54 protein-coding genes and 1 pseudogene (1 of these 55 only partly in view) are annotated in these 55,927 nt (G+C 64.5%); 33 read left to right on the top strand and 22 right to left on the bottom strand.

Features of this window, described 5'->3' with window-relative positions; translation table 11 throughout:
• Positions 1–615 carry the beginning of a glutamate--tRNA ligase gene (gene gltX / locus BM222_RS17075; protein ID WP_092229506.1) on the bottom strand. Its footprint begins 825 nt before the window's first position, so only the first 615 of its 1,440 coding nucleotides appear in the window; it begins with the start codon at positions 613–615; its stop codon lies off the left edge, out of view.
• A 143-nt stretch (positions 616–758) separates the two neighbouring features.
• Here gltX and BM222_RS17070 point away from each other — a divergent pair, with 143 nt between their 5' ends.
• The 4 genes from BM222_RS17070 (at position 759) to BM222_RS17055 (ending at position 5,563) form a co-directional block, all read left to right on the top strand.
• Positions 759–2,438: a glutamine--tRNA ligase/YqeY domain fusion protein gene (locus BM222_RS17070; protein WP_092229504.1), complete on the top strand. Its 1,680-nt coding sequence runs from the start codon at positions 759–761 to the stop codon at positions 2,436–2,438.
• Between the two features lie 35 nt (positions 2,439–2,473).
• A complete protein-coding gene (locus BM222_RS17065; protein WP_092229502.1) occupies positions 2,474–2,860 on the top strand; it encodes a nuclear transport factor 2 family protein in 387 nt (128 codons plus the stop codon).
• An 88-nt stretch (positions 2,861–2,948) separates the two neighbouring features.
• On the top strand, positions 2,949–3,182 hold the full coding sequence (locus BM222_RS17060; protein ID WP_092229500.1) for a DUF2171 domain-containing protein: 234 nt from the start codon (positions 2,949–2,951) through the stop codon (positions 3,180–3,182).
• Positions 3,183–3,277: 95 nt separating this feature from the next.
• Complete coding sequence (locus BM222_RS17055; protein ID WP_092229496.1) at positions 3,278–5,563, top strand: ComEC/Rec2 family competence protein; 2,286 nt, start codon at positions 3,278–3,280, stop codon at positions 5,561–5,563.
• A 10-nt stretch (positions 5,564–5,573) separates the two neighbouring features.
• Here the strand turns inward: BM222_RS17055 and BM222_RS41145 are convergent, their stop codons facing one another.
• The 7 genes from BM222_RS41145 to BM222_RS17020 all read right to left on the bottom strand — a co-directional run bounded on the left by BM222_RS41145 (position 5,574) and on the right by BM222_RS17020 (position 11,007).
• Positions 5,574–6,008: a hypothetical protein gene (locus BM222_RS41145; protein ID WP_177243274.1), complete on the bottom strand. Its 435-nt coding sequence runs from the start codon at positions 6,006–6,008 to the stop codon at positions 5,574–5,576.
• 193 nt (positions 6,009–6,201) lie between these two features.
• Positions 6,202–6,408, bottom strand: coding sequence for a hypothetical protein (locus BM222_RS17045; RefSeq protein ID WP_244547172.1), 207 nt, complete (start codon positions 6,406–6,408; stop codon positions 6,202–6,204).
• Positions 6,409–6,591: 183 nt separating this feature from the next.
• Positions 6,592–7,293: a transcriptional repressor LexA gene (lexA, locus tag BM222_RS17040; RefSeq protein ID WP_092229493.1), complete on the bottom strand. Its 702-nt coding sequence runs from the start codon at positions 7,291–7,293 to the stop codon at positions 6,592–6,594.
• Positions 7,294–7,469: 176 nt separating this feature from the next.
• Positions 7,470–8,681, bottom strand: coding sequence for a molybdopterin molybdotransferase MoeA (locus tag BM222_RS17035; protein ID WP_092229491.1), 1,212 nt, complete (start codon positions 8,679–8,681; stop codon positions 7,470–7,472).
• A gap of 217 nt (positions 8,682–8,898) precedes the next feature.
• A complete protein-coding gene (locus BM222_RS17030; protein ID WP_092229489.1) occupies positions 8,899–9,087 on the bottom strand; it encodes a hypothetical protein in 189 nt (62 codons plus the stop codon).
• A gap of 148 nt (positions 9,088–9,235) precedes the next feature.
• On the bottom strand, positions 9,236–9,880 hold the full coding sequence (locus BM222_RS17025) for an HAD family hydrolase (RefSeq protein ID WP_177243273.1): 645 nt from the start codon (positions 9,878–9,880) through the stop codon (positions 9,236–9,238).
• The gene (locus BM222_RS17020) at positions 9,880–11,007 is read right to left on the bottom strand and encodes an alpha-hydroxy acid oxidase (protein ID WP_092229487.1); all 1,128 of its coding nucleotides are present in this window, start codon (positions 11,005–11,007) and stop codon (positions 9,880–9,882) included. Before BM222_RS17020 ends, BM222_RS17025 begins: the two co-directional genes overlap by 1 nt.
• A 308-nt stretch (positions 11,008–11,315) precedes the next feature.
• On the opposite strand from BM222_RS17020, the gene BM222_RS17015 reads away from it, so the two are divergent.
• Positions 11,316–12,659 (top strand): S41 family peptidase, encoded by a 1,344-nt coding sequence (locus BM222_RS17015; RefSeq protein ID WP_092229485.1) that lies wholly within the window; start codon positions 11,316–11,318, stop codon positions 12,657–12,659.
• Between the two features lie 97 nt (positions 12,660–12,756).
• Here BM222_RS17015 and BM222_RS17010 read toward each other — a convergent pair whose 3' ends face one another.
• On the bottom strand, positions 12,757–15,486 hold the full coding sequence (locus tag BM222_RS17010) for a bifunctional diguanylate cyclase/phosphodiesterase (RefSeq protein ID WP_177243272.1): 2,730 nt from the start codon (positions 15,484–15,486) through the stop codon (positions 12,757–12,759).
• Positions 15,487–15,642: 156 nt separating this feature from the next.
• Here BM222_RS17010 and BM222_RS41140 point away from each other — a divergent pair, with 156 nt between their 5' ends.
• Positions 15,643–15,798: a hypothetical protein gene (locus BM222_RS41140; protein WP_177243271.1), complete on the top strand. Its 156-nt coding sequence runs from the start codon at positions 15,643–15,645 to the stop codon at positions 15,796–15,798.
• 8 nt (positions 15,799–15,806) lie between these two features.
• On the opposite strand, the gene moaC is transcribed toward BM222_RS41140, so the two are convergent.
• From moaC to BM222_RS16990, 4 genes are read right to left on the bottom strand one after another with little or no spacing between them, the layout of a single operon-like run.
• The gene (moaC, locus tag BM222_RS17005) at positions 15,807–16,328 is read right to left on the bottom strand and encodes a cyclic pyranopterin monophosphate synthase MoaC (protein ID WP_092229481.1); all 522 of its coding nucleotides are present in this window, start codon (positions 16,326–16,328) and stop codon (positions 15,807–15,809) included.
• Between the two features lies 1 nt (position 16,329).
• Positions 16,330–17,151: an indole-3-glycerol phosphate synthase TrpC gene (gene trpC / locus BM222_RS17000; RefSeq protein WP_092229479.1), complete on the bottom strand. Its 822-nt coding sequence runs from the start codon at positions 17,149–17,151 to the stop codon at positions 16,330–16,332.
• A gap of 7 nt (positions 17,152–17,158) precedes the next feature.
• Positions 17,159–18,172 (bottom strand): anthranilate phosphoribosyltransferase, encoded by a 1,014-nt coding sequence (gene trpD / locus BM222_RS16995; RefSeq protein ID WP_092229612.1) that lies wholly within the window; start codon positions 18,170–18,172, stop codon positions 17,159–17,161.
• A 13-nt stretch (positions 18,173–18,185) separates the two neighbouring features.
• On the bottom strand, positions 18,186–20,087 hold the full coding sequence (locus BM222_RS16990; protein ID WP_092229477.1) for a SurA N-terminal domain-containing protein: 1,902 nt from the start codon (positions 20,085–20,087) through the stop codon (positions 18,186–18,188).
• A 253-nt stretch (positions 20,088–20,340) separates the two neighbouring features.
• On the opposite strand from BM222_RS16990, the gene tpiA reads away from it, so the two are divergent.
• The 3 genes from tpiA to pyrG all read left to right on the top strand — a co-directional run bounded on the left by tpiA (position 20,341) and on the right by pyrG (position 23,424).
• Positions 20,341–21,096, top strand: coding sequence for a triose-phosphate isomerase (tpiA, locus tag BM222_RS16985; RefSeq protein WP_092229475.1), 756 nt, complete (start codon positions 20,341–20,343; stop codon positions 21,094–21,096).
• Positions 21,097–21,236: 140 nt separating this feature from the next.
• Entirely contained in the window at positions 21,237–21,626 is a 390-nt protein-coding gene (secG, locus tag BM222_RS16980; protein WP_092229473.1) for a preprotein translocase subunit SecG, read from the top strand.
• Positions 21,627–21,792: 166 nt separating this feature from the next.
• A complete protein-coding gene (pyrG, locus tag BM222_RS16975; RefSeq protein ID WP_092229467.1) occupies positions 21,793–23,424 on the top strand; it encodes a CTP synthase in 1,632 nt (543 codons plus the stop codon).
• On the opposite strand, the gene BM222_RS16970 is transcribed toward pyrG, so the two are convergent.
• The 3 genes from BM222_RS16970 to BM222_RS16960 all read right to left on the bottom strand — a co-directional run bounded on the left by BM222_RS16970 (position 23,421) and on the right by BM222_RS16960 (position 26,215).
• Positions 23,421–24,056, bottom strand: coding sequence for a class I SAM-dependent methyltransferase (locus BM222_RS16970; RefSeq protein WP_177243270.1), 636 nt, complete (start codon positions 24,054–24,056; stop codon positions 23,421–23,423). The genes pyrG and BM222_RS16970 overlap by 4 nt on opposite strands.
• A 111-nt stretch (positions 24,057–24,167) precedes the next feature.
• Complete coding sequence (locus tag BM222_RS16965; RefSeq protein ID WP_092229461.1) at positions 24,168–25,544, bottom strand: sensor histidine kinase; 1,377 nt, start codon at positions 25,542–25,544, stop codon at positions 24,168–24,170.
• Positions 25,541–26,215: a response regulator transcription factor gene (locus BM222_RS16960; protein WP_092229458.1), complete on the bottom strand. Its 675-nt coding sequence runs from the start codon at positions 26,213–26,215 to the stop codon at positions 25,541–25,543. The genes BM222_RS16965 and BM222_RS16960 overlap by 4 nt, the downstream gene beginning before the upstream one ends.
• Before the next feature lie 172 nt (positions 26,216–26,387).
• On the opposite strand from BM222_RS16960, the gene BM222_RS16955 reads away from it, so the two are divergent.
• The 4 genes from BM222_RS16955 to BM222_RS16940 all read left to right on the top strand — a co-directional run bounded on the left by BM222_RS16955 (position 26,388) and on the right by BM222_RS16940 (position 29,553).
• On the top strand, positions 26,388–26,714 hold the full coding sequence (locus tag BM222_RS16955) for an NIPSNAP family protein (protein WP_092229456.1): 327 nt from the start codon (positions 26,388–26,390) through the stop codon (positions 26,712–26,714).
• Positions 26,715–26,840: 126 nt separating this feature from the next.
• On the top strand, positions 26,841–27,692 hold the full coding sequence (kdsA, locus tag BM222_RS16950) for a 3-deoxy-8-phosphooctulonate synthase (protein WP_092229610.1): 852 nt from the start codon (positions 26,841–26,843) through the stop codon (positions 27,690–27,692).
• Complete coding sequence (locus BM222_RS16945) at positions 27,692–28,903, top strand: MFS transporter (protein WP_092229454.1); 1,212 nt, start codon at positions 27,692–27,694, stop codon at positions 28,901–28,903. The genes kdsA and BM222_RS16945 overlap by 1 nt, the downstream gene beginning before the upstream one ends.
• 197 nt (positions 28,904–29,100) lie before the next feature.
• Positions 29,101–29,553, top strand: coding sequence for a universal stress protein (locus tag BM222_RS16940; protein ID WP_092229452.1), 453 nt, complete (start codon positions 29,101–29,103; stop codon positions 29,551–29,553).
• A 16-nt stretch (positions 29,554–29,569) separates the two neighbouring features.
• Here the strand turns inward: BM222_RS16940 and BM222_RS16935 are convergent.
• Positions 29,570–30,367 (bottom strand): annotated as a pseudogene (locus BM222_RS16935) (substrate-binding domain-containing protein).
• 16 nt (positions 30,368–30,383) lie between these two features.
• The gene (gene queF / locus BM222_RS16930) at positions 30,384–30,860 is read right to left on the bottom strand and encodes a preQ(1) synthase (protein WP_092229450.1); all 477 of its coding nucleotides are present in this window, start codon (positions 30,858–30,860) and stop codon (positions 30,384–30,386) included.
• A 112-nt stretch (positions 30,861–30,972) separates the two neighbouring features.
• Here queF and eno point away from each other — a divergent pair, with 112 nt between their 5' ends.
• From eno to BM222_RS16865, 13 genes are all read left to right on the top strand, one after another.
• A complete protein-coding gene (eno, locus tag BM222_RS16925; protein WP_092229448.1) occupies positions 30,973–32,256 on the top strand; it encodes a phosphopyruvate hydratase in 1,284 nt (427 codons plus the stop codon).
• 34 nt (positions 32,257–32,290) lie between these two features.
• Positions 32,291–33,424, top strand: coding sequence for a zinc-binding dehydrogenase (locus BM222_RS16920; protein ID WP_092229446.1), 1,134 nt, complete (start codon positions 32,291–32,293; stop codon positions 33,422–33,424).
• 330 nt (positions 33,425–33,754) lie between these two features.
• Positions 33,755–34,306, top strand: a complete 552-nt coding sequence (locus BM222_RS16915) for an NADPH-dependent FMN reductase (protein WP_092229608.1) — start codon at positions 33,755–33,757, stop codon at positions 34,304–34,306.
• 107 nt (positions 34,307–34,413) lie between these two features.
• Entirely contained in the window at positions 34,414–34,731 is a 318-nt protein-coding gene (locus tag BM222_RS16910; RefSeq protein ID WP_092229444.1) for an FtsB family cell division protein, read from the top strand.
• Between the two features lie 165 nt (positions 34,732–34,896).
• Positions 34,897–36,276 carry a glycerophosphodiester phosphodiesterase family protein gene (locus tag BM222_RS16905; protein ID WP_177243269.1) on the top strand — a complete coding sequence of 460 codons (1,380 nt, stop codon included), beginning with the start codon at positions 34,897–34,899 and terminating at the stop codon, positions 36,274–36,276.
• A gap of 254 nt (positions 36,277–36,530) precedes the next feature.
• A complete protein-coding gene (gene pdhA, locus BM222_RS16900) occupies positions 36,531–37,553 on the top strand; it encodes a pyruvate dehydrogenase (acetyl-transferring) E1 component subunit alpha (RefSeq protein WP_092229440.1) in 1,023 nt (340 codons plus the stop codon).
• A 29-nt stretch (positions 37,554–37,582) separates the two neighbouring features.
• Entirely contained in the window at positions 37,583–38,965 is a 1,383-nt protein-coding gene (locus BM222_RS16895; RefSeq protein ID WP_092229436.1) for a pyruvate dehydrogenase complex E1 component subunit beta, read from the top strand.
• 3 nt (positions 38,966–38,968) lie between these two features.
• The gene (locus BM222_RS16890; protein WP_092229434.1) at positions 38,969–39,271 is read left to right on the top strand and encodes a DUF5076 domain-containing protein; all 303 of its coding nucleotides are present in this window, start codon (positions 38,969–38,971) and stop codon (positions 39,269–39,271) included.
• 32 nt (positions 39,272–39,303) lie between these two features.
• Positions 39,304–39,726, top strand: a complete 423-nt coding sequence (locus BM222_RS16885) for a nucleoside deaminase (protein WP_456705294.1) — start codon at positions 39,304–39,306, stop codon at positions 39,724–39,726.
• A 61-nt stretch (positions 39,727–39,787) separates the two neighbouring features.
• Positions 39,788–41,134 carry a pyruvate dehydrogenase complex dihydrolipoamide acetyltransferase gene (locus BM222_RS16880; RefSeq protein ID WP_092229429.1) on the top strand — a complete coding sequence of 449 codons (1,347 nt, stop codon included), beginning with the start codon at positions 39,788–39,790 and terminating at the stop codon, positions 41,132–41,134.
• Between the two features lie 151 nt (positions 41,135–41,285).
• Complete coding sequence (lpdA, locus tag BM222_RS16875; protein ID WP_092229427.1) at positions 41,286–42,707, top strand: dihydrolipoyl dehydrogenase; 1,422 nt, start codon at positions 41,286–41,288, stop codon at positions 42,705–42,707.
• A gap of 228 nt (positions 42,708–42,935) precedes the next feature.
• Positions 42,936–44,177, top strand: a complete 1,242-nt coding sequence (locus BM222_RS16870) for a threonine synthase (RefSeq protein WP_092229425.1) — start codon at positions 42,936–42,938, stop codon at positions 44,175–44,177.
• Between the two features lie 58 nt (positions 44,178–44,235).
• Positions 44,236–45,207 (top strand): tripartite tricarboxylate transporter substrate binding protein BugD, encoded by a 972-nt coding sequence (locus tag BM222_RS16865; protein ID WP_092229423.1) that lies wholly within the window; start codon positions 44,236–44,238, stop codon positions 45,205–45,207.
• A gap of 12 nt (positions 45,208–45,219) precedes the next feature.
• Here BM222_RS16865 and BM222_RS16860 read toward each other — a convergent pair whose 3' ends face one another.
• The 3 genes from BM222_RS16860 to BM222_RS16850 all read right to left on the bottom strand — a co-directional run bounded on the left by BM222_RS16860 (position 45,220) and on the right by BM222_RS16850 (position 48,351).
• Positions 45,220–45,606 (bottom strand): response regulator transcription factor, encoded by a 387-nt coding sequence (locus BM222_RS16860; RefSeq protein WP_092229421.1) that lies wholly within the window; start codon positions 45,604–45,606, stop codon positions 45,220–45,222.
• A 94-nt stretch (positions 45,607–45,700) separates the two neighbouring features.
• Positions 45,701–46,372, bottom strand: a complete 672-nt coding sequence (locus tag BM222_RS16855) for a response regulator transcription factor (protein WP_092229419.1) — start codon at positions 46,370–46,372, stop codon at positions 45,701–45,703.
• Positions 46,369–48,351 carry a PAS domain-containing sensor histidine kinase gene (locus BM222_RS16850; RefSeq protein ID WP_092229417.1) on the bottom strand — a complete coding sequence of 661 codons (1,983 nt, stop codon included), beginning with the start codon at positions 48,349–48,351 and terminating at the stop codon, positions 46,369–46,371. The genes BM222_RS16855 and BM222_RS16850 overlap by 4 nt, the downstream gene beginning before the upstream one ends.
• Positions 48,352–49,405: 1,054 nt before the next feature.
• On the opposite strand from BM222_RS16850, the gene BM222_RS16840 reads away from it, so the two are divergent.
• Both BM222_RS16840 and BM222_RS16835 read left to right on the top strand, forming a co-directional pair.
• On the top strand, positions 49,406–49,594 hold the full coding sequence (locus BM222_RS16840) for a hypothetical protein (RefSeq protein ID WP_092229412.1): 189 nt from the start codon (positions 49,406–49,408) through the stop codon (positions 49,592–49,594).
• Positions 49,591–49,932, top strand: coding sequence for a hypothetical protein (locus tag BM222_RS16835; RefSeq protein ID WP_092229409.1), 342 nt, complete (start codon positions 49,591–49,593; stop codon positions 49,930–49,932). The genes BM222_RS16840 and BM222_RS16835 overlap by 4 nt, the downstream gene beginning before the upstream one ends.
• A 77-nt stretch (positions 49,933–50,009) precedes the next feature.
• Here BM222_RS16835 and BM222_RS16830 read toward each other — a convergent pair whose 3' ends face one another.
• Complete coding sequence (locus BM222_RS16830) at positions 50,010–52,193, bottom strand: lytic transglycosylase domain-containing protein (protein ID WP_092229406.1); 2,184 nt, start codon at positions 52,191–52,193, stop codon at positions 50,010–50,012.
• Positions 52,194–52,515: 322 nt separating this feature from the next.
• Here BM222_RS16830 and BM222_RS16825 point away from each other — a divergent pair, with 322 nt between their 5' ends.
• The 5 genes from BM222_RS16825 to BM222_RS16805 all read left to right on the top strand — a co-directional run bounded on the left by BM222_RS16825 (position 52,516) and on the right by BM222_RS16805 (position 55,852).
• Positions 52,516–54,252, top strand: a complete 1,737-nt coding sequence (locus BM222_RS16825; RefSeq protein WP_092229404.1) for an adenylate/guanylate cyclase domain-containing protein — start codon at positions 52,516–52,518, stop codon at positions 54,250–54,252.
• Between the two features lie 106 nt (positions 54,253–54,358).
• Entirely contained in the window at positions 54,359–54,550 is a 192-nt protein-coding gene (locus BM222_RS16820; protein ID WP_092229402.1) for a hypothetical protein, read from the top strand.
• A 228-nt stretch (positions 54,551–54,778) separates the two neighbouring features.
• Complete coding sequence (locus BM222_RS16815) at positions 54,779–54,991, top strand: hypothetical protein (protein ID WP_092229401.1); 213 nt, start codon at positions 54,779–54,781, stop codon at positions 54,989–54,991.
• Between the two features lie 262 nt (positions 54,992–55,253).
• Positions 55,254–55,511, top strand: a complete 258-nt coding sequence (locus tag BM222_RS41135; RefSeq protein ID WP_177243268.1) for a hypothetical protein — start codon at positions 55,254–55,256, stop codon at positions 55,509–55,511.
• Positions 55,512–55,630: 119 nt separating this feature from the next.
• The gene (locus tag BM222_RS16805) at positions 55,631–55,852 is read left to right on the top strand and encodes a hypothetical protein (RefSeq protein ID WP_092229399.1); all 222 of its coding nucleotides are present in this window, start codon (positions 55,631–55,633) and stop codon (positions 55,850–55,852) included.
• Positions 55,853–55,927 lie beyond the last annotated feature (75 nt).

Raw genomic sequence — 55,927 nt, 5'->3', positions numbered from 1 at the left:
GTCGTCGCCGCGGATGACGTGGGTGACGCCCATGTCGTGGTCGTCCACCACCACCGCGAGCATGTAGGTCGGGCTGCCATCGCCGCGCAGCAGGACGAGGTCGTCGAGGTTCTCGTTCTGCCAGACCACGCGGCCCTGGACCTGATCCTCGATCACGGTCTCGCCGGTCTGCGGCGCACGGAGGCGGATGGTCGGCTTGACGTCAACAGGGGCCGTCGCCGGATCGCGGTCGCGCCACATGCCGTCATAGAGGCGAGTGCGGCCCTCGCTGCGCGCCTTCTCGCGCATGGCGGTGAGCTCCTCGGCGCTGGCGTAGCAGCGGTAGGCCTTGCCGTCGGCGAGCAGCTGCTCGGCCACCTCGCGGTGACGGGCGGCGCGGCTGAACTGGTAGATGACGTCGCCATCCCAGCCGAGCTCCAGCCATTTCAGCCCGTCCAGGATCGCGCCGATCGCGGCCTCGGTAGAGCGCTCCCGGTCGGTGTCCTCGATCCGGAGCAGCATCTTGCCGCCGTGCTTCTTCGCATAGAGCCAGTTGAACAGCGCAGTGCGGGCGCCTCCGATATGGAGGAAGCCGGTCGGGGAGGGCGCAAAGCGCGTGACGACGGAATCGGTCATTCTTGGCAGGGCCTATGCATTGGAAGCGGTGGTATATATCAGGATCAGAGCATAACTAAAGCCCGACGGCGGATCCCCTGAGGCCTTGGCTCAGCCTCGCGAATTTGGCAGAAGGGCCGCTGATTTCCCGACAGGATTGCAGGATGAGCACAGAACCGGTGACGACTGAGATTGGGCGCGATTTCATTCGTGACATCATCCAGGCCGACCTCGATCAGGCCAAGTACAAGGAGATCGTGACCCGGTTCCCGCCGGAGCCGAATGGTTACCTGCATATCGGCCACGCCAAGTCGATCGCTCTCAATTTCGGCATTGCCCAGGAATTTCCTGGCCGCTGTCATCTGCGCTTCGACGACACCAATCCGGTCAAGGAAGAGCAGGAATATATCGATTCCATCCAGGCCGACGTGCGCTGGCTCGGCTACGACTGGGGCACGAACCTGTTCTTCGCCTCGGACTATTTCGACCGCCTGTATGAATGGGCGGAGAAGCTGATCCGCGACGAGCTTGCCTATGTCGACGACCAGTCCCAGGAAGAGATCCGTCTCTCGCGCGGCACGCTGACCGAGCCTGGCAAGAATTCGCCGTTCCGCGACCGCAGCGTGGAGGAGAACCTCGATCTGTTCCGCCGCATGAAGGCGGGCGAATTCCCGAACGGCGCGCGCGTGCTGCGCGCCAAGATCGACATGTCCGCCGGCAACATCAATCTGCGCGACCCCGTGCTCTACCGCATCCTGCATGCGCACCATCCGCGCACCGGCACCAAATGGCACATCTATCCGAGTTATGATTACGCGCACGGCCAGTCGGATGCGATCGAGGGCATCACGCACTCGATCTGCACCCTGGAGTTCGAGGACCATCGGCCGCTCTATGACTGGTTCATCGAGAGATTGCCGGTGCCGTCGAAGCCGCATCAATACGAAATGGCGCGGCTCAATTTGACCTACACGCTGCTGTCGAAGCGGGTGCTGACCCAGCTCGTCCGCGACGGCCACGTCGCTGGCTGGGACGATCCGCGGATGCCGACCATCGCGGGCATGCGCCGCCGCGGCGTGCCGCCGGCGGCGTTGCGTGAATTCGTCAAGCGCATCGGTGTGGCCAAGGCCAACAGCGTGGTCGACGTCGGCATGCTGGAATTCTGCATCCGCGAGGAGCTGAACCGCACGGCGCAGCGCCGCATGGGCGTGCTGCGGCCGCTGAAGGTCGTGATCGAGAACTATCCGGAGGGGCAGAGCGAGGAGCTCGAGGCGATCAACCACCCGGACGATCCCAGCGCCGGCACGCGCAAGATCACGTTCGGCCGCGAGCTCTATATCGAGCAGGACGACTTCATGGAGAACCCGCCGAAGAAGTTCTTCCGCTTGTCGCCGGGCAACGAGGTGCGGCTGCGCTATGCCTATTTCGTCAAGTGCACCGGCGTGATCAAGAACGACAAGGGCGAGGTTGTGGAGCTGCGCTGCACCTACGACCCCGCGACCAAGGGTGGCAACGCGCCTGACGGCCGCAAGGTCAAGGCGACCATGCACTGGCTGCCGGCCGCAACGTCTGTCCCTGCGGAGATCCGTATCTACAACCAGCTGTTCGCCACCCCGAGCCCGGATGCCTCGAATTTCGCGGCCGATCTCAACCCGCAATCGCTGGAAATCCTCTCCGACGCCCGGATCGAGGCATCGGTCGCGGAAAGCAATTCGGTCGAGCCGATGCAGTTCGAGCGCCAGGGCTATTTCGTGCGCGACAAGGACTCGACGCCCGGCAAGCCGGTGTTCTCGCGCACCATCGGCCTGCGCGATACCTTCGCGAAGGAAGTCGCCAAAGGCTGAGGCAGGGGCCGAGGCAAAGGGCTGGGGGACCCCAGATGAGCAGTGAAGCCGACGCCACCGTTTCCGCCATCATTGCGAAATGGTGCGCCGGCTTCGCGACGCTCGATGCGGTTGCGCTGTCGTCGCTTTATTCGAAGAACGCATTCTTCTTCGGCTCCAACCCGAAGCTCTATCGGGGCAGGAATGGCGTGGCCGATTACTTCAACGGCCTGCCGCGCTGGCGCAAGCCGAGCGCGGCGTTCTCCGACGTGCAGGCGGCGCAGGCCGGGCCTGATACGATCAACATGGGCGCGACCATCACGTTCGACCTGGCGGGCGAACGGCCTGACCTCGTCGTCAAGATGAGCTGGGTCATCATTCGCGAAGACGGCGACTGGAAGATCGTCAATCACCACGCCTCGGCGAAGGCGCCGTTGATCTGACAGGCGAGCCGCGCACGGCATCGTCATTCCGGCGCTGGAAACGAATGCGCAGGCGCCGGGTTGAGGTGGATCCACAGGAGATCCCACCATGCAGAACATCGCAGAGCATATGGAGGTCATCGGCGCCGACGGTGTCCATATCGGCACGGTCGACAAGGTCGAAGGCAATCGCATCAAGCTGACCAAAAAGGACAGCGGCGAGGGCAGCCACAAGGGCCATCACCATTTCATCGACAAGGGCCTGGTTGCCGACGTCGAGGGCAACAAGGTTCGGCTGTCCGCCAAGGCCGATGTCGCCGTGACGATGGAAGAGGAAAAGTAGGGCGGAGCCCCTTCGTTCCCGGTTTGTGCCGCTATCCGTGCCGCCGCACGTTCCGGTAGCCTCCGCGCAGTAGCGTAGCGCAGGGTTGCTGAGGAATGGCGGAGCCGGGCCGGCCACAACGTGCCTCGCAAGGTATGGCCGGGACCTGGCCCGGCGGCGGCCGAACCGCGTCGGCCGGCGGCTTTGTGCCGGCAGGCTTCGGCGTCTGGCCGTCGATCGTCGGAACGCTGCGTGAATGGGCGAAGGCCGAAGCCGGCGCCGGACGACTGTTCCCATGGGTCCCCATCGCCTTCGGCTGCGGCATCGCGCTGTACTTCGCCGCCGACCACGAGCCGGTGCTCTGGGTCACGGTCGCGACGGCGGGCGCGCCGACGCTTGGCGCGGTTCTGTTGCGGCGGAGCCGGTGGTTTGCACCCGCGATCATGATCGCGGCGGTCGCGGCCGGTTTTGCTGCGGCGACCTGGAGGACAGCAAGCGTCGCGCACGTCGTGCTCGCAAAGCCGCTTTATTCAGTGTCGCTGTCGGGCTTCGTCGAGACCCGCGACATCCGCGAACGCACCGACCGGTTCGTGCTGCGCGTCACCGCGATGGAGGCGCAGCGCAGCGACGTCAAGCTCGAGCGGGTCCGCCTCTCCGTGCGCAAGGGGACGGCGCCCGATGTCGGCAGCTTCGTGCAGTTGAAGGCCCGTCTGATGCCGCCGCTGTCGCCGTTGCGGCCGGGCAGCTACGATTTCTCGCGCGACATGTTCTTCCAGGGCATCGGCGCGTCCGGTTTCGCGATGGGGGCGATCACGACGGTGACGCCGCCGCAAACCGGCGGGTTGCAGTTGCGCTATGCGGCGGTCATGCAGGGCCTGCGCGATGCGATCGACGCGCGGATCCGCGCCGTGCTCGACGGCGACAACCGCGCAATCGCGACCGCGCTTTTGACCGGCCGCCGCGATGCGATCACCACGCCCGTCAACGATGCCATGTTCATCTCGGGGCTTGGCCACGTGCTGTCGATCTCCGGCTATCACATGGCAGTCGTCGCTGGTGTCGTCTTCTTCGCGGTCCGCGCGCTGTTGGCGCTGATCCCCGGGCTGGCCGCCGGATTCGCGATCAAGAAATGGTCGGCCGCCGCGGCGCTGGTGGCGTCCGCATTCTATCTGCTGCTCTCGGGCGCGGAAGTCGCAACCCAGCGATCCTTCTTCATGACCGCGGTCGTGCTGATCGCCGTGATCGTCGACCGTCGCGCGATTACGCTCCGCACGCTGGCGGTGGCGGCACTGATCGTGCTCGCGGTTGCACCGGAAGCGCTGGTGCATCCGAGCTTCCAGATGTCGTTTGCGGCGACGCTCGGGCTGGTGGCAATGGTGCAGATCGGCATGCCGAACCTGTTTGCCTCGCCCGATCATTCGACGACGGCGCGGATTGCGCTATGGGGCGGCCGCGAGATCGCGATGCTGTTCATGGCCTCGATGATCGCGGGTCTTGCGACCACGCCCTATGCCGCTTTCCATTTTCACCGCGTCACGCCCTACGGCGTGCTCGCCAATCTCGGTGCGATGCCTGTCGTCTCGGCGCTGGTGATGCCGGCCGGGCTATTGGGATTGCTCGCGGCTCCGTTCGGGCTGGACGGCGTTTTCTGGTGGCTGATGGGGATCGGCATCGACTGGATGATTGTGGTCACGCGCTGGGTGGCGGCATTGCCGGGAGCTATCGGCCATGTCGGTGCCTTCGGGACCGCGCCGCTGGTTGCGGCGAGCCTAGGGCTTGTCCTCATGGGCCTGTTGCGCACGCCGCTGCGCTGGTCTGGTGCGATCGTGCTTGCGGTCGCAACGATCTGGGCTTTGTCGGTGCGCCAACCCGACATTCTCATTGGCGCTGACGGCCAGAACGTCGCGGTGCGCGGCAAGGACGGGCAGCTGCATCTGATCAGGACGAAGAAGGACAATTTCCTTCTCAAGGAGTGGCTCGCGGCGGACGCCGACCCGCGCGATGTCGCCAGCGCTTCGGTCGGTGACGGCGTGTCGTGCGACGATGCCGGCTGCGTGACGCCGCTTGCCGACGGCCGCATGATTGCGCTGGCGCTGCGCATCGACGCGCTGGCCGACGATTGCAGCCGCGCAGCGCTGGTGGTGACGGTGAGGCCTGCGCCGCCCGATTGCGCTGCAATGGTGATCGATCGGCCGCGTCTGGCGAGCCAGGGCGCGCTTGCGCTGACGCAGCGCGGTGAGGGTTTTGCGGTTCAGCCGGTGAGAGCGAGGGGCGCAAACCGCTCCTGGTCGCCGGTGGCGCCCGGCGATGCAGATTTCGACCAAACCCTCAAGCCACGGTCGGCAGCTCCGCGGACCAAAGACGCAACTCCGTCGGAGGCCGACCTTCAGGCCGAGGACTAGAATGGACGCGTCAGCCGATCGGCAGGCGTGGCGGCGTCGTGCGAGTGTCGGCGACCACTTGCGGCTTGTGCTCGCGCTCGCCGAGCGGCTGGGTCACGGGCAGTTGCAGCACGGTTGCACGCTGGCCTTCGACGAGCTGCGTCACCAGCACGTATTTGCCATCGGGGAATTCGATCGCGTCGTGATGGCGATCGGGAATGTGCGGATCAACCTTGCCGAACTTGCCGACGCGGGAGTTGATGGTGCGCGTCCAGATCCACCTGTTGTCGTAGCGGACGTTGTCGGCGAAGGCGAGCTCCGTTCCCGGAAGCAGGCAGACCGCGACCGACATGTCGGCTTCAGAGGCGAAGCCGCGCGTCGAGGTGCCGCGGAACGTTGTCGTGACGATCGTCTCGCCGACTTCTGCGGGACGCGTCGCGACGGCATGCAAGCTATAGTCACACATCGGGTGCTCCTCATCGGGGATAGCGACCCGCGCCTCTGTCCTGGAGGCGCTGGCCTCTATCAGAGTTGAAGCCTGCAAGACTCTGCTTGGTTGTAGGCAAATCTGCGGCTCAGATCCGCGAGCCGCAATCACATTATCTTTCCCGAACGGCTAGGAACAAAGCTTGCTTCCGCGCATTTGGGAGGCTTCGCGCTCAGCGTCCGGCCGGCGCGGACCAGCCAGAATATTGCCAGGCGGGCTGCGCCTGTTGCTCGACGGCGTTGCGGGCATCGCGGACTTGCGCGCTCGTCGCCTGCGGTACCTTGCGGACGCGATGCTGCGCATGCGCAGCGAAGGCGTGGGATACTGACGCTGCGATCAGCGTCATCGTGACGGCGCTCAGGATGATCTTGCGCATCATTGTCTCCTCGGTCTCCGAGAGGCCCATCGAAGCGAGTGTGCTTCGTTGCGGCATGCCGAGGATGTAGCGATGGAGAGGTGGCCGGATAATCTGTGCAGAAGCAGAAAGACCATCCAGCCGGAGCGGACAATCGTCCGCTCCAACCGTCGATCGGGGTTCACCGATCGCGCGAGAACGTGGCGCTCAGTACTTGCGATAGAGACCGATCAGCTTGCCCTGGATCTTGACCCGGTTGGGGGGCAGGATGCGGACCTCATAGGCGGCATTGGCGGGCTCGAGCGCGATCGAGGCGCCGCGGCGACGGAAGCGCTTCAAGGTGGCTTCCTCGTCGTCGATCAGGGCGACGACGATATCGCCGGTGTCGCAGCTCTCGTTGCGCTGAATGAGCGCCATGTCGCCGTCGAGGATGCCGGCGTCCACCATGGAATCGCCGCGCACTTCGAGCGCGTAGTGCTCGCCCGCGCCGAGCATGTCGGGCGGAACGCTGATGGTGTGGCTGCGGGTCTGCAAGGCCTCGATCGGCGTACCGGCCGCGATCCGGCCCATGACGGGCACTGCGACGGGACGCTCGCCCTCGTCCGCCGGCGGGCTCGACGTCATGCGCACCTTGCCGAGGTTGCCCTCGATGACGCTCGGGGTGAAGCCGCGGCGGTTGCCGGCGGCGGCCTGAAGCTCGGGCAGCTTGATCACCTCGATCGCGCGGGCACGGTTGGGCAGGCGGCGGATGAAGCCGCGCTCCTCGAGCGCAGTGATCAGGCGGTGGATGCCCGACTTCGAGCGCAGATCGAGCGCGTCCTTCATCTCGTCGAAGGAGGGCGGCACGCCGCTTTCCTTCAGCCGCTCGCTGATGAACCGCAGGAGCTCGTATTGTTTGCGCGTTAACATCTCGACCAAAATCCCCCTGGTGATGTCGTTCGATTCCGAGACGCTGAATTCAGCCGTAAGCCGCTACATGCTCGAAACAAATCATGAACGGACACTATATGTTCGATACATGTTCCGCAACTGCTTAATTTACCGTGAACGCGACGAAGTTCGCGGAACGCACGCGAACGAAGCGGTCAGATGGGCAGTCGCAGCACCTCGCAAGCGCTGCCGGCTTCGGCCTTCGGCGCGAACGGTGCGCGTACCAGAAGTGCCTGTGCCGCAGCGAGATTCGCAAGCAATGAGGAGTCCTGATGATCGACGGGAACGGCGACCAGCGTGCCGTCGTCACGCTCTGCCAGCCGCGCACGCAGATAATCTTCGCGCTGATCGTTGGCGCCGACATCGCGGCCGAGCACGGCGCGCTCGCGGCGATGATGAACCACCGAACGCCCCGACAGCGCGCGAATCAGTGGCACCAGAAACAGGAAAGCGCAAACGTAGGACGATACGGGATTGCCGGGCAGGCCGATCACGCGCATCGATCCGAGCTGCCCGTTCATCATGGGCTTGCCCGGTCGCATCGCGATCTTCCAGAACGCCATCGAGATACCTTCGTCCCTCAGTGCCTGTTGCACCAGATCGTGGTCGCCCACCGAGGCGCCCCCGGTCGTGATCAGGACGTCGGCGCCGCTCTCGCGCGCGCGGCGGATGCCCGATGTGGTGGCGGCAAGCGTGTCGGCCGCGACCCCGAGGTCGATGGTGTCAGCACCTTCGCTGCGAGCCAGTGCATGAAGGGCATAGCCATTGGAATAGACGATCTGGCCGTGGCCGGGCGTCGAGCCCGGCATCACCAGCTCATCGCCGGTGGCGAGGATCGCGACCGTCGGGCGGCGGCAGACCGCGAGCTGCGGATGGTTCATCCCGGCGGCGAGCGCGAGGTCGCGCTCCGTGAGCCGCGTGCCCCTGCGCAGGAGCACATCGCCCTCGCGGAAGTCGATGCCGGCCGGGCGGATGTGTCGTCCGGCGATGGCGGCTTCCTTGATCGTGATGCACCCGCCGTCGGCGATTGTGTCCTCCTGGATCACGACGGCATCCGCGTTCTCGGGAACGACGCCACCGGTGAAGATCCGCACGGCTTCGCCGGCGCCGACCGTTCCGGCAAACGGCCGGCCGGCTGCGACTTCGCCGATGACGGTGAGCCGTGTGTCGACCTTGGCGGCATCGGCCGCACGCACGGCATAGCCATCCATCGCCGACATCGCCTCAGGCGGCTGCGTCCGCCGCGCCGCGACGTCGCGCGCAAGCACGCGATGAAAGGCCCGATCGAGCGCAACTGTTTCCTCAGCCAGCGGCTCCGCTCCCGCGAGCACGGCGGCAAGCGCATCGGATACCGGCATGAGGGCCACGGTGAAAACTCCAGCTACGCCCGTTCGGGCAAATCAGCGGCGAGAGTTCTAGCCGAGCGGGAGGGTCGAGGCAAAGCAGCCCCTCAGGATGATTTATCCCGCCTCAGGAGCCGTGGGACGAAGCGGGACGTCAAATCGGCCGGGGCATCGTCAGGAGAGCGACCCATACCGGCACAACAGCGGCCACGGCAAAGACAAGAGCCATGGCCAGCATCGGTCAGGTCCCCGGCGGCTCGCTCGGACTGACATCAGGCGCTTTGGGATCCTTGTCGGGGATGGGATCGGCCTGCGCCTTCAGGTCGGCGGCCTTGCTGATCAGTTTTGCGGAGAGATCAGAATTCGAGGTGGTCCTGGCGTATTTCATCAGCAGGGAGGCCTGCTTGGTGAGGTAGGTTTTGCCCAACACGATTATAAGTCCGATGTAGAATTCCCAACGGATTGTAGAGTCGCGAGGGGGGCATTCCGCTCCCGGAACTCTGTATAAAAATGCACAGAGGGCTTTGGTTCCCGAGTTCCCGTGAAATTAGCTCCGGCATCAGGGCCAGCTTGCCGAGTCAGATCCCCAGCGCCTTCAGGGCATTTCCGACATCGGTCGTCGACGTCACATGCACAGCGGTCAGGCCGCGCGCCCGTGCACCTTCGACGTTCTCGGCGAGATCATCGAAGAACACGATGCGGTTCGCGGGCACTCCGATCGCGGCGACGACATGGTCGAAGGCCTCCGCATCGGGTTTGCGCAGGCCGATGCTGGAGGACAGGTACAGCTCGCGGAAATGGCCGAGCAGGTCGGCATATTCCTTCGAAAAATAGTCCACATGGGGGCGGTTGGTGTTGGAGAAGGCATAGACCGGCATCTGCTTCGCCGCACGCGCCAGCAGCTCCGCGATGTCAGGCATCTCGCCGGCGAAGATCGCGTTCCATCCTTCGAGGAACTGCGCGTCCGAGATGCCGATGCCGAGCGATGCGCGCAGCGAGGCAAAATAGTCCTCGTCGCTGATCTTGCCGACCTCGTGCAGCCGGTAGGCCTCGCTGTCGCGCATATAGCGCGCGACGATGGCTTCTGGCTCGCAGTCGGCATGTCGCGCCCAGCAGGTGATCGCCTTGGAGAAATCGATGTCGAGCACGACGCGTCCGAGATCGAATAGAAGCGCATCGGCGCTACCAGGTGAGAGCGAGGTCACTTGCGTCCTTTCCACCATCAGTATCGGTAGGGTTCGTGGTCAAACAACGGGAATGCGCTGAACACGCTCGGCGCGTTGGTTGCGGTGGCCGGGTGCAGACAGGATTTGTCGACCTCGGCGAAGGAGGTGGCGCCCAGGAGACCGAGGCAGCGCAGCACCTCGTCCTCGAGCAGCTCGAGCATCCGCGACACACCGGTCTCGCCGGCCGCAGCCAGTGCCCAGCATTGCAGCCGGCCGATGCCGACCAGGTCTGCGCCCGCCGCGATCGCCTTGACGATGTCGGTGCCGCGGCAGATGCCGCCATCGACCATGATCTTGGCGCGGCCCTTCACCGCTTCGACGATCTCGGGCAGCACATGCATGGCACCGCGGCCGTGATCGAGCTGACGGCCGCCATGGTTGGAGACGTAAATCCACTCGACGCCGTGATCGACCGCGATCTGGGCGTCCTCGGCAGTGGCGATGCCCTTGAGGATCAGCGGTATCCGGAACTTGTCCTTGACCATTTTCACGGTCCGCCATTCCAGGCCCTTCTGGTAGTCGCCGCCGGTGGCGCGCAGGCGGCTCTCGCGAACGTAGCGCTTGGCGATGTCACGCTCACGACGGCTGTAATGGGCGGTGTCGACGGTCAGGCAGAAGGCGGCATATCTGGCCTTCTCGGCGCGGCTGACGACATCGGCCACGAACGCGTCATCGCCGCGAACATAGAGCTGGTACATGCGCAACGCGTCGGGGGCGGCTTCGGCGGTCTTTTCGAGGCCGGGTTCGGAAACCGAGCTCAGCATATGCGCGGCGCCGAAACTGCCGGCCGCGCGGGCAACGCTGGCGGCTGCATGCGGATCGAAGATTTCCAGCGCGCCGACAGGCGCAAGCACGACGGGCAGGCGCATCTTGCGGCCGAACTGCTCGACCGAGCCATCGACCATGCGCACGTCACGCAGCACTCGCGGGCGAAAAGCGATCTCGTCCAGCGCCATCCGGTTGCGACGCATGGTGGTCTCGGTCTCGGCCGCGCCGACAATGTAGTCCCAGGCGTTCTGGTTCAGGTTGGAGCGCGCCTTCCGGATGAATTCGTGCAGGTTCTGGAATGGCTCGTTACTGGCGCCGAGTTCGACATTCCGTTCCGGCCGGGGCGCGTCGTTCATTTGTTATCCTCCCGAGAATTTGAAGTCTTACGCCATCGCCTATCCCGTTCGGGCTTCCAAAACCATCCTAAACTCGCATAGCTGCGAAGCGTCGCCGGCCGACCGATTCCCGCTGTCCGGGAGGGCTGGTCTCCGAACGTTGCCAAATGTTTAGGTTCGGGCGAAGGGATTTTCATCGCGTGCCCGCCGGCGCGGCGGGCCGGCCTTGAAGAAACCAGAATGATATTGTGAGAACCGGGCTGGATCGCCATTTGGATGGCGGCTGCCAAGCCTCAAAAGAACCGCTAAGCGAAAAGGCCACCCATTCCATGCGGAAAACCCTGCTGTTCCCCCTGGGCGCGCTCACCGGCGCATGCCTGACCCTCCTCGTATCCGGTCCGCAGGGCGGACTGTGGGCGGCACGGGCGGCGGTCGGCGCGGGCACGGATGACGCCTATTCCCAGCTCAACCTGTTCGGGGAGGTCTTTGAGCGGGTGAAGGCGAGCTATGTCGAGAAGCCCGACAACGCCAAGCTGATCGAAGGTGCGATCACGGGCATGGTGACCTCGCTCGATCCGCATTCGCGCTACATGAACGCCAAGGCCTGGACCGAGATGCAGGAGACCACTTCCGGTGAGTTCGGTGGCCTCGGCATCGAGGTGACGATGGAGGAGGGCCTGGTCAAGGTCGTCTCGCCGATCGACGACACGCCGGCCTCCAAGGCCGGCATCATGTCCGGCGACCTCATCAGCAAGATCGACGGCGAAAACGTGCAGGGCATGACGCTCGAGCAGGCCGTCAACCGGATGAAGGGTCCCGTCGACACCCAGACCAAGCTCACCATCGTGCGCAAGGGCGCCGACGCGCCGCTCGACGTCGCAATCAAGCGCGAGATCATCCATGTGCGCCCGGTGCGCTTCCACGTCGAGAACGGCGATATCGGCTACATCCGCGTCACCTCGTTCAACGAGCAGACCACCGACGGCCTGAAGAAGGCGATCGCGTCGATTTCCAGGGACGTGCCGCAGGACAAGCTCGTCGGCTATGTGATGGACCTGCGCAACAACCCGGGCGGCCTGCTCGACCAGGCGGTATCGGTGTCGAGCGCGTTCTTGCAGCGCGGCGAGGTCGTTTCGACCCGCGGCCGCAATCCGGAAGAGACCCAGCGTTTCACCGCGCAAGGCGGCGACCTCACCAAGGGCAAGCCGCTGGTCGTCCTGATCAACGGCGGCTCTGCTTCGGCCTCGGAGATCGTGTCCGGCGCGCTGCATGACCACAAGCGCGCGACGCTGATCGGCACGCGCTCGTTCGGCAAGGGCTCGGTGCAGACCATCATTCCGCTCGGTGCCGGCAACGGCGCGCTGGCACTGACCACGGCGCGCTATTACACGCCGTCCGGCCGCTCGATCCAGGCCCAGGGCATCGCGCCCGACATCGAGATCCTGCAGGACGTGCCGCCGGAGCTGAAGGGCCGCGTCGACACCATCGCGGAGTCCCAGATGCGCGGCCATCTGCAGGCCGCCGACGGCAAGGAGCAGACCGGATCGCAGTCCTATGTCCCACCGGAAGAGAAGGACGACAAGGCACTGCACGCGGCCTTCGACTTCCTGCACGGCGTCACCGTGAATGCGGCAGCCGCAAAGCCCGCGCCGAAGACGACGGTGCCGAACTAGGCTCCGCTGGTCATCGTGACCTTCGATATCGCCCGGGAGTGGATCACCGCTTCCGGGCAAATTCGTCTTGGTGAGCGAAGTCGTCTCTTGCGAAGCCCTAGCTGGCTTCGCGGCGCCGCGCTCCATTGCCGTCGCGCTGGGCGAGGCGGCTGCGATGGAGCGCAAACAGCTCCACGATCCTGTCGGCCGGTTTGGCGGCGCTGAACAAATAGCCCTGCATCTCGGTACAGCCGAGCGAGCGCAACAGCCGCCGCTGCTCCTCGGTCTCGACCCCTTCGGCGGTGGTTGCCATGCGGCGGGCGCTGGCGAGATTGACCACGGCCTGCACGATGCTGGCGGAGCCGTCGGGACCTGCGATGTCGCTGACGAAGCAGCGATCGATCTTGATCTTGTCGAACGGGAAGCGGTGGAGATAGCTCAGTGACGAATAGCCGGTGCCGAAATCGTCGAGCGCGATACGGACGCCGATGGCGCGGAGCTGATGCAGGATCGCAAGCGCGGTGTCGTCGTCGCGGATCAGCACGGCCTCGGTGATCTCGAGCTCGAGCCGGCTGGCCGGCAGATTGGACGCGGCCAGCGCCGCTATGATCTTCAGCGCCAGCGTGTCGCTCTTGAACTGCACCGGCGACACGTTGACGGCGAGGCGGATGTCGTCGGGCCAGGTGGCCGCGTCGCGGCAGGCGGTCGCCAGCACCCATTCGCCGATCTCGTTGATCAGTCCGGTGTCTTCCGCGATCGGGATGAACTCGGCAGGCGAAACCATGCCGCGCTCGGGATGGCGCCAGCGCACCAGGGCTTCGCAACCGGCGATGCGGTCGTCCTTGAGGCTGAGGCAGGGCTGGTAGTAGACGTCCAGGCCGCCTTCGAGCCCCCTTTGGGCGATGGCGTGGCGCAGGTCGATCTCGAGCTGGCGGCGCTCCCGCACCTTGGCATCCATCTCCGCCTCGAAGAAGCGGTAGGTGCGGCGCCCGGCGGATTTGGCTGCATACATCGCCATATCCGCGTTCTTCAGGATCTGGTCCAGCGCAGTGCCGTGGTCCGGCGCCAACGCGATGCCGATGCTGGCATCGGTGGTGAGGTGATGGCCCATGCAGTCGAACGGCGTGCGGATCGCGGCGAAGACCCGTGCGACGAGCTCGCTGACCTGGTCCTGCGAAGTGACGGCAGTCTGCACGATCCCAAATTCGTCGCCGCCGAGCCGCGCCACGAAATCGGTCGGGCCGGCGCAGGCGCGCAGGCTCTGCGCCATGGACTTCAACAGCTCGTCGCCGACGAGATGGCCGAGCGCGTCGTTGACGCCCTTGAATTCGTCGATGTCGATGTAGTGCACGGCGAGTTGTCCACCGTGAACGATGGCCGCCAGCTCGCCGCGCAGATGTTCGTGGAACATGGCGCGGTTCGGCAAGTCGGTCAGCGCGTCGTAGTGGGCGAGGTGGATGATGCGCTCCTCGGTACGGCGCCGCTCCGTGATGTCCTCATGGGTCGCGACCCAGCCGCCATCGTCGAGAGGCTCGTTGACGACCTGGATCGATCGACCATCGCTGGTCTCGACCACCATGGAATTGCGCACGTGGACGTCGCGCAGCACGCGTGCGACATACTGGTCCACATCGCCGGTCAAGGAGCCGGTAGCCTTCCGATGCATGATGATGTCGAGAAAGCTGCAGCCGGGTTTCACGACTGCGGGCGACAACCCGTACATCTCGATATAGCGCTGGTTGCAGACCACGAGCCGCTGCGAAGCGTCGAACAGCAGCAGGCCCTGGGTCATGTTGTTGACGGCGCGGTCGAGGCGCTGCTTCTCCAGCGTCAGCCGCTCCCGGGACAGGCGATGCTGCCACAGCAGCTTGCGGACGATCGCGATCAGCACGCCGGCAATTGCGAGCGCAGAGGCGGCGGCGACCGAGATCAGGATGCCGATCTGCTCGCGCCAGTCGGCGAGCGCGGCGGCGCGCGTGGTCGTCGCCATCACCAGGATAGGGAAATGGGGCAGGGCGCGCGACGACACCAGCCGGTCTTCGCCGTCGACCGGACTCGCGAAGCGGCCGGCAAAATGGTCGAGTGCGAAGATCCTCTGCTGCTCGAGCGAGCCCTTCCTGAAATTACGTCCCAACATTTCGCTGGAATGCGGGTAGCGGGCCAGCAAGGTGCCGTCCCGATGCAGCATCGAGATCGTCGCGCCCTCGCCCAGCACGACGGTCTCGAAGAAATTCTCGAAATTGGCCGGTTCGATGCCGCGCCCGATGAGGCCCATGAACTCGCCATCGGGTCCAACGATCTTGCGCACGATCAGGATCGTCCATTGGCCGGAGACCCGGCTGTAAAGCGGCGCGATCAGGACGTCGGGCGACGAAGGAGCGTATTTGAAGGTGCGAAAATAAGCGCGATCGGCAACATTCACGCGCGGGACCGGCCATGCCATCGACGAATTGATCAAGTTGCCGTCGGCGTCGATGACGTTGACCGCGCCCATGTAGGGCAAGGCCTCGATTTTTGAACGCAGCATCCGGTGGATGTCCTCGCCGGAGAGGCGCTTTCGATAGTCCTCTGGCCCGGCGATACCGCTGGCGCGGACGTGATCGACGAAATCCCGCTGGATGACTGCGAAATCCTGGAATTGCTGATCGAAATGGTGAGCGAGCAGCAGCGCGGTGTTTTCGAGCTCGCGGCCGGAGTTGCGCAGCGCGCGCTCGCGGAAATTCTGCGCCATCAGGACCGCGCCGACGGCGATCGCCGCGATCAGCAGCGTGCCGCCCACCACGAGCCAGCGGATCGGTCCCCCGCGCACGAAGGCCTGGTCGAGAAGGCGACTGCCGTATTTGGTCATCACATCGATCGTTGCCGTGCACACGCCAGGATCAGCTCATGATCCACGTAACATCCGTCGGTTTACGGGATCGACGTGGAGGCGACGTTAGGAAGCGCGGTTAATGCGACATGAACCGCAACGCGCAAATCCGATCGATATGCGGGGCGAGATGGCGTGCAGATTTTACCGGAGGTGGTCGCGATGACGGTCAATTCTTGCCGCTGGCAGCGACGTCAACCAGCGCTTAACCATCCAACCCTGCTCGATGCCGCGGGTTTTGCAAACGAGGTTCGCAACGGCGCAGGACAGGATCAGCACGTCGCCGAATGATCACGCGATCAGGCGCGGTAGTGGCCCGACTTGCCGCCCAGCTTCTCGATCAGATGGATGCCCTCGATGCGCACGCCGCGCTCGACCGCCTTGATCATGTCGTAGATGGTGAGGCAGGCGACCGAAACCGCCGTCAGCGCCTCCATCTCGACACCCGTCTGGCCCGTCACCTTGACGCTGGCGCGCACCACGCAGCCCGGCAGCTTTGCGTCGGGTTCAATCTCGACCGTGACCTTCGACAGGGCCAGCGGATGACAGAGCGGAATCAGCTCCGAAGTCCGCTTCGCCGCCATGATGCCGGCGATACGCGCGGTGCCGAGCACATCGCCCTTCTTGGCGTTGCCCGATATGATCAGGTCGAGCGTCGCTTTCGCCATGACGACGCGGCCTTGCGCGACGGCGAGCCGCTCGGTTGCCGCCTTGTCCGAGACGTCGACCATCCGCGCCTCGCCGGAGGCGCCGATATGGGTGAGGGCAGCGCTCGCCATTTCCGTGTTCGCAAGCTTTGATTTTGCAGGCCTGCGCGCCATGTCAGCGCGTGCCCGTGGCGTGGGCCTTGGTCTCGCGCGCAAGCAGCGTGCGGGTTGCCGCCGTGACATCGGCCTGCCGCATCAGGCTCTCGCCGACCAGGAAGGTCGACATGCCGACGCGCTCGAGCCGGGCAAGGTCCGCCGGCGTGAAGATGCCGCTCTCGCCGACCATCAAGCGGTCCTTCGGGATCAGCGGCGCCAGCGTCTCGCTGGTCGCCAGCGTGGTCTCGAAGGTGCGCAAATTGCGGTTGTTGACCCCGATCATCGGCGAGCGCAGCTTGAGCGCGCGGTCGAGCTCGGCGCGATCGTGGATTTCGATCAGCACGTCCATGCCATGGGCAATCGCGGCGTCTTCGAGGTCCTTGGCGATGGCGTCATCGAGCGCGGCCATGATGATGAGAATGCAATCGGCCCCGTGCGCGCGCGCCTCGGCGACCTGATAGGTGTCGAACAGAAAGTCTTTGCGCAGCACCGGCAGCGAAGTCGCTGCGCGCGCCGCGACCATGAAGTCGAGATGGCCCTGGAACGAGGGTGTGTCGGTCAGCACCGAGAGGCAAGCCGCTCCGCCTGCCTCATAGGCTCTGGCGAGATCGGGCGGATCGAAATCCTCGCGGATCAGCCCCTTGGACGGCGAGGCCTTCTTCACCTCGGCAATCAGCGCGTAGTCGCCATTGGCATGCTTGGTCCTGATGGCACGTACGAAGCCACGCACGGCTCCCTGCGCCTTGGCTTTCGCTTCGACGGCCGAGAGCGGCTGGGCGCGCTTGGCCGCCGCGATCTCCTCGCGCTTGTAGGCTTCGATCCTGGTCAGGATGTCGGACATGACAGGCTCAGCTGTTCGAGACCGCGATCAGATGCTTCAGCCGCGCGCTCGCAGCGCCGCTGTCGAGCGATTTCGCGCCCAGCGCGACGCCCTCCTTGAGGTCCCTGGCGCGGCCGGCGACGATGAGCGCGGCGCCGGCATTGAGGAGCGCGACGTCGCGATAGGGGCTGGGCTTGCCGTCGAGGACGCTTTGCAGTGCGACCGCATTGGCATCGGCATCACCGCCCTTGAGAGCGCCGGGCTCGCAGCGCGGCAGGCCGGCGTCTTCGGGCGAGACCTCGAAACTGGTGATCTCGCCCTTGTGGAGCGCGGAGACGAAGGTCGGGCCGGTGAGGGTGATCTCGTCCAGCCCGTCGGAGCCGTGCACGACCCAGGCGGATTCGGAGCCCAGGTTCTTCAGCACCTGCGCCAGCGGTTGCACCCATTGCCTGGAGAATACGCCGACCATCTGCCGCTTCACGCCGGCCGGGTTGGAGAGCGGTCCCAGCAGGTTGAAGATCGTGCGGGTGGCGAGCTCGACCCGGGTCGGGCCGACGTTCTTCATGGCGGGATGATGAGCGGGTGCGAACATGAAGCCGATGCCGCACTCGCTTACGCAGCGTCCGACCTGCTCGGGCTTGAGGTCGATCTTCACGCCGAGCGACGTCAGCACGTCCGCGGCGCCCGAGCGCGACGACAGCGCGCGGTTGCCGTGCTTGGCGACGGGCAGTCCGGTTCCCGAAACGATGAAGGCGGCACAGGTCGAGACATTGACCGAGCCGGAGCCGTCGCCGCCGGTGCCGACGATGTCGACAGCCTCCGCGGGCGCGTCGACCGTGAGCATCTTCGAGCGCATCGCCGTGACCGCGCCGGTGATCTCGTCCACGGTCTCGCCGCGGACCCTGAGCGCCATCAGCAGGCCGCCCATCTGCGAGGGCGTGGCCTCGCCGGACATCACGGCGTCGAAGGCGGAAGCGGCCTCGTCACGCGACAGGCTGGCGCCGGTCGCCACTTTTCCAATAATCGATTTCAGGTCGTCCATCGCGTGCTTCAACTCACTGCTGGTTCGCGCCGGTCACTTGCGCGAAGGCGGCCTGATTAATGCTGATCCCGATGTCGGCTTCAAGCTTGTTGACGTAGGAGGCAACCTGCTCGTCGCTCAGCGACTTGTCGATGCTCTCCTTCAGCTTCTTGACCTCGTCGGAGGCGGTATCGATCGGGGGATCGACGATGTCGGTGACGCGATAGACGATGACCTCGGTGCCGCCGGTCACGGGCGCCTGTCCGACGCCGTCCTTGGCGGTGCGGAAGGCGGCGGCCACGATGCTTGCGGGCACGCCGGCGGGCTGATCGTTGCGCTTGAAGCCGCTGGCGGTCTCGACCTTGGCGTTGATCGCAGCCGCCTCGTCGGCGAGCTTGCCGCCCTGTTCGAGCTTCTGCACCATCTCGGTCGCCTTGGTCTTGAGCTTTGCCGCGATCTGGTCCTGGCGCCAGCGCGCCTCGACCTGATCGCGAACCTCGTCGAGACTGCGGTCGCGCGACGGCGTGATGGCGAGCACGTCGTACCAGACATAGCCGCCCTTGTAGGCGATCGGGTCGTTGTCGACGCCGACGTCGCTGTTGAAGGCTTGCGAGACGACGTCGAGGCCCTGCGGGATGTCGGCGACCGGCTGCCCGTTCGGTGCGCGGCCGGAGCGGTCGACGGCATCGATGGTCACGGCGGTGAGCCCGAGCTTCTTTGCGGCATCGGCGACGCTGGTGCCGGCACCGCGTTCGTCCTCCATCTTGTCGCGGAGCTCGCCGACCTTGGTGCGCGCGCGCTCGGTCGCGATCTGGCGCTTCAGCTCGCCGGCAAATTTGGCGTAGTCGGCCTCGACGCCCGGCTCGATCTTGTTGACCTTGACGATCGAGACCCCAATGGGGCCCTGGATCGGCTGGCTGATTTCGCCAACAGGAAGCGCAAAGGCGGCATTGCCGACAGCGGGTTCGAGTGAGGACTTGGTCACGAGCCCGAGGTCGACATCGGAGGGACTGAGCCCGCGCTCCTTGCCGAGATCTTCGAAAGAGAGCCCGCCGACGAGGCGCTCGCGCGCGGCCTGTGCCTCCGCCGCGTTCGGAAACACGATCTGCTGGATCTGCCGCTTCTCCGGTGTGGAGAGCTGCTCCTTGCGCTGATCGAACAGCTTCTTCGCGTCCTCATCGGAGACGTCGCTCCACTTGGCGATCTCCTCCGGCGAGATCACGGCAAACACGATCTTGCGGTATTCGGGCGCCCGGAACTGGACCTTGTGATCCTCGAAATAGGCGGCGAGCGCCTCGGCCGAGGGCGCCTCGATGGTGCCGGCCTGCGCCGTGTCGAGCCTGACGAACTCGATCGAGCGCTGCTCGTTCTGGAAGCGGGTTGCCACTTCAAGCATGGTTTTCGGCGCCTCGAGACCGGCGCCGATCGTGCCGGTGATCTGCCGGCGCAGCGCCACCTTGCGCTGCTCGGCGACGTAACGCTGCTCGGTGTAGCCGAAATTGCGGATCAAGCCCTGGAAGCGGTTCGCATCGAACTTGCCGTCGACGCCCTTGAAGTTGGGATCGTTCATGATGAGCTGGCGGATCTGCTCGTCGGACTCGCCGAGCCCGAGCCGGCGGGCGTCTTCGTCCAGGGCGGCTTCCGCAATCGTTTGCTGCAGCACCTGGCGGTCAAGGCCGAACGCGCGCGCCTGGTCGGGCGTCAGCGGGCGGCCGAACTGGCGGCCGATCTGCTGGAGGCGGTCGGTGTAGATCTGGCGGAACTCGTTGAGCGAAATCTCGGTGTGCCCGACCTTGGCCACCGTGGACTGTCCGAAGCCCCGGAAAATGTCCGCAATGCCCCAAATGCCGAAGCTGATAATCAACACGCCCATCACGACGGCCATAATGGTCTTGCCGACCCAGTTTGATGAGGCCTTGCGCATTCCTCGAAGCATTTGGTCCAACTTGTTTGGCAGGAGGGGAACGGGAGCGCGTCTTAATGCAGATTCCGCAAAAGCGCGTCACCAAATTGATATGCCATCATAAAGTGGCGGCTTTCGCCCCGCAACCTCGCCTCAGGCCGCCGCTCGAAGCTGCCAGGCGAAGTGGAGACCGGCTGGCGTCAGAAAGCGCGTCAAAACAACAATCTGGAACTGACGCGATAGCTCTGCTAGCGCATGCATAAACCTCATTCTGCTGGAAATTGACATGACCAATGCCATCCGACCGCTGATCGCCGGCAACTGGAAGATGAATGGCCTGAAGGCCCAGACCGCCGAATTCGATGCCATGCTCAATGGGGCGGCAGAGGTATCAGGCAAGGCCGATCTGCTGGTCTGCCCGCCGGCAACCCTGATCGCGGCCTTTGCCGAGAAGGCGCGTGGCAGGGCCGTCGCCGTCGGAGCCCAGGATTGCCATGCCAAGGCCTCCGGCGCCCATACCGGTGATATCGCGGCTGAAATGCTCGTTGACGCGGGCGCAACCGCCATCATCGTCGGCCATTCCGAGCGCCGCGCCGACCATGGCGAGGGCGATGGACTGATCCGGCAGAAGGCCGAGGCGGCCTGGCGGGCCGGGGCGGTCGCGATCGTCTGCATCGGCGAGACGCAGGCCCAGCGGGATGCCGGCCAGACCTTGGACATCGTGCGGAGCCAGCTCGATGGCTCGCTGCCGGACGGCTCAACGGCCGCCAATCTGGTCGTGGCCTATGAACCGGTCTGGGCGATTGGGACCGGTCTGACCCCCACTTCCGCGGATGTCGAGCAGATTCATGGCTTTATCCGGGAACTCCTGACCTCCAGGTTCAAGGCCGAGGGGGCCAGGATGCGGATCCTTTACGGCGGCTCGGTCAAGCCTTCGAACGCGGCCGAGCTGATGGCGGTGAACAACGTCAATGGCGCGCTGGTCGGCGGCGCCAGCCTGAAAGCGGCCGATTTTCTTGCGATCGCCAAAGGGTGCCCCTAGCTAAGGGTAAAGCTGGGCCGTGGCCGATCGGGGGTGGCAATGCCCCGTCCGATCGTGTAACACCGCGCAACTTCAGGAAAACCCGCGAAGCGCGATCGGCCGCCGGCACCGGCGCTGTCGGCTTGTGACGGAAGGATACCATGCAGACTGTTGTCGTCGTCATCCACCTCATGATCGTTGCCGTCATGATCGGCGCCGTGCTGCTCCAGAAGTCGGAAGGCGGCGGCCTCGGCATGGGCGGCGGCGCTGGCTTCATGTCGAGCCGCGGCACCGCGAATCTGCTGTCGCGCACCACGGCGGTCCTCGCAGCCGGCTTTTTCCTGACCAGCCTGTTCCTGTCCTGGTACGCCGGGTACAACCGCGCGCCGACCTCGATCATCGGCCAGCCTGCGTCGCAGACCCAGCCGGCCGGCGGCAACCCGATCACCGCGCCGACCTCGGGCGGTATTCTCGATACGCTGAAGAAGGCGGATCAGCAGCAGCAGGCCCCGGCAGCGCCGAGCGGTCCGCAAGTGCCTCGCTCGCAATAAAGCAGGGGGGCCATGCAGGACGATGGCTACCGTCCTGCATCAACAACCCCCATCAAGGCTCTGTCACCACACTTAGTTTTGGCTCACCCACAGGCCCGCAGATTCTTTGGGGCGGAATACGAATCGCTTTGGCGAATCGGGTTCGAGGGATTAGAGGTTAGGTCCCATGGCGCGGTACATATTCATCACCGGCGGCGTGGTTTCTTCGCTCGGCAAGGGTCTGGCTTCAGCGGCGCTCGGTGCCCTGCTGCAGGCCCGGGGCTACAAGGTCCGCCTCCGCAAGCTCGACCCCTATCTCAATCTCGATCCCGGAACGATGTCGCCGTATCAGCACGGCGAAGTGTTCGTGACCGACGACGGCGCGGAGACTGATCTCGATCTCGGTCACTACGAGCGTTTCACCGGACGTCCCGCGACCAAGCAGGACAACATCACGACGGGACGCATCTACCAGGACATCATCTCGAAGGAACGCCGCGGCGACTATCTTGGCGCGACCATCCAGGTGGTGCCGCACGTCACGAACGCCATCAAGGAGTTCGTGCTGTCAGGCAATGACGATTACGACTTCGTCCTGGTCGAGATCGGCGGCACGGTCGGCGACATCGAGGGGCTGCCATTCTTCGAGGCGATCCGCCAGCTCAAGAACGAGCTGCCGCGCGATCACGCCATCTACATTCACCTCACGCTGCTGCCTTACATTCCGAGCGCCGGAGAGTTGAAGACCAAGCCGACGCAGCATTCGGTGAAGGAGTTGCGCTCGATCGGCATCCAGCCGGACATCCTGCTCTGCCGGACCGATCGCGAGATTCCGAAGGAAGAGCGGCGCAAGCTCGGCCTGTTCTGCAACGTGCGCGAAAGCGCCGTGATCGAGGCACGCGACGCCGATAGCATCTACGCGGTGCCCGAAGCCTATCATGCAGCCGGGCTGGACGACGAAGTGCTCGCGGCCTTCGGCATCGGTTCGCGGATTCCGCCGGTGCTCCAGAGCTGGCAACAGATCAACGAGCGTATCCGCAATCCCGAGGGCGACGTCACCATCGCCATCGTCGGCAAGTACACGGGCATGAAGGATGCCTACAAGTCGCTGATCGAGGCGCTCTCGCATGGCGGTATCGCCAACAAGGTGAAGGTCAATCTCGACTGGATCGAGAGCGAGATCTTCGAGAAGGAAGATCCGGCGCCGTTCCTCGAGCACGTCAACGGCATCCTGGTGCCCGGCGGCTTCGGCCAGCGTGGCGCGGAGGGCAAGATCAAGGCGGCTCAGTTCGCGCGCGAGCGCGACGTGCCGTATTTCGGCATCTGCTTCGGCATGCAGATGGCGGTGATCGAAGCGGCGCGAAACCTCGTCGGCATCGAGGATGCCAACTCCACCGAGTTCGGCCCGACCAAGGAGCCGCTCGTCGGCTTGATGACGGAATGGCTGCGGGGCAACGAGCTCGAGAAGCGCTCGCACGCCGGCGATCTCGGCGGCACGATGCGCCTTGGCGCCTATCCCGCTGCGCTCAACCGCGGCAGCCGCGTCTCGCAGGTCTATGGCGGCGCCACCGAGATTTCGGAGCGCCACCGTCACCGCTACGAGGTCAACACCGCCTACAAGGACCGCCTCGAGCAGCACGGCCTGAAATTCTCCGGCCTCTCGCCCGACGGTGTGCTGCCCGAGATCGTCGAGTACGAGGATCACCCCTGGTTCATCGGCGTCCAGTTCCACCCCGAGCTGAAGTCGCGGCCATTCGAGCCGCATCCCCTGTTCGCGTCGTTCATTGCGGCTGCGGCGAAGCAGAGCCGGCTGGTTTAACGATCCGCTTCCGTTGCGGCCGGCGTCGATTGCTCCGGTGCAACCCATCCCGCGATCAGCGTCATCTGTGGCCGCCGTGTCAGCTTGTAGACGGCGGCCGGCGGCACGTTCAGGAAGGCGCGATCCACCAACGTTGCGCGCAGGCCGAGGCGGTCGAGCACCGGGCGGGGGATCGGACAGCTCATACCGTAGGTGAACTGGTAGAAGGCGCCGCCGGGGCGGACATAGCTGAATGCGCCACTGAGGATCGAGACGACCTTGCGCGTCGACATGTTGAGCAGCGGCAGTCCGCTCACGACCGCGCCGACGGGCGCGCCGACATAGAGCCGCTCCGTCGCCAGCCGTGCCGCATCCATCCACAGCACGTGCGCACCGGGAAAGCGCATCTGCAAGAGCTTCATGAAATCCGAGCCGTATTCGATCAGCGTGAGATCCTGCGGCCTGACGCCGCGTTTCAACAGCTTGTAAGTGAATGCGCCGGTGCCGGGACCGAGTTCGAGGATCGGGCCGGTCTTTTCGGTGATCTCGCGCGTGATGAGATCGGCGAGCGCCTCCCCCGATGGTGCGATGGCACCGACCTGGCGCGGTGAAGACATCCAGGACAGGAAGAAAGAGAGAAAATCGTTGGGCATGCGCACTCCGGCATTTCGATTGCACCTCGGGAATCAGAGGTGATGCCGATGCAATGTCGCGGCAGTGGATTGCGACAGCATTGCGCAGCGCGCAGAGATTGCGAATTTGGATCAACCGTGCAGGCTTGGCCGCAGCGTCATTCTAAAGCAGGTGCCACCGTCCGCGCCGTCGGTGACCGAGACCTGTCCGCCGTGCAGGAGCACGATTTCGCGCACCATGTTGAGACCGAGGCCGGCGCCCCGATCGAGCGGCGACAGCCGATAGAACGGCTCGAAAATCTGCTCGCGTTGATCGGGCGGAATGGCGGCGCCTTCGTCGGTGACTTCGATGCAGGCAGGGTTGCTGACGCGAATCCCGATTATGCCGCGGCGGGGGCCGTGCTGGATCGCGTTCTGCACGAGATTGGTCAGCGCGCGCTCCAGCGCGGCGGCGTCGCCCATCGTCTCGACCGCCATCGCGGGTGCATCGAGCGCCAGGTCGTAACCTGCGGCAATGGCCAGGGGTGCGAGGTCAGCGGCCGCGCTTTGCGCGATCGCGACGAGATCGACACGCCTGAAGGGGTGGCCACAGCGGTCGAGCCGCTGGATGTCGAGCAATTGCTCGGCGAGCGTCGCCAGCCGGGCGGCATCCTCCAAGAGCCGGGTCTTGTCCGGACCGGAGGGCAAGGATTCCAGCCGCGTGTTGAGAATCGCGATCGGTGTGCGCAATTCGTGCGCGGCATCCGCGACAAAGCGCTTGTGCCTGATATAGCCCTGATCAAGCCGCGCCAGCGCATCGTTGATTGCGGTGACCAGCGGCACGACCTCCAGCGGAATGCGCTCCACCGACAAGCGCGCGCCGCGCTGATGGATGTCGATGCGCCGCGCCTGCTCGGCGGTCGTATCGAGCCCCCTGAAGGCGCGCTGCACGATCATCGGCGTGGCGACGAAGGTCGCGGTGCCCATCACCAGCAGGCCGGGCAGGGCGATGCCGAGAAACGCCAGGGAAGTCATCAAAAGCGCCTTGGCGCCGGTCATCCGGCCCTGAGTCGCGGTGATGATCTGCACATTGCCGGCGTTGGTATCGACGCGCTTCAGCCGCGCGGCAGGCTTGCGCGGATCGTCCTCGAACATTTGCCAGCCGAGCCGCGCCTGGCTGATCTGGTCGAGGCCGCCGCCGATCGCCGCGAATTCGGCCGGCACGGCGCCTTCAGCGAGCGAATGTCCTTGCCGGTCGCGCACCAGGAACCAGAGATCGGGTGTCTCGGCGCGCAACTCTTTCAGTTCGGACGTCGACCGCAGGGTCAGACCGCCTTCGGCCTCACGTGTGAGCGCGCGCTGTACGACATCGATCACGCGGTCCTCGTCGCGCTCGGCGAGCACGAAGCCCGAGGCGCAGAGCGCTCCGACGACCACCCCAACCAGCGCCAGAAGCAAGGCGGCCTGAAGCGCGAGCAGGCGCCAGCTCAGTCGCGAGCGCAGGCAGTAGGGATCGTCATGCCGGCTCATGATAGCTTCTTCAGGAGATAGCCGACGCCGCGAATGCCGTGAATCTCCACGCCGGCATCGGCCTCGGCGAGCTTGCGGCGCAGGCGCGAGACATGGGTGTCCAACGCGTTCGACTGGATTTCATCGTCGAAATTGTAGACGGCCTCTTCCAACGCCGAGCGCAGCACCGTGCGGCCCATCCGGCGGATCAGAGCTTCGAGCACCAGCAGCTCGCGGCGCGGCAGCTCGAACGGCTGGCCGTCGATGCTGGCCTCGCGATGACCGAGGTCGAACGCGATGCGGCCGGCGCGGATGATGTCCGGGGACAGGCCCGCAGGCCGCCGCAGCACGGCACGAAGTCGCGCCAACAGCTCCTCGAGCGCGAACGGCTTGGCGAGATAGTCGTCGGCGCCGCTGTCGAGCCCGGCGACGCGGTCGGCCAGCTCGCCGCGCGCGGTCAGGACGATGATCGGCACGCCACCGGCACGCGCCCGCAGCTTCGCGATCAGCTTCAGGCCGTCGCCGTCCGGAAGCTGACGGTCGAGCAGGACGGCGGCATGGACCTCGGCCGAAATTGCTTCCTCGGCGTCCGCAAGCGTGGGGGCGTGATCCACCACCATGTCGTAGCGCCGCAACGCCGACGAAAGCGCTGCGGCCATCTCCACCTCATCCTCGACGAGCAATATCCGCATGTAACAGGCACCTGAACCGCAACTGAGCCATTCTAGCGCCCCATCATTGCGGCAGCATTGCGGGAACAGGACCAGCCATGCGCCAAACGCCGCCGGGGCGGTCGAGCGGGCCTCAAGACAGCCTCGGGGCCGACCGTTATAACTGCCGCACCCGTTCGGGAGGAAAACGACAATGATCTACGAAATGCGCGTCTATCGCTGCGTGCCCGGCCGCCTGCCGGCGCTGCTGAAGCGGTTCGAGACGGCGACGCTGAAAATCTGGGAGAAGCTTGGCATCAAGCAGGCCGGGTTCTTCACCACGCTGATCGGCGAATCCAACCAGGAGCTAACCTATTTTCTGGCCTGGGAGTCGCTGGCCGAGCGCGAGAAGAAGTGGGGCGCGTTCATGACTGATCCGGAATGGCTCGAGGCGCGCGCCAAGTCCGAAGCGGACGGCCAGATCGTTGCCAACATCCTCAGCCAGATCCTGGCGCCCACTGCTTTCTCGTCCGTCAAGTAGCGGCCGTCAGGTCGGGGGTTGCCGCGGGAGTCGCCGCGCAACCCTGATATTCTGGTAGCCTGGGACGAATGGGGTTGATCGGCCTCCCATCACCGCTATGGTCGCCGCGAAACGAGGGACTTGGCCTTGAGCTCTTCATCATCCGCGGCACCGGTGGTCAGCGTCGGCACGGTCAAATTCGGCAATGATCTGCCGATCTCGATCATTGCGGGACCCTGCCAGCTGGAAAGTCGTCAGCATGCGCTGGAGGTCGCCTCTGCGCTGAAGGAGATCGCAACGCGGCTGAAGATCGGCCTCGTCTACAAGACCTCGTTCGACAAGGCCAACCGCACCAGCGCCTCGGCTGCGCGCGGGCTAGGCCTTGCGCAGTCGCTGCCGATCTTCGCCGAGATCCGCTCTTCGCTGGGTCTGCCTGTTCTGACCGATGTGCACGATGCCGCGCAATGCGCCGGTGTGGCGCAAGCCGTCGACGTCCTGCAGATTCCGGCCTTCCTGTGCCGGCAAACCGATCTGCTGCTCGCCGCGGCCGCGACCGGCAAGGTCATCAACGTCAAGAAGGGGCAATTCCTCGCGCCCTGGGACATGACGAATGTCGTGAGCAAGATCACCGGCGCCGACAATCCCAACGTGCTCGTCACCGAGCGCGGCGCCTCCTTCGGCTACAACACGCTGGTCTCCGACATGCGCGCGTTGCCGATCATGGCGCGCACGACCGGCGCGCCCGTGATCTTCGATGCGACCCATTCGGTGCAGCAACCGGGCGGGAAGGGCGCCTCCTCCGGCGGTGAGCGCGAGTTCGTGCCGGTGCTGGCGCGCGCGGCCGTCGCGGTCGGTGTCGCCGGCGTGTTCGTCGAGACCCATCCCGATCCCGATCGCGCGCCTTCGGACGGCCCCAACATGGTGCCGCTGCGCGAGTTCGAAGGGCTGATCCGCAAGTTGATGGCATTCGACGCGGTGACGAAAAGCGCAACGCACTGATGCCCCAGTCTGCGACTGGGCCGTCGTCCGGCCAGAAGTTTCCGCCCGCGATCAACATCATCGCACTGGCAAGCTTCTCGGCGGCCTTGTCCACGCGCGCGCTCGATCCCATCCTGCCGCACGTCGCCGAGGATTTTTCGATCAGCATCACGACGGCTGCGAGCATCGCGGCCGGCTATGCCTTGATCTACGCGCTGGTCCAGCCCCTGATCGGCGCGGCCGCCGACATGTTCGGCAAGGCGCGGTTGATGACATTGTGCCTGGCCTTGCTCGGTGTCGCCTCCATTCTCGGCGCCGTCGCGACCACGTTCTCGGGCCTGTTTGCAAGCCGCATCCTGGCCGGCATCGCCTCCGGTGGCGTGTTCCCGGTTGCTCTTGGTCTGACCGCGGACCTCGTTGCTCCCGCCAAGCGGCAGGTCGCAATCGGCCGCACGCTGGCGGGCTCGATGACCGGCAATCTGTTGGGCGCGACCGCTTCCGGAATCATCGGCGAACTGATCGGCTGGCGCGGCGTGCTGATGATCCTTGGTGCGCTCGGCCTGACCGCGGCGATTGCAGTTGCGGCGGGCTTTCGCGGGGCCGCGCTGACCGCGGCGCCGAAGACCGATCTGATGGCCTTGCGGCAGGGTTATCGCACCATCTTTGCCAATTCCAACACGCGCTATTGTTACTCGGCGGTGTTCGTCGAAGGCTGCTGCGTGTTCGGCCTGTTTCCGTTCATCGCGGCGCTGCTGTTCGATCTCGGCGAAAAGTCGCCGTCGATCGCCGGCATCGTCATCGCCGGCTTTGCGGTCGGCCGACTGTTCTACACGTTCACCGTCTCGCGCTTCCTGCCCTGGCTCGGCGTCAAGGGCATGATGATCGCAGGCGCGGGGCTCGTCGCCTTGCAGCTTGGCGTGCTCGCCTTCGGTCCGCAGTGGAAGCTGCAATTCGCCAGCATGCTGGCGATGGGGTGGGGCTTCTACATGATCCATGGCTGCTTGCAGGTGTTTGCCAGCGAGCTGTCCATCGGGGCGCGGGCGACCGCGATGTCGCTGCACTCGTTCTTTTTCTTCATGGGGCAGACGGTCGGCCCGATTGCCTATGGGCTCGGGCTCCAGCACGGCGGCAAGGTGCCGACGCTGTTTGCAAGCGCCGGGATCATGGTGCTGCTGGGGCTGGTTTGCGCCCGGATGCTCAGGCCGCGGGCACCGTCGGACGCACTGGCCTGAGACAAGTGAGCGCCTCGGGCGAGCTGGAGACCAGGGCGCGCGGTGTCGGGCACGGCTGCGGAAACCCCGGGCCGAAGCCAGCTCGGTCTCGATATATCGAGATTAAGACAAAAGCGAATGGATCGGGGGCGGGGATCGGATCATAGTCGCAGGGATCACTTGCGAGGGGCATGCGGGGCAAGCGAAGGAGCCACCGAATGTACGCCAACATTCTCATGAGCACCGATGGTTCGGAGGTCGCCGGGAAAGGCGTCGAGCACGGAATTGCCCTGGCAAAAGCCTTGAATGCCAAAGCGACCATCGTCACCGTCACCGAAGCGCTGCCGATCGATTATGGCGGCGGATTTGACTCAGGCTGGATTCCTTCACAGGACGAGATTGATCGTTTTGACGCCGCGTGCCGGGAGCGGGCAGGCAAGGTGCTCGAGCAGGCACGAGCCATGGCCGAGCGGATCGGGATGTCGGTCGAACTCTTGCATGTTCCGAATTCGCACCCGGCCACTGCGATTGTCGAAACGGCCAGGTCCAGACGCTGCGACCTGATCGTCATGGCCTCTCATGGGCGTCGGGGCCTCAGGAAGTTGTTTTTGGGAAGCCAGACTTCCGAGGTTCTCGTGAACGGAAACGTGCCGGTCTTGGTCGTGCCGTAGCCGCTGTCAAACCCGATTATTTCGCTCCGTCAGCCACGATCGGCTCCATGCCACTGGCGATGATCGCGTCGCGCGCCGCGGGTGAGGCCAGGAACTTGATCAGAGCCCGGCCGGCCTCTTGCTCCTTGGCGACGGTCGCGATCCCGGCCGAGAAGATCGTGATCTGCTGCAACTCCTTCGGCAGCGGACCGACGATGTCGATCCCCTTCACGGGCTTCAATTCGCTGATCTGCTGGAAGCCGAGCTCGGCTTCGCCGCGCGCGACGATTTCGCCGACCGGCGTCGCCGGGATCTTGCGCGCCTTGTCTTTCATGGCCTCAGTGATGCCGAGCTTGCCGAACATCTCGGTCGAGATGTAGACGCCGCTGGCGCTGTCGGAATAGGCGATCGTCTTTGCCGCCAGCAACGCGGTCTTGACGGCGTCCACCGAGCTGATGTCCGGCTTCGGCGTTCCCGATTTCACGGCGACGCCGATCGGCGACCGCGTCAGGTCGACCTAGCTGCCGGCAACGACCTTGCCCTTGCTCGCGAGATCGGCCAGCGCATAGCCCACCATGATCAGAACGTCGGCGGGTTCGCCGCGTTCGAGCCGGACCGGGATCGCATTGGTGGTGGTGCCCATCGATGGTCCGTAGGCGGTCAGCACCTTGTTGCCGGTGGCTTTCTCGAACTCCGGCACGAGCGCCTGATAGGCGGCCGTTAATCCGCCCGAGATCATCACGCGGACTTCGGCAGCGTTGGACGGGCCGGCGAGCCACAGAAGGCCGAGAACGCCGAGCGCGAGTCCACGGACTTTCCTGGATGTCGTTGTCATCGTCATGGGTCTCCAGCTAGCCCCGGCCACGGTAGGGCGCGACGCCTTGCTCCGGCACCCAGAGGCCCTTCGGCACGCTTCCGGTCTGCCAGAACACGTCGATCGGAATGCCGCCGCGCGGATACCAATAGCCGCCGATACGCAGGAATTTCGGCTTGATCTCGCTCGCGATGCGCTTGCCGATCATGACCGTGCAATCCTCGTGGAAGGCGCCGTGATTGCGGAAGCTCGCAATGTAGAGCTTGAGCGATTTCGACTCCAGCAGCCATTGGCCGGGCGCATAGTCGATCATCAGATGGGCGAAATCGGGTTGTCCCGTGACCGGGCAGAGCGAGGTGAATTCCGGCACGGTGAAGCGGACGAGATAGTCGGTCCCGGCTTGCGGATTCGGCACGCGGTCGAGCATGGCCTTCTCGGGCGCATCAGGCCATTCCACGGCACGGCCGAGTTGCAGGTTGGATGAGGTGTTCGATTTGCTGGGCTTTTTCGACATGCGGCCCTCTTAGCCAATCATGGCGCGGCCGTCACCCGGCCTTTTCCGCTTCGATGCATTGCGGTAGAAGCAGCCGCGAACTGCCCCCTTTGTTCCCCGAAAAGAGGCCCTCATGACCGCCATCATCGACATCATCGGACGCGAAATCCTCGATAGCCGCGGCAATCCCACCGTCGAGGTCGACGTCGTGCTGGAGGATGGCGCGCTCGGCCGCGCTGCCGTGCCGTCAGGCGCCTCGACCGGTGCCCATGAGGCGGTCGAGCTGCGCGACGGCGACAAGGCCCGCTATCTCGGCAAGGGCGTCATCAAGGCGGTCGGCGCCGTCAATGGCGAGATCTTCGAGGCGCTGAGCGGCCTCGATGTCGAGCAGCAGGCCCAGATCGACCAGATCATGATCGACCTCGACGGTACGCCGAACAAGAGCCGGCTGGGCGCCAACGCCATCCTCGGTGTCTCGCTCGCCTGCGCCAAGGCGGCCGCGAACTCGCTCGACATGCCGCTCTACCGTTACGTCGGCGGCACGTCGGCGCGGCTGCTGCCGGTGCCGATGATGAACATCATCAATGGCGGCGTGCATGCCGACAACCCGATCGACTTCCAGGAGTTCATGATCCTGCCCGTCGGCGCGTCCTCGTTCGCCGAAGGCCTGCGCTACGGCGCCGAAGTCTTCCACACGCTGAAGTCCGAGCTGAAGAAGGCCGGCCACAACACCAATGTCGGCGACGAAGGCGGCTTCGCGCCGAACCTGCCGTCCGCCGACGCCGCGCTGGAGTTCGTCATGAACGCCATCGGCAAGGCCGGCTTCAAGGCGGGCAACGACATCGTGCTCGGTCTCGATTGCGCCTCGACCGAGTTCTTCAAGGGCGGCAAGTACGTCTATGAAGGCGAGGGCAAGACCCGCTCGATCTCCGAACAGGCCAAATATCTCGCCGATCTCGTCGGCCGCTATCCGATCGCGACCATCGAGGACGGCATGTCGGAAGACGACATGGACGGCTGGAAGGAGCTCACCGACCTCATCGGCAACAAGTGTCAGCTCGTCGGCGACGATCTCTTCGTCACCAACGTCAAGCGACTCGCCGAGGGCATCAAGGCCGGCCGCGCCAATTCGATCCTGATCAAGGTCAACCAGATCGGCACGCTGACCGAGACGCTCGCCGCCGTCGAAATGGCGCACAAGGCCGGCTACACCTCGGTCATGTCGCACCGCTCGGGCGAGACCGAGGATTCAACCATCGCCGACCTCGCGGTCGCCACGAACTGCGGTCAGATCAAGACCGGCTCCCTTGCGCGCTCGGATCGCACCGCCAAATACAACCAGCTCCTCCGGATCGAGCAGCAGCTCGGCAAGCAGGCGCTCTATGGCGGCAAGGCGGCACTGAAGGCGCTGGCCTAAGCCAGCGCTTCAACGAGGACAGGGGAGGATCGACATGAGCGACGGCAAGACCGGACTGCAACTGCGTTCGCTGATCAAGACCAGCGGAGAGCTCGAGATCTCGCTGGTCGACGTGCCGACCCCCGAGCCCGCGGACGACGAGGTCGTCGTCCGCATCGAGGCGGCGCCGATCAACCCGTCCGACCTCGGCCTGCTCGTCGGGGCGGCCGACATGAGCACGGCCAAGGCCTCAGGCACGAAGGAGGCGCCCATCGTCACAGCGAAAGTGCCCGATGGTGCGATGCGCGCGATGGGCGCGCGGCTCGACCAGTCCCTGCCTGTCGGCAATGAAGGCGCAGGCGTCGTCATCAAGACAGGCGCCTCGGATGCTGCGAAGGCGCTGATGGGCAAGACGGTCGCAATGATCGGCGGCGCCATGTACGCGCAGTACCGCACCCTGAAGGCGCGGGACTGCCAGCCGCTGCCCGAGGGCACGACGGCGGCGGAGGGCGCGTCCTGGTTCGTCAACCCGCTCACCGCGCTCGGCATGACCGAAACGATGCGGCGCGAAGGCCACAAGGCGCTGGTGCACACCGCGGCCGCCTCCAATCTCGGCCAGATGCTGAACAAGATCTGCATCAAGGACGGCATCGGGCTCGTGAATATCGTCCGCAGCCAGGAGCAGGCGGACATCCTGAAGAAGATCGGCGCGAAGCACGTCGTCGATTCCAGCAAGCCAACCTTCCTCGACGATCTCACCAATGCCTTGGTCGAGACCGGCGCCACCATCGCCTTCGATGCCATCGGCGGCGGCAAGCTCGCCGGCGACATCCTCAACTGCATGGAAGTCGCGATCAACAAGACCGCGAAGGAATACAGCCGTTACGGCTCCAGTGTGCACAAGCAGGTCTATGTCTACGGCGCACTCGATATCCGCCCGATCGAATTGCCGCGCGGCTTCGGTATGGCCTGGGGTGTCGGCGGCTGGCTGCTCACTCCGTTCCTCCAGAAGATCGGACCCGCCGACATCGGGCGGCTGCGTCAGCGCGTCGTGAGCGAGCTCAAGACGACCTTTGCCAGCCATTACACCAAGGTGGTCTCGCTTCAGGAGGCGCTCGATCCCGCCAACATCGCGGTGTACGCCAAACGTGCCACCGGCGAAAAATTCCTCATCAATCCAAATAAATAGTCGTGATCTACAGCCGCAGGTGAGCCAAAGAGGTCTTGCCTTCTGAGCGAACGAATGCGGCAAGAGGTTGCTCCAGGCATGAGAGAAGGACGGCGCTAAATATCGCCTGATCCCATCGGCGTGGAATTCGACCGTCTGATATCCCGCTTGCAGATTTGAATGAGAGGGCCGCCGCTTGGCGGCCCGATCGTTTGGCCGACGATCTGCTTTCGCGAAACGCAGCGTTTCCAAATCGGAGCGGTTCATGCACTTGCATCCAATGGTGCGATCGCTTAAGTGCCGCGCGGCACTTCGCCCTCGAGGCTTCAAGGACAAACCAAGGATAATCTGATGCCCTACAACATCGTCGTGATCGCCGGCAGCCTGCGCAAGGATAGCTTCTCGCTGAAGATCGCCAACGCGCTCGCAAAGCTTGCGCCTGCTTCACTCAAGCTCGAGGTCGTCACACCCGCCGGCATCTCGTTCTTCAACCAGGACCTCGAGGGCGCGCCGCCCGCCGACTGGCTGGCCTTCCGCGAAAAGCTTCAGAAGTCCGACGGCGTCATCTTCGTCACGCCGGAATACAACCGCGCCATCCCGGGCGTGCTGAAGAATGCCATCGATGTCGCCTCGCGCCCCTATGGCAAGAGCTCATTCAACGGCAAGCCTGTCGGCATCGTCTCCAACTCGCCGGGCCCGCTTGGTGGCGTCAGCGCCGCCAAGACGCTCCAGAACATCCTGCCTGGGATCACCGGCCCGATCATGCAGCAGCCCGAGACCTACCTGAACGCGGTCGGCGACGCCTTTGACGCCGAAGGCAATCTGACCAAGGATTCGCTGAAAGGCGTGCTCCAGGCGTACATCGACGCTTTCGCGGCGCACGTGGCCAAACACCACGGCTGAGGCCGCTCGAGCCTGCGTCATGCCCGACAAGCCCCGGGCATGACGATTGGCGGCGCGGGCAGGGGCAGATTAGCACTCCCTTAACCAAGCTGGCCCATCTTGCCGAAATGGTCTCCCGCGCGCGCCTCAAATCGGTCCTGACCGGTCTCGCCCTCTACGCGATGGCGGCCGCGATTGTCGGCTATTTCGGCGTCAACGCCTATACCGGCAAATACGGCCTCAATGCCCGCCAGGAGCTGGACCAGGAGATCATCGCGCTGACCAGCGAGCTTGCCCAGCTCAAGCGCGAGCGCGCCCGCAACGAGCAGCGCGTCTCGCTGTTGCGCACGGAAAAGATCGACCCCGACATGCTTGACGAGCGGGCCCGGTTCCAGCTCGACTATGTCAATCCGCATGATCTCGTTCGGATGATCCCGCAGAACTGAGCGCTGCCGACACCTCACGATGGCGCGACAAAAAGGTCGGCGCATTCGCGTTGTGCATTGCTCGTGTCGAATGGGCCGCCGTCATCCGTCTGTCAGAGAAGTGCGACAAGACGACAGCCCCGATCGCGACGACGCGATGCGAGCCACAGACGGAGAGACGCGGCCATGACGAACAATTCCTTGCAGCGGAAGATCCATGTGGGAGCTAGTCTCGGCGCGGTGGCGCTGGCGTTGCTTTTGCCGTCGATGGCCCTGGCGCAGGCGGCGCCATCAGGTGCAAAACCCTTCCTGACCGTCGATGGGAAGGCACCGCTGATCCTCGGCCATCGCGGCGTGCCCGGCCTGGTGCCGGAAGAGACCGAGCCCTCGTATGACCTCGCAGCCGCGCTCGGGACCGACGCGCTAGAAGAGGATCTGCACCTCACCAAGGATTGCGTCCTGGTTGCGCGCCACAATCCATGGCTGAGCGATAACACCAATATTGCCGACGTGGCGAAGACCAATCCGGCGGTCGCGGCGCGCAAGCGCACTGTGCCCGGTGTGCGCGTCAAGGCGCCTGCCGCTACAGGCACGCCGGCCGACTACCTCGTCGATCTCACCGATCCCGCTGATCCCAAATCGGTGCTGAAGTCATTGATCGTCGATGGCGAAGATCACACCAACGACTGGTCGATCACCGACTTCACCATGGCCGAGCTGAAGCAGTGGATCGGCGGGACCACTTACGATGCCGCCAACGAGCGGCCGAAGGTCTTCAACGGCAAATTCCCTGTGATCAGCTTCCAGGACATTTTGGACATCGCCAAGGCCAGGAGCAAGGAGACCGGGCGGTCCATCCTGGTCTATCCGGAAACCAAGAACCCGACCTGGAATAATGCCCAGGCCATCGCAAACGGCTGCGGCGCACCGGGCAGCCATCCGCTCGAGGATGCGCTGATCAAGATCATTGGGGATAACGGCCTCAACACCAAGGATGCTCCGATCCTGGTCCAGAGCTTCGAGCCGGGCAGCCTGAAATATATGCGCAGCCATGGTCTTCAGACCCGGCAGGTCCAGCTCATCGACGGTAACGGCATCGATTTCAAAACCGGCAAGGTGCTGCTCAACAACATCACCAATTCGCGCCCGTTCGACTGGACGGTTTCAGGCGACGCGCGCCTGTACGACGCGATGCTGACGCCCGAGGGCCTTGCCGAGATCAAGACCTATGCCGACGGCATCGGCCCGTGGAAGGCCTATATCGTTCCGCTCAAGGTCGCGCCGTGGAAGGATACCAATGCCGACGGCACGCCCTACAAGGGGTCGACGCCGGAGGCCTCGACGCAGGAGGCAACCAGCCTGATCGCCGACGCGCACAAGCTCGGCCTGTTCGTGCACGTCTTCACGTTCCGTAACGAGAAGAAATATCTGGCCGCCGATTATCACGCCGATCCGGCGCTGGAATATCTCAAATTCTTCCGTCTCGGCGTCGACGGCGTCTTCACTGATTTCACGCCCACTGGTGTTGCCGCCCGCGCGGCGTATCAGCGCGAGATGGGCTGGTAAATCCGGCAATACGAATCGGACATTGCGTAGGGCACAGCGCCCCGAGATATGCGTGTCCGATCTCGTTGCCTCATCCGCATGCAGAGCTTCCTTCGGCCCTGAGCAAATGTTGCCTGATCGGCGCCAAAGGTTTTGCAAAATTTCGGCCACGTTGCAGTGCGGCATAATGAAAGTCGTGGCATGCCGCTGCGGTGCTTTCACACGCTGATGAGTTAGGTTAGAGAGGACCTAGATTTCTCTGACCCGGAATTCCCATGGCCGCACCCAAGAAAGCCGCCGCAAGCGCTGAGCACGACAAGACCAACGGCGGTTCGCCTCCGGAGTTCACCAGGGAGCAGGAGCTGAAGGCGCTCCGCGACATGCTCCTCATCAGGCGCTTCGAGGAAAAGGCAGGCCAGCTTTACGGCATGGGTGCGATCGGCGGCTTCTGCCACCTCTATATCGGCCAGGAGGCCGTGGTAGTTGGTATGCAGATGGCCCTGAAGGAGGGCGATCAGGTCATCACCGGCTATCGCGATCACGGTCACATGCTCGCCACCGGCATGGAAGCCAATGGTGTGATGGCCGAGCTCACGGGGCGCCGCGGCGGCTATTCCAGGGGCAAGGGCGGCTCCATGCACATGTTCAGCAAGGAGAAGCATTTCTACGGCGGCCATGGCATCGTCGGTGCGCAGGTCTCACTCGGCACCGGTCTCGCTTTCGCCAACAATTATCGCAGCAACGGCAATGTCAGCGTCACCTATTTCGGCGACGGCGCGGCCAACCAAGGCCAGGTCTATGAGAGCTTCAACATGGCGGAGCTCTGGAAGCTGCCGGTGATCTACGTCATCGAGAACAACCGCTACGCCATGGGTACCTCGGTGTCGCGCGCCTCGGCGCAGCAGGATTTCTCCAAGCGCGGTGTGTCCTTCAACATTCCGGGCAAGCAGGTCGACGGCATGGACGTCCGTGCGGTCAAGGCCGCGGCCGATGAGGCGACGGCCTGGTGTCGCGCCGGCAAGGGTCCCTTCATCCTGGAGATGCAGACCTATCGCTACCGCGGCCACTCGATGTCCGACCCGGCCAAATACCGTACGCGCGAGGAGGTCGAGAAAGTCCGTCACGACCAGGATCCGATCGAGCAGGTGCGCAACCGCCTGCTCGCCGCCAAGGTCAGCGAGGCCGATCTCAAGGCGATCGACGCCGAGGTGCGTGACATCGTCAATGCGTCCGCCGACTTTGCCCAGCATGATCCCGAGCCGGATGCCGCCGAGCTCTGGACCGACGTTTACCGCTAAGCGCGCGCAAGCTTTTCCTTGGAGTCGATATGCCAATTCAAGTGCTGATGCCCGCGTTGTCGCCCACGATGGAAAAGGGCAACCTCGCCAAATGGCTTAAAAAAGAGGGCGAGACGATCAAATCCGGCGACGTTATCGCCGAGATCGAGACCGACAAGGCCACCATGGAGGTCGAGGCGACCGATGAGGGCACGCTCGGCAAGATCCTGATCCCCGAGGGCACCGCCGACGTTGCCGTGAACACGCCGATCGCGACGATCCTCGCCGACGGCGAAAGCGCGGCCGATCTTGCCAAGGCGCCTGCACCGGCTGCGAAGGCTGCCGAGTCGGCGCCGCCCGCCGCCGCCAAGGCCGAAGCGCCTGCGCCCAAGGCGGCACCCGCGCCGCAGGCCGTCGCCGAGCCCGATCCGGAAGTGCCCGCCGGCACCGAGATGATCACGCAGACCATCCGCGAAGCGCTCCGCGACGCCATGGCCGAAGAGATGCGCCGCGACCCTGATGTCTTCGTGATGGGCGAAGAGGTCGCCGAATATCAGGGCGCCTACAAGGTGACGCAAGGCTTGCTCCAGGAGTTCGGTGCGAGGCGCGTCATCGACACCCCGATCACCGAGCACGGCTTTGCCGGCGTCGGCGTCGGCGCGGCGATGACCGGCCTCAAGCCGATCGTCGAGTTCATGACCTTCAACTTCGCCATGCAGGCGATCGACCAGATCATCAACTCCGCGGCCAAGACGCTCTATATGTCCGGCGGCCAGATGGGCTGCTCGATCGTGTTCCGCGGCCCCAACGGCGCGGCCGCGCGCGTCGCCGCCCAGCACAGCCAGGACTACTCGGCCTGGTATTCGAACGTCCCTGGCCTCAAGGTCATCGCGCCGTACTCGGCTGCCGACTACAAGGGGCTGCTCAAGGCCGCGATCCGCGATCCCAATCCGGTGATCTTCCTCGAGAACGAGATGCTCTACGGCCACACCGGCGAGGTCCCGAAGCTCGACGATTTCGTGATCCCGATCGGCAAGGCGCGCATCGTGCGCCCCGGCAGCCATGTCTCCATCATCTCCTGGTCGAACGGCATGACCTATGCGCTGAAGGCTGCCGACGAACTCGCCAAGGATGGCATCGAGGCCGAGGTGATCGACGTGCGCACGCTGCGTCCGATGGACACCGAGACCATCATCAACTCGGTCAAGAAAACCGGGCGTGCCGTCACGGTGGAAGAGGGCTGGGCCCAGAGCGGCGTCGGCGCCGAGATCGCCGCGCGCATCATGGAAAACGCTTTCGACTATCTGGACGCGCCGGTCGCACGCGTCTCCGGCAAGGACGTGCCGATGCCTTATGCCGCGAACCTGGAGAAGCTCGCGCTGCCTTCGGCGGCGGAAGTGGTCGAGGCCGCCAAAGCCGTCTGCTACAGGTAGGCCATGGTGGGTCCGAAGGAGCAGCCATTGCCGCCCGACGTCATCGCCCGCGACGATGCGGTCGAGATCCTGCGCGTGTTCGTGCTGGACGGCGGGCTGTCGATGGCCTTCCAGCGCGCCTTCGAGGAGCCCGACATGTGGGGCCTCCTGCTCGTCGATCTCGCCCGCCACGCCGCGCGCGCCTATGCGCGCGAGAGCGAGTATACTGAAGAGGATGCGCTCGGCCGAATCCTCGACATGTTCCAGGCGGAGATCGAGCGTCCCACCGACACCGGCACCACGACGCCGCGCGGCAAGGGACACTGACCGTGGTAGTCGCAGCCCACCATTACGATTTGATGCTGGAAGCGATCCGCGAGGCGGAGGCCTCGATCGCGCAGGGCGGCCTGCCGATCGGCGCCGTGTTGACGCGCGACAACAAGGTCATCGCGCGCGGCCACAACAATCGCGTGCAGGAAAACAATCCGATCCTTCATGGCGAGATGAGCTGCCTGCGCGAAGCCGGCGCGATCTCGTTCCATGACACCGTCATGTACACCACGCTGTCGCCATGCTCGATGTGTGCCGGCGCGCTCGCTCTGTTCAAGGTCAAGCTCGTGGTGATCGGGGAATCCGTCACCTTCGAGGGATCCAAGGACATCCTCGACAAGTTCGGGATTCCCTGGATCGATCTTGCCGACGATCGCTCCATCACCATGATGAAGAATTGGCGTTCCATCCCTGCCAATGAGCGCCTGTGGCAAGGCGACATCGGCAACTAAACCTGGTCTGTTCGTCCTCGTTCCGGGGACGACGTTTTGAGAAGTTCTTCGTGAGGTCAGCATGCCTATCAACATCCTGATGCCCGCTCTTTCGCCAACGATGGAGAAGGGCAACCTCGCCAAGTGGCTGAAGAAGGAGGGCGACAAGGTCAAGTCAGGCGATGTCATCGCCGAGATCGAGACCGACAAGGCTACCATGGAGGTCGAGGCGATCGACGAAGGCACGCTCGCCAAGATATTGGTGCCCGAAGGCACGCAAGACGTGCCGGTCAACGACATCATCGCGGTGCTCGCCGCCGAGGGTGAGGATGTCAAGACCGCTGGCGCCGCCAAGCCCAGCGCGGCGGCCGCGCCTCCAAAGGCCGCCGAAGCTCCCGCTGCCGCGCCTGCGCCTGCCGCCGCGCCCAAGGCTGCGCCGGCACCTGCTGCCCCCGCGCCGCAGGCTGCTGCACCTGCCGCACAGGGCAACGGTCACGCCGGCCGTGTGTTCTCATCGCCGCTGGCGCGCCGCATTGCCAAGGAAGCCGGCATCGATGTCTCGATGGTCACAGGCACCGGCCCGCATGGTCGTGTCGTTGCGCGCGACGTCGAGCAGGCCAAGTCGGGCAAGGGCCTCAAGGCGCCCGCCGCGGCACCGTCCGCCGGCGCGCCCTCGATCGCGCCGACCATGTCGGACAAGCAGATCCTGTCGCTGTTCGAGCCCGGCTCTTACGACATCGTCCCGCATGACGGCATGCGCCGCACGATTGCCCAACGTTTGACCGCGTCGATCCAGAATGTCCCGCACTTCTATCTCACCATCGACTGCGACCTCGGCAAGCTGCTCGCCGCGCGCGAGGAGATCAATGCGGCTGCTCCCAAGGACAAGGAGAAGAAGCCGCTCTACAAGATCTCGGTCAACGACTTCGTCATCAAGGCGATGGCGGTGGCGCTGCAGAAGATCCCGAACTGCAACGTCAGCTGGACCGAGTCAGGCATGGTGAAGCACCATCACTCCGACGTCGGCGTTGCCGTGGCGATGCCGGGCGGCCTGATCACACCGATCATCCGCAACGCCGAGACCAAGACGCTCTCGACCATCTCCAACGAGATGAAGGATTTTGCCGCGCGCGCGCGCTCCCGCAAATTGAAGCCCGAGGAATACCAGGGGGGCACCACCGCGGTGTCCAATCTCGGCATGTTCGGCATCAAGGACTTCACGGCGGTGATCAACCCGCCGCATGCCACGATCCTTGCGGTCGGCACCAGCGAGGAGCGGCCGGTGGTGCGGAGCGGCAAGATCGAGATCGCAACGATGATGAGCGTGACGCTGTCCTGCGATCACCGCGCCATCGACGGTGCGCTCGGCGCCGAGCTGATCGGCGCCTTCAAGCAGCTGATCGAAAACCCCGTCATGATGATGGTGTGACGAGAAATTCGCGTCGTCATTGCGAGCGAAGCGAAGCAATCCAGGACGTGACCGGCAGACTGGATTGCTTCGTTGCAAGAGCTCCTCGCCAAGAGCTGCTCGTGATGACGGTCTCGAACGTTAAGGCCGGTTGGAGCGAGAACGAGCGTACATGGCCGACACATCCTTCGACGTGATCATCATCGGCTCGGGCCCCGGCGGCTACGTCACCGCGATCCGCGCCGCGCAGCTCGGGTTCAAGGTCGCGATCGTCGAGAAATCCTATCTCGGTGGCATCTGCCTGAATTGGGGTTGCATCCCGACCAAGGCGCTGCTGCGCTCGGCCGAGATCTACCACTACATGCAGCACGCCAAGGATTACGGCCTCTCGGCCGAGAAGGTGTCGTTCGACCCGAAGGCCGTGGTGCAGCGTTCGCGCGGCGTTTCCAAGCGGCTGAACGACGGCGTCGGCTTCCTGATGAAGAAGAACAAGGTGAGCGTGATTTGGGGCGCCGCCTCGATCGACGCGCCCGGCAAGGTCACGGTGAAGAAGTCCGACGTCGAGGGGCCGAAGGGTTCGCTGGGCGAGGGGAGCTATCAGGCCAAGCACATCATCGTCGCCACGGGCGCGCGGCCGCGCGTGCTGCCGGGGCTCGAGCCCGACAAGAAGCTGATCTGGACCTATTTTGAAGCGATGGTGCCGGAACGGATGCCGAAATCGCTGCTGGTGGTCGGCTCCGGCGCGATCGGCATCGAGTTCGCCTCGTTCTTCCACACCATGGGCTCTGAGGTCACCGTCGTCGAAGTTCTGCCGCAGATCCTGCCCGTCGAGGATGCCGAGATCGCCGGTCTCGCACGCAAGCGACTCGAGAAGCAGGGCATCAAGATCATGTCCTCCACCAAGGTGACGAAGCTGGAGAAGAAGGCCGACAGCGTCGTCGCCACCATCGACGACGGCAAGGGCAAGCCTGTTACCACTGAGTTCGAACGCGTGATCTCGGCCGTCGGCGTCGTCGGCAACATCGAAAATCTCGGCCTGGAAAAGCTCGGCGTCAAAACCGACCGCGGCTGCATCGTGATCGACGGCTACGGCAAGACCAACGTTCCCGGCATCTACGCCATCGGTGACGTCGCCGGCCCCCCGATGCTCGCCCACAAGGCCGAGCATGAGGGCGTGATCTGCGTCGAGGCGATCAAGGGCCTGCATCCGCATCCCATGGACAAGAACCTGATCCCGGGCTGCACCTATTGCCAGCCGCAGGTCGCCTCGGTGGGCCTGACGGAAGCCAAGGCCAAGGAGAGTGGCCGCGAAATCCGCGTCGGCCGCTTCCCCTTCGTCGGCAACGGCAAGGCGATCGCGCTCGGCGAGGACCAGGGCCTGGTCAAGGTGATCTTCGACAAGAAGACCGGCCAGCTGCTCGGCGCCCACATGGTCGGCGCCGAAGTGACCGAGCTGATCCAGGGCTATGTCGTCGCGATGAATCTGGAAACGACGGAAGAAGAGCTGATGCACACGGTGTTCCCGCATCCGACGCTGTCGGAGATGATGAAGGAAGCCGTGCTGGATGCGTATGGACGGGTGTTGAATATCTGACGGGCGAGGGCGGCGGCGCCGCGCTCCTTCAGCAGTTCCGTCATCCTGAGGTGCGAGGCCAGCGGTGCTGGGCACCGTTGGCAGAGCCTCGAAGGATGAGCGGCCGAGATGCAGCAGCCGGGCTCGTTGCCCTTCGAGGCTCTTCATACGGCGCGTTGCGCCGCATGAAGAGCGCCTCAGGGTGACGGTCAGACAGCGAAGCGACAGAACAAAAGAAGGGAAGATCCCATGCACGACAATGACAACCTGACCATCGAGCGCCCGACCTTCGTCACGCATCTCGAATGCGCGATGGAAGGCGATCATTACGCGGCGGACCAGGTCCACAACCTCTCCAAAGCCGGCAAGCCGCTGCTCGTGCGCTATGACCTCGCGGGCGTGAAGAAGGCGCTGACCAAGGATGCGCTGAAGGAACGTCCCGCCGACATGTGGCGCTATCGCGAGCTGCTGCCGGTGCGCAAATGCAGGGACATCGTCTCGCTCGGCGAAGTCACCACGCCCCTGATCCGGCTGCCCAAGCTGGCTGCGAAGCTCGGTGGTGGCGAGATCATCGTCAAGGACGAGGGGCGCCTGCCGACGGGCTCGTTCAAGGCGCGCGGCCTGGTGATGGCGGTGTCGATGGGCAAGGCGCTCGGTATCAAGCATATGGCGATGCCGACCAACGGCAATGCGGGCGCGGCGCTCGCGGCTTACGCGACGTCCTGCGGCATCAAAACCACGATCTTCTGTCCGGCCGATACGCCTGAAGTGAACGTCAGCGAGATCGAGCTCCAGGGCGCGACCGTCTACCGTGTCAACGGTTATATCGACGATTGCGGCAAGATCGTCGGCGAAGGCAAGGCGAAGGTCGGCTGGTTCGACACCTCGACCTTGAAGGAGCCGTACCGCATCGAAGGCAAGAAGACGATGGGCCTGGAGCTTGCCGAGCAGCTCGGCTGGGACGTGCCGGACGTGATCTTCTATCCGACCGGCGGCGGCACCGGCCTGATCGGCATGTGGAAGGCGTTCGATGAACTGGAGAAGATCGGCTTCATCGGATCGAAGCGCCCGCGCATGGTCGCGGTGCAGGCCTCGGGCTGTGCGCCGATGGTCCGCGCCTATGACGCCGGCACGGAGCATGCCGCGCGTTGGGAGGATGCCCATACCATCGCCTCTGGCATCCGCGTGCCGCAGGCGATCGGCGACTTCCTGATCCTGCGCGCCGTGCGCGAGAGCAAGGGATTTGCCATTGCCGTCGACGACGACAAGATCTCGTCGGCGCTGAACGAGGTCGCGCGCGAGGAGGGGCTCTTGCTGTGCCCCGAAGGTGCCGCGACCTACGCCGCCTACAAGGACAGCCTTGCCGATGGCCGCGTCTCGAAGGGTGATCGCGTGATGCTGTTCAATTGCGCCACCGGCCTGAAATACCCGCTGCCGCCGGTCACCCGCACGCTCGATCGCCACAAGCCGATCGACTACACGCAGTTCTAGAGCTTCTCCCTCGCACCGCTTGCGGGAGAGATGAAGAAGAATCGCTGCGGAGGAAACGATGAAAAAGGCCGTCTGTGCTGCGCTGATCGGGCTTCTCGCTCTGGCCGGCGTCGCGCGCGCCGACGATTATCCGTCGCGTTCCATCACCATCATCGTTCCCTTCGCGGCCGGCGGCCCGTCGGATGCGATGGCACGCGTGCTTGCCGAGCGGATGCGCCAGTCGCTCGGCCAGGCCTTGGTGATCGAGAACGTCACCGGTGCGGGCGGCTCGATCGGGGTGGGGCGTGCCGTGCACTCGCCGCCCGATGGCTATACCATCTCGTTCGGCCATCTCGGCACCCACGTCGCCAACGGCGCCGTCTACAAGCTCAATTACGACCTCGTCGCTGATCTCGAACCCGTGGTGCTCTTGCCGAGCAACCCGATGATCGTGGTCAGCAAGAACGCGGTACCGGCTAAATCCCTGAAGGAGCTTTTGGACTGGCTGAAGTCGCGCCCGACGCCGCCGACGGCCGGCACCGCGGGCGCCGGCTCCGGCAGCCACATCGCCGGCGTCTATCTTGAAAGCGTCGCTGGCATCAAGCTGCAATACGTGCCCTATCGCGGCACCGCGCCCGCGCTGAACGACCTCATCGCGGGCCAGATCGACATCATCGTCGACCAGACCTCCAACTCCATCAACCAGGTCCGCGCCGGCACCATCCGCGCCTATGCCATCACCGACGACAAGCGTCTCGCCTCGGCGCCCGATATCCCGACCGCTGACGAGGCGGGTCTGAAGGGCTTCAACATGACGTTGTGGTCGGGCCTGTGGGTGCCGAAGGGCACGCCCAAGGAGATCGTCAGCAAGCTCAACGCGGCCGCCGTGGAGGCGCTGAACGATCCCGGCGTGAAGAAGCAGCTCGAAAGCCAGGGCCTGGAGATGCCGCCACAGGATCAGCTCACGCCGGAAGCGCTCGGTGTCAGGCAGAAGGCGGAGATCGCCAAGTGGTGGCCGATCATCAAGGCGGCGAACATCAACGTTGAATGAGCGGCCGGAACGTCACTCCGTGCTAGTCTTACCCGCCGCCAGCGCCTGCTCCAGGCATTGCATCAGATCCGCAGCGACGAACGGCTTACCCAGGAAACAGGTTGCCCCGGCTTTGAGCGCACGCATGCGAACGCCCTCATCGGGGAAAGCCGTGATCAGGATGAACGGCGTAGCCGAGCCCTGCGCGCGCATCTGCGTCAACAGATCGATTCCAGTCTTCGACGGCATCTGCACGTCGGCGACGACGCAGGAGGTGCGGCTGGAATGGGCGGAGCTCAAAAATTCTTCGGCGGAAGCGAATGTGTGGACGACATAGCCGCGCGATTCCAGGAGATTGTTGATCGCCGCCCGCACGTAGGGGTCATCGTCTAGCACTGAAATGATCGAAGCAGCTGGCAAGACGTCCGCTCCTCGCCCGGGATTAGCTTGCCGTCCCTACGGCGGTGCCTCACCACGCAAGGTGGACCCGTTACTCATAGTTGCATACTCATACTTAGGTTTGTACGTTCGACCGGCCGGGTCCGATTCCGAGCGCCTCGCTCATTCTCACGAGGTCGGCCAGGGACTTCGCCCCCATTTTGCGCATGATCTGGCCCCGATAGATCTTGACGGTGATCTCAGCCAATCCGAGCTCGGCGGCCACTTGCTTGTTCATCAGGCCCGAGGTCACCAGTGCCAATACGTCCCGCTCCCGCGAGCTGAGTGTCTCGAAACGCGATTTGACGTTCGAAACCGTCTTGTTGAGATCGCGGCGCTTGCGGTCCCGCTCGATCGCGGCCTGGACTGCGTCCAGGATGTCCTGATCGCGGACCGGCTTGGTCAGGAAATCGATCGCGCCGCCTTTCATGGCCCGAACTGTCATGGGAATATCGGCATGACCGGTAATGAAGATGATGGGCGTGTGGATATTGGCCTTGGCAAGATCGGACTGCAGCTCGAGGCCGCTGGCCCCGGGCAGGCGAATGTCGAGCACCAGGCAACTGGGTACCTGTGGCGGCTTGGCCTGAAGGAGCTGCGGCGCCGAGCCGAACGCTTCGACCTTGAGGCCGACGGACTCGAAGAGGTTGGTGAGCGCACGGCGCATCGACACGTCGTCGTCGACGATGAAGACGATTGGCTGATCGCCGTCCTGCGGCGGCGGCGAAGGCTCCGCGCGCTCGGTCACGATGTTTCCTCTCGATGGCGGGGCAGGCTGATCCGAAAAGTCGCGCCGCGCTCCTGGTTCGGTGCTGCGGAAAGGCGTCCGCCATGAGCCTCGATGATGGAGCGACAAATCGACAAGCCCATGCCCATGCCGGATGACTTTGTCGTAAAGAAGGGCGTGAACAGGCGGTCTATCGTCTGTTCAGAAATGCCGGTGCCGCAGTCGGCGACGCTCAACAACACCGCCCCGTCTTCGGCGGCCGCCGAGTGGATGGCCAGTTCGCGCGGGCGATCATCGACGCCTTCCATGGCCTCGATGCCGTTCATGATCAGGTTGATCAGGACCTGCTGCAGTTGGATACGGTCGCCAAAGATCTTGGGCAGGACGGACGACAGCTCCATTCGCACCGACACGGCGTGGCTGGCCATCTCGCGCTGAACGAGCGCGACGGCCTCGCGCACCACCGCGTTGGCGTCGAGTGGAACCATCTCGATGTCGGTCCGCTTGGCGAGAGCCCGAACGTGACGGATCACGTCGCTTGCACGCGTGCCGTCCTCGATGATCCATTCCAGGGAGCGGCGGGCCGCTTTGAAATCGGGCGGACTCCGCTGCAGCCAGGTGAGGCAGGCATCGGCATTTGCGATCAGTGCGGCGAGCGGCTGGTTGATTTCATGGGCGATCGAAGCCGTCAGCTCGCCCAGCGTCGTGACGCGCGTTACATGGGCGAGCTCGGCTTGCGCCTTGCGCAACGCCTCTTCGGCCTGATCGGCTCGGATCGCCGCAGTGATGTCGGTGCAGACGCCACGGTAGCCCAGAAAAGCACCGTCGGCGTCGAAGAACGGCTTGCCGCTGGTCCGGACGTAGATCGGCTGTCCGTTGCGGTCCCTGCTGCGATACACCAGGTCGCGGAACGGGAGGTGGGCGTCGAGCGCGGCCCGATGTTGCCGCCATTTTTCGGGTTCGAGATCCGCGTCCGGAGCGATGTCCCAACGCGTAAGCCCGATCAGGCCCGCCGGCATCGCGACGGAATCGGTGTGTTCCGATATCAGGGTGACGCGGTGGTCTGGCCCCGTCTCCCAGAACCAGTCGGATGCGGTTTCGGCATAATCGCGAAAGCGCTGCTCGCTCTCGCGCAGCCTGCGCTCTGCCTCTTTGGTCGCGGTGATGTCGCTCACCGAGCCCACAAACCCCACGTGACCGGCGGAATCTCGCGTGGCGCGGGCCACCGCTCGAACGTACTTGATGGAACCATCGGGCATCAGGAGCCGGTATTCGTGGTCGTAGTCCTTTCCCTCGCGCGCCGCCCGGCCCGTGGTCAGTTGCACGTCGAGCCGGTCCTCCGGATGGATCCGCTCGAGCATGACCGGGATCTTCGGCTTGGAGTTCTCATCGCAGGCGAAGATGCGATACGTCTCCTTGGACCACGTGATCTCGCCGGTTGCTGCGCTCCAGCCGAAACTACCGGTGTGGCTCAATTCCTGCGCCTGGGCGAGATAGGCTTCGCTCTGTTGCAGAGCATTCTCCGCTTCCTTGCGCGCCGTGATGTTCTCGCAGGCGACCAGCACGATGGGTCCGCCATCGGCCCGCAGCATGGTCTTGGCGTTCTCGCGCACCCAGAGCACCGAGCCATCCTTGCGAACTTTCCGGATTTCCCAGGTGTGGGATTGATCGACCGTCTCGAGACACAGTGCAACACACGCGCGGACAAAGTCGCGATCTTCGGCGAAGAAGACATCCAGCACCGATCGGCCGATCAGCTCTGCGGCCGTATAGCCCAGTTCCGCCGCGCCGAACGTGTTTACGTTGACCACAGTTCCTGCCGGATCGACCATGAAGTACATGACCGGATTGTGCTCGAAGACTTGCTGCCACTGCTTGACGGCCTCCAGCAAGTCGCCATCGGGTTTGGTATGCGGCTTAACGGCGACAGTTTGCCTGACGCAGCCGACAAGGAATTGCGCGGCCGACTTCCCGAACGTTGCTGCCCGCCCATTCTTCATCGCAGACGCTCCCGCCGCTCTCTGCGTGCACATAAGTAGAGCACGTTGCCGCCAGAGGGGCAATTCCGGCCAGAGCCCGATGGCCATTACGACGCTTGCCCCGTCGTCCCGTTGGCGCTTCGCCATCGCGGCACATCAGCTAAGCCGCGTCAGCAGGATTCTCACGGTCACCGTGCAGCCGGAGCATCGTGCGCCGTCTCGTTGAACATGAACGAGCGCGGAAGCCCCGGGCGACTACGGACAAACCTACGTATAGCTCCTCCAACCCTAGTCATGCCGGTCATTTACCTCCGTACAATTGAGCGCTTCGTGGCCAGCGGACTAACCTCACGACCAATCGGGGAATGTCGATCAGCCAGTCGCAAGCGGGCGTAACGGCAAGCAACAAAGGGAGACAACAATGTGTGATGCATCCGTACTTCCTGAGGTTGGCCAATCCGAGTGCAGACCGTGCTCTTCAGCCAAAGGCTGTGCGGTGTGCGGCGGCAAATTTGGTTTGATCCGCTACTACTCGTGGCGCACTGCGCTCTGTTCCAAGAAGTGCGTCGACCGCTTCCGCACACGCCGCGAACGCGACCGCCGGTGGTTGTTTCGAGCTCAGTGCGCGTGAGGCTGAACTGGAAGAGCTGACATCGTTCCGCAGGCCTGATCCGGGAGCCCATGCCTTGAACCGCTCATGCAAGCTCCTGTGCTCGATCGTTCTCTTGTGCTCCACCGCGACAATCCAGGCGCAGGAGACGGGAAACGGTGCTGTTCATCGCCAGCATCCACCCCAGGACCAGGCGCTGCACGAGAAGTTCTATTCGACCTGGCGCATGCCTGATAACCCGAGTCTCAGTTGCTGCAACAGCGCTGACTGTTATCCGACCGACATCAAATACGTCGACGGCCAGATCTATGCGCGGCGCAGGGAGGACGGAAGATACATCCCGGTTCCGCCGCAAAAAGTCGAGCGGAACAGGGATAATCCGGACGGCCGAAACCATCTTTGCGCCCCACCGCCGGCTCTGTCTCCGTTGGACAGCGTCTACTGCTTCGCTTTGGGAGGTGCGACATGAAATTCGCCTTCGTGCTGGTGAATGGCCGGACCCCGTCTCGGCAGACTTGGTGCATGCAGTGCTGCGAGGCGATCAGCGGCAGCTATCTCCGCGATATGGCGACCCGTCTGCCGTATTGCGATTATCGGTGCTACACGTTGTTCTGCGAGACCTTCGCGGAAGATCGCGTGAGGGCGGCGTCATGAAATTCGTGCTGGTCAATCACGAGCCCCCGTCAAGCGCGGCGACGTGCAGCACATGCTCGCGGTTGATCCAGTCAGGCTACGTTCGTCACGCGCGGACACAGCTGCGTTACTGTGACTACGATTGCTATCGGCGCGGCGAACACGCGACGCTGTTGATGCCGTGGTGGATGCCTGGGCGCAAAGGACCGGCTGCCTTGAACATGATCGAGTTGTTGGCGGTCCTGAGTGCCGTCTCATGCTGGAGCTGCACGATGCTGGGCTGGACCTTCGCGAGAGCCTTGGCCGGCGCATATCTGGACGGTCGCGATCTGATCACGACGGAGGGAGGTGACACCTAGCTGCGCGACTGCACTCGCGTGGAAGCCGCAGCAACGCAATCTCGGAGGGCGCCGGCGTCCAGCCCCGGCGGCGTCGACTAGGGAGCGGGTGCTGCGGCAGCCACGGGGGCTGTTGCGCCGATTTCGTGCGTCACCACGCGCTGGTCGCTCTTGCCGGCGACCATGCCGTTGCCCTCGAACCGCGCGCGGTAGACCAGCACGTTCTCCATCACGCGCTGGACGTAGTTGCGCGTCTCCGAAAGCGGAATGCGCTCGACCCAGTCGACCGGATCGACCCTGGGATCGCGCGGGTCGCCGTGCGCCTGCACCCATTCGCGCACGCGGCCGCGGCCGGCATTGTAGCCGGCGAAGGTCATGATCTGGTTGCCGCGATATTCCGATAGGAGCGCGCTGAGTTCTGCTGCGCCCATCTGCGTGTTGTAGACGGGATCGGAAACCATCCTGTCCCAATCAAAGGTCACGCCGAAGCGCTTTGCGGTGTCGCGGCCGGCCTCCGGCGTAACCTGCATCAGGCCGACGGCATTGGCAGCCGATTTGTCGCGCTGGTCGAACGAGCTCTCGGTGCGCGCCACCGAATAGATCACGCTGGTCTCGATCGCGGGCGCGACCTGCTTGTGCTCGGGGATGCCGATGGTCGGGAAGGCGTAATGGTCGAGCGCGAGCCCATGTGCGAGCGCCGACTTGCCGACCTCCAGCATGACGCGCGCATCGTTATGTCGTCTGGCGAGCTCGCCGAGCGCTTCGAGCGCCGAGACGTCGGTGCTCTCCTTGGCGAAATCCTCGGCATAGTAGACCACCACGTCGCGCTCGCCGATGCCGTACAGCATGTCGGCGGCTCGCACGCGCTCGTCGGCCTGAGGGGTGTCGGCTGCGGCCAGCACGGGTGAGGGCGCGCGCAGCTCGATTCCGTCGAGGCCGAGCCTGGCGCGGGCGAGCTGGCCGTAATAGGCGGTCGAATAGCGCGCGGCGGCCTTGTAGCTCATGCGCGCATCGGTCGTGGCCCCCATGGCTTCGGCCGCACGGCCGCGCCAGTAATGGGCGCGCGACAAAGCAATCGGATTGGCGGAGCCTTCGTCGATCGCCGCGAAATGCGCCATCGCGGTTTTGGGATCGTCGAGATAGCGCAGCGCAATCCAGCCGCACATGAAGTGATAGTCGACGCGATAGACCTCCTTCTCCGGCACCGCGGCCGTTCGTACCACGTCGTAGGCGGTTTTGAATTTGCCCTGGTCGAGCAGTTTTCGCGCCAGCAGGCGCCTTTCGCGCCACCACGCGTCGGTGTCCTGATCCGCCATCGTGTCGGGCGCGGCTGCGAGGATCACTTCGGCCGCATCGTCGACGTGGTCCTTCTGGAGATGCCATTGCGCCCGGCACAGGACATAGCCGAGGTCGCGGCGTGCGTCGGCTGGCACGTCCTCGAGATAATCCTTGGCCTTGTCGGCCTTGCCGTTGACGGCGGCGCAGGCCTTGACGATCGCGAGCGCGCCGTCGCCGAGACGTTTTGCGGCACGCCGTGCGCCGGCGTAATCCTTGGCCCCGAGGCGCATGTCCATGCGGGCGCGATGATCCTCAGAGGTCAGGAGATCGTGGAAGGCTTCGTAAGAATCTTCCTCACTGCGTTCGGACAGTTCCTCCGAGCGCCAGGCCTCGCGCACGAGACGCGCGGCCCTGACGCTGTCGCCCTCAGTGATCAGCACGCGCGCGAGCGCGAAATTGCCCTTGGCGCTGATCGGCCGGTCCATCGTGAAGGCGTGCACGGTGGCGGCGTCGCTCTTCTCCTGCCACAGCCGCGCCTCGGCGCGTTTGCGCAGCAGCGCAGCACTCGGCCAGTCCGGATTGGCGGCGAGGAAGGCGGCGTAACGCTTGAACGGCGCAGTGCTCTCGGAATGGCGCAGCATGAACCAGTCGGCGAGCTTTTGTCCGGCGGGATCGGCGATGCGGTCGCGGGCCGCGCCTGCGTCATCGGTCTTGCCCTTGCGCGCGAGGTCGATGGCGTCTTTCAGCGCGGCGAGGTCGCCCGTCAGGGCCGGCGGCGCCGGCTTGTCGGCGGGCTCGACCTCCTGCTTCTTCGACTTGCGCTTGGCCTCGGCGTGTTTGCCGTGCCTGCTGCCGGCGGCATGGCGCGGCTTGCCGGCCTTCGCCTCATGCGTTTTCTTCGACGCGGATGATTTGTGGCTGCTCTTTGCCGCCAGCTCGGTGGGAAGGAGGGCCAAAGCGGCCACGGCAACGACACACGCGAGCGAGCGTAGGCACTGGTTCATTCGATGGTCCCCCTGCGAAACCACTACAAACCAAGGTCCGCGACGACATGCGGCTTGAGAATCAAAAACGACACCAAAACGATGCCACGACATCGTTTCGCATTGATCACGCTGCCGCAACAATGCGGCAAAATACGGATTGGAACTTGGGAACCGCGCATACGCGAAGGGGCGGCGGCTTTAGCCTTTGTTAACGATCGGGCCTCGCGCCACGGTTGCGGGTGCCTCCCAGCGCCGCGAGCGCCTCGATTGCGCGTGTTCCCCGGGGGAAATCCGGTGTATTGAGTTCCCGGACCAGTTTTTCAGCCTTTGCCCACACCTCATGCCGCTTTTCAACCAGTCGATCCGGCGCAAGATCGTCGGCATCGCCCTCGGATTGATCGTCCTGATGCTCGTCACCTCGATCCTGTCGATGGTGATGTCGAGCCAGGTCGGCATCCTCCTGGACGAGCTGACCAACCGCTACATACCGGCCTATGGCGATCTGGCGCGCGCCAATATCCGCTCGCTGGAGCGCGCGCTGGCGTTGCGGCGGATGGTCATGGTGAAGATGCAGGACTCGACGGACGAGGAGGCCTATGCGGCGCGCCTCAAGGAGTTCGAGGAGGCCGACCGCAAGATCGAGGAAGAGAGCTCGGCCGCGCAAAAGCTGATCAACGCGATCATCGACGATCCCAGGACGCCGTCGGACAATGCCGCGCTGGCACGGATCGACACCCGCATCGAGACCGCCGTCCACGAACTGCGCCAGGGCATGAATGAGGACCACGCCAAACTCCTCAAGCAGATCGAGGCCAAGCAGATGGTGGAGGCGCGCAGCACGCTGGAGCACATCGATGCGCTGCGCGATCAGTTCAACCAGAGGATCGACGCGACACGCGCCGACATGCTCAAGCAGGTCTACGCGAGTACGTCGACGGTGGTCCGCCACCAGCGGCAGGCGATCATCATCTCGGGCATCGTGACGCTGCTCGCAGCCGTCGTCGGATTTGCCTTTGCGCTGCTCGTCTCGGGCGGCATCACCCGTCCGGTGCGGCTGCTGCTCGCCGGTGCCCGCGAGGTCGAGGCCGGCCGCTTCGACAAGAGCATCACCGTCTCGACCCAGGATGAGATCGGCGAACTCGCGGCGGCCTTCAATCGCATGATCGAGCAGCTGCGCCACAACGAGCGCATTCGCGAGACCTTTGGCCGCTACATCGATCCCAAGGTGGTGCAGGGCCTGATCGACAAGCCCGAAGTCGCCATCGACGGTCAGCGCAGGGTGATGACCATCATGTTTTGCGACATGAGCGGCTTCACCTCGATGAGCGAGGGCATGACCCCGCGCGGTCTCGTCAAGGTGATGAACCACTATTTCACCGTGATGTCCGGCCCTATCAGGCACAACCGCGGTGTGATCGACAAATACATCGGCGACGCCATCATGTCCTATTGGGGCCCGCCCTTCATCGAGGAGGACGAGCAGGCGCTGCTCGCGGGTCTCTCGGCGATCGACATGGCCGATCAGGTGCCGGCGCTGCAGAAGCAACTCCCGGATCTGCTCGGCATCCGCTCCATGCCGGTACCCTGCGACCTGCGCATCGGCATTGCCACCGGCGAGGTCCTGACCGGCAGCATCGGCTCCGAGCTGATGATGAGCTTCACGGTGATGGGCGACGCCGTGAATCTCGCCTCGCGCCTGGAGGCCGCCAACAAGGTCTACGGTACGCGAATCCTGATCTCGCAGGCCACGGCCGAGGCGATCGGATCGCGGCTCGAATTGCGCGAGATCGATCGCCTTGCCGTGGTGGGACAGAGCACGCCGCAGCCGGTGTTCGAAGTGATGGGCCGCGCGGCTGCACTTGCTTCGGCGCAGGAGAGCCTGCGCGCGCGCTACGCTGAGGGCCTTGCCGCTTATCGCGCGCGCCGCTTCGACGACGCACGCACCGCGTTCAACGCTGCGCTCGAGAGCATCCCCGGCGATGGCCCGTCGCGCGCGATGCTCGCGCGCACCGCGCAGTTCGAGACCAGTCCGCCGGCGGCCGATTGGGACGGCGCCTGGCGCATGGACAGCAAATAGCCGTCGGCGCCGTGAATAATTGATTCTACCCTATAACGATGTTCGCCGTGACGTAATTTCCGGGCTTAGGTTTGTCGTCCCTAAGGCGTTTGATGGGGATACGCCGATGACAGAACATGAGGACAGGCTGGAGCGGTTCGAGACGCTCACCGCCGAATGCGAGCTGATTGCCAAGCTCGCCACCGACAGCAAAAAGCGCGAATTCTACCTGAGGCTCGGCGAGCAGTACCGCCAGCTCGCGGTGGACATGCGCCAGGCGATCGCGACCAAGGCTGCCGCTGAAAAAGCCGCCGCTTGAAAACGCTGCCGCTCGAGATAGCCCAGGGTTCCCGGCTGAGCGAGGCGCGATGCGGGCTTCCGTCTGATCGCAAGAAGTCCCCGGTCGCAATCCGTTCTTAATAATTGAGCTGCATCCTCGAGGGGAAGCAGGGAGCCGCGCAGTGCGGTTCCCGGCGGTGGGAATGCCTGGGGCAAGGTTGCCGTGCAACGTTGCCACGAACGTTGCTCGTTTGATGGTTTGCATCCCATGCGTCTGTTGGCGGTGATCTTGTTTGCGTTCATGACGGCAGCCTGCAACCAGGAGCAGGACGTCACGGGCTCGACTCAGATTTGTCCGATGCGCAGCTACGGCTCCTACAATCCCCGCGACATGAACCAGTGCGTTGCCGCCTGCAAATCGTGCGACCACGGCAATACGGTCACGTGCACCACGGCCTGCACGCTGAGGGGCGCGCACTGAGGTGCACGGCGCACCGCGCAAGCATCGTTACATGCCGGGGAGGTCGAGCACGACGCGCTGGCGTTGCTCGTCTATGCCGTCGTGGCTTGCACATCGCGGCAACACTCTGGCAGGCGCTGGTGATGCGCGATGGAACGTGGCGCGATGTGGCCGCGACCGGGGAACAGCGACCGCTGAGTGCGCCCGGGGCGGTGCCAAGACACCGGAACGATTTGCATGGGTTAATCATTAGAAAAGGGGGCCGGACACGGAGTCCTATGGAATGGGTATGCTCGATCCCGGTCGGTTTCTGGTGTCTTGCTCGCAGTGTGCGGCATGGCCGATGGCGGCCAATGTGAAACGGACGAGCTGGTCGGCCCAGCCGCATGAGGTGCGTTTCGTCTGTCCACGCTGCCGACGCGAAGAGACCGCCATCATCTCCGCCTCCGGTGAGCTGACCCCGATCAAGCGCATCGACGTTCCGCCGCGTGACGTCACCGCGGCCTGGACCCAGGCGCAGCGACCAAGAGGGCGAGCATAGCTCGGCCGTCTCGGGTCTAGATCACCCGTCCCGGCTCAAGAGGACGAGCATGGGTTTTGGAACGCGGCTACCCCTCGGGGCGTTTCTGCCCTGACAGCAAACGCACCGGGACTGGGCGCATGATCAGCGAGCATTTCGACACCCGCACACGGATCAACATGAAGCTGGCGCTGGACCGGGTCTGCCGCCATCGCCCCGCTGGCGAGGATCGTGGCTTCCGCAAATTGGTGGCCGAAAACATCATCCGGTGTGCGCTGACGGGCCGCACCGGCATTGGCCAGCTCGTGGATGCCGGCGAGCGCGCCAAGATCAAGGCGCGCGCGGAGCGGGGGCGGCCCTGATTGCGCCCTGGCGGAATTCGTCGATGCTTGTGATAGCGTTGTCGCCAGGAGAAGATCCGTGGTGCGATTATCCGT

Origin of the sequence: Bradyrhizobium sp. Gha, assembly GCF_900113735.1 — a bacterium.
Classification (GTDB): Bacteria; Pseudomonadota; Alphaproteobacteria; order Rhizobiales; family Xanthobacteraceae; genus Bradyrhizobium.
This window is presented reverse-complemented; position numbering and strand designations above follow the sequence as displayed.

What these genes read in the sequence shown, in the direction of transcription:
- BM222_RS17070 (WP_092229504.1), top strand. Translation starts at nt 759, where the DNA reads ATGAGCACAGAACCGGTGACGACTGAGATTGGGCGCGATTTCATTCGT.
- BM222_RS16885 (WP_456705294.1), top strand. Translation starts at nt 39,304, where the DNA reads ATGCTGGAAGCGATCCGCGAGGCGGAGGCCTCGATCGCGCAGGGCGGC.
- pyrG (WP_092229467.1), top strand. Translation starts at nt 21,793, where the DNA reads ATGGCGCGGTACATATTCATCACCGGCGGCGTGGTTTCTTCGCTCGGC.
- BM222_RS16965 (WP_092229461.1), bottom strand. Translation starts at nt 25,544, where the DNA reads ATGAGCCGGCATGACGATCCCTACTGCCTGCGCTCGCGACTGAGCTGG.
- BM222_RS17025 (WP_177243273.1), bottom strand. Translation starts at nt 9,880, where the DNA reads ATGGTGGAAAGGACGCAAGTGACCTCGCTCTCACCTGGTAGCGCCGAT.
- BM222_RS16865 (WP_092229423.1), top strand. Translation starts at nt 44,236, where the DNA reads ATGAAAAAGGCCGTCTGTGCTGCGCTGATCGGGCTTCTCGCTCTGGCC.
- BM222_RS16820 (WP_092229402.1), top strand. Translation starts at nt 54,359, where the DNA reads ATGACAGAACATGAGGACAGGCTGGAGCGGTTCGAGACGCTCACCGCC.
- BM222_RS41135 (WP_177243268.1), top strand. Translation starts at nt 55,254, where the DNA reads ATGGGTATGCTCGATCCCGGTCGGTTTCTGGTGTCTTGCTCGCAGTGT.
- BM222_RS16805 (WP_092229399.1), top strand. Translation starts at nt 55,631, where the DNA reads ATGATCAGCGAGCATTTCGACACCCGCACACGGATCAACATGAAGCTG.
- BM222_RS41145 (WP_177243274.1), bottom strand. Translation starts at nt 6,008, where the DNA reads ATGTGTGACTATAGCTTGCATGCCGTCGCGACGCGTCCCGCAGAAGTC.
- BM222_RS17015 (WP_092229485.1), top strand. Translation starts at nt 11,316, where the DNA reads ATGCGGAAAACCCTGCTGTTCCCCCTGGGCGCGCTCACCGGCGCATGC.
- BM222_RS16960 (WP_092229458.1), bottom strand. Translation starts at nt 26,215, where the DNA reads ATGCGGATATTGCTCGTCGAGGATGAGGTGGAGATGGCCGCAGCGCTT.
- trpC (WP_092229479.1), bottom strand. Translation starts at nt 17,151, where the DNA reads ATGTCCGACATCCTGACCAGGATCGAAGCCTACAAGCGCGAGGAGATC.
- trpD (WP_092229612.1), bottom strand. Translation starts at nt 18,172, where the DNA reads ATGGACGACCTGAAATCGATTATTGGAAAAGTGGCGACCGGCGCCAGC.
- BM222_RS16940 (WP_092229452.1), top strand. Translation starts at nt 29,101, where the DNA reads ATGTACGCCAACATTCTCATGAGCACCGATGGTTCGGAGGTCGCCGGG.
- BM222_RS16990 (WP_092229477.1), bottom strand. Translation starts at nt 20,087, where the DNA reads ATGCTTCGAGGAATGCGCAAGGCCTCATCAAACTGGGTCGGCAAGACC.
- BM222_RS16915 (WP_092229608.1), top strand. Translation starts at nt 33,755, where the DNA reads ATGCCCTACAACATCGTCGTGATCGCCGGCAGCCTGCGCAAGGATAGC.
- lexA (WP_092229493.1), bottom strand. Translation starts at nt 7,293, where the DNA reads ATGTTAACGCGCAAACAATACGAGCTCCTGCGGTTCATCAGCGAGCGG.
- BM222_RS16880 (WP_092229429.1), top strand. Translation starts at nt 39,788, where the DNA reads ATGCCTATCAACATCCTGATGCCCGCTCTTTCGCCAACGATGGAGAAG.
- BM222_RS16920 (WP_092229446.1), top strand. Translation starts at nt 32,291, where the DNA reads ATGAGCGACGGCAAGACCGGACTGCAACTGCGTTCGCTGATCAAGACC.
- eno (WP_092229448.1), top strand. Translation starts at nt 30,973, where the DNA reads ATGACCGCCATCATCGACATCATCGGACGCGAAATCCTCGATAGCCGC.
- BM222_RS16850 (WP_092229417.1), bottom strand. Translation starts at nt 48,351, where the DNA reads ATGAAGAATGGGCGGGCAGCAACGTTCGGGAAGTCGGCCGCGCAATTC.
- BM222_RS17020 (WP_092229487.1), bottom strand. Translation starts at nt 11,007, where the DNA reads ATGAACGACGCGCCCCGGCCGGAACGGAATGTCGAACTCGGCGCCAGT.
- BM222_RS16825 (WP_092229404.1), top strand. Translation starts at nt 52,516, where the DNA reads ATGCCGCTTTTCAACCAGTCGATCCGGCGCAAGATCGTCGGCATCGCC.
- BM222_RS16970 (WP_177243270.1), bottom strand. Translation starts at nt 24,056, where the DNA reads ATGCCCAACGATTTTCTCTCTTTCTTCCTGTCCTGGATGTCTTCACCG.
- tpiA (WP_092229475.1), top strand. Translation starts at nt 20,341, where the DNA reads ATGACCAATGCCATCCGACCGCTGATCGCCGGCAACTGGAAGATGAAT.
- BM222_RS17060 (WP_092229500.1), top strand. Translation starts at nt 2,949, where the DNA reads ATGCAGAACATCGCAGAGCATATGGAGGTCATCGGCGCCGACGGTGTC.
- BM222_RS16840 (WP_092229412.1), top strand. Translation starts at nt 49,406, where the DNA reads ATGAAATTCGCCTTCGTGCTGGTGAATGGCCGGACCCCGTCTCGGCAG.
- BM222_RS16835 (WP_092229409.1), top strand. Translation starts at nt 49,591, where the DNA reads ATGAAATTCGTGCTGGTCAATCACGAGCCCCCGTCAAGCGCGGCGACG.
- BM222_RS17055 (WP_092229496.1), top strand. Translation starts at nt 3,278, where the DNA reads ATGGCGGAGCCGGGCCGGCCACAACGTGCCTCGCAAGGTATGGCCGGG.
- BM222_RS17010 (WP_177243272.1), bottom strand. Translation starts at nt 15,486, where the DNA reads ATGACCAAATACGGCAGTCGCCTTCTCGACCAGGCCTTCGTGCGCGGG.
- BM222_RS16895 (WP_092229436.1), top strand. Translation starts at nt 37,583, where the DNA reads ATGCCAATTCAAGTGCTGATGCCCGCGTTGTCGCCCACGATGGAAAAG.
- lpdA (WP_092229427.1), top strand. Translation starts at nt 41,286, where the DNA reads ATGGCCGACACATCCTTCGACGTGATCATCATCGGCTCGGGCCCCGGC.
- BM222_RS16905 (WP_177243269.1), top strand. Translation starts at nt 34,897, where the DNA reads ATGACGAACAATTCCTTGCAGCGGAAGATCCATGTGGGAGCTAGTCTC.
- BM222_RS16870 (WP_092229425.1), top strand. Translation starts at nt 42,936, where the DNA reads ATGCACGACAATGACAACCTGACCATCGAGCGCCCGACCTTCGTCACG.
- BM222_RS16955 (WP_092229456.1), top strand. Translation starts at nt 26,388, where the DNA reads ATGATCTACGAAATGCGCGTCTATCGCTGCGTGCCCGGCCGCCTGCCG.
- BM222_RS17045 (WP_244547172.1), bottom strand. Translation starts at nt 6,408, where the DNA reads ATGATGCGCAAGATCATCCTGAGCGCCGTCACGATGACGCTGATCGCA.
- secG (WP_092229473.1), top strand. Translation starts at nt 21,237, where the DNA reads ATGCAGACTGTTGTCGTCGTCATCCACCTCATGATCGTTGCCGTCATG.
- BM222_RS16815 (WP_092229401.1), top strand. Translation starts at nt 54,779, where the DNA reads ATGCGTCTGTTGGCGGTGATCTTGTTTGCGTTCATGACGGCAGCCTGC.
- BM222_RS16890 (WP_092229434.1), top strand. Translation starts at nt 38,969, where the DNA reads ATGGTGGGTCCGAAGGAGCAGCCATTGCCGCCCGACGTCATCGCCCGC.
- BM222_RS16830 (WP_092229406.1), bottom strand. Translation starts at nt 52,193, where the DNA reads ATGAACCAGTGCCTACGCTCGCTCGCGTGTGTCGTTGCCGTGGCCGCT.
- BM222_RS16910 (WP_092229444.1), top strand. Translation starts at nt 34,414, where the DNA reads ATGGTCTCCCGCGCGCGCCTCAAATCGGTCCTGACCGGTCTCGCCCTC.
- queF (WP_092229450.1), bottom strand. Translation starts at nt 30,860, where the DNA reads ATGTCGAAAAAGCCCAGCAAATCGAACACCTCATCCAACCTGCAACTC.
- pdhA (WP_092229440.1), top strand. Translation starts at nt 36,531, where the DNA reads ATGGCCGCACCCAAGAAAGCCGCCGCAAGCGCTGAGCACGACAAGACC.
- BM222_RS16945 (WP_092229454.1), top strand. Translation starts at nt 27,692, where the DNA reads ATGCCCCAGTCTGCGACTGGGCCGTCGTCCGGCCAGAAGTTTCCGCCC.
- BM222_RS17065 (WP_092229502.1), top strand. Translation starts at nt 2,474, where the DNA reads ATGAGCAGTGAAGCCGACGCCACCGTTTCCGCCATCATTGCGAAATGG.
- moaC (WP_092229481.1), bottom strand. Translation starts at nt 16,328, where the DNA reads ATGGCGCGCAGGCCTGCAAAATCAAAGCTTGCGAACACGGAAATGGCG.